Raw genomic sequence first — 54,817 nt, forward strand, 5'->3', positions numbered from 1 at the left:
TCGCGCTCACCCGCAATCAGTTGCTGTACGTCACGTTCGACGAGACCGCCGCCGCCGTCGCCGGGCTCCCGGTCGCCTGGTACAACCGGATTATGGTGATGCTGACGGCGCTCGTCGTCGTCGGCGCGATGCAGATAATGGGCGTCATCCTCGTCGCGGCCATGCTGGTCGTCCCGGTCGCCGGCGCGACACAGGTGTCCCGGAGCTTCTCGGAATCACTGCTGGTCTCGATTGTGCTGGCCGAACTGGCCGTCCTGCTCGGTATCGGTATCTCGTACTACGCCGGTGCGACAGCCGGCGGCGTCATCGTTCTCGTCGCCGTGGGGATCTACGTCCTCTCGGTCCTTGCCGGGAAAGTCCGACAGACGGGCGCTCCCGATGAAACGCGGGAACTCGACAGCATCAGTCACGACTGAACGACGCCTTTTACTGGGGTCGATCGTTGCAACTGAGAGCCATGGCTGGCGACTAAACGCTGACCTATGGGCGAGTCACTGGAATGCATCACAGTCGCTGCTCCCGCTCTGCCAGTGGACTACGTTGTCACCGGTGTATTCGACAATGACGTCGTAACAGTTGTCGTCGTCGAACGTCGTCTCCTCCGAGATATCGGTCCCGGCGATGGTCGTCGCTATCGTTATCGTGCCCTGTCTGTCCGGAAGCGCATCGTCCAGTTCCACGGTTGCGCCGTCTTCGTCAGCCGCGACGGTATGTGTCTCCTCGTACACTGTCTCGCGGTCGACCGTGACCGTGAATTCGAACTCCTGTGTCGTCGAACCGGTGTTCGTTAGCTGCACGCCGGCAAGTCGAGCGCTCGCAGGACTGAGCGCGGAACAGCCCGAGAGGGCAAAGAGTGTTGCTGCTGTGAGAACGCTACGTCTGGAGGGCATCACACGGTATTGTTCAGCCGTCTTGCAAAAGTCTTCTCTCGGCCCAACTCAGCCGGCCCGGTCGTCTCAGACACCCATCTGCGCCGCGATACCTGAGACCATTGTTTCCCACAGCGAGAACCCCATCGTCACGCTCAGGGCGAAGTCGGCGGCGAAAAACAGGAACAGCCCTGCGCCGACGAAGTGAGCCGTTCGCAGATTGAAGCGGTGCGCGAAGCGGTGGAAGAACAGCGCGTTGGCGAGGCTCACCGGAATGATGGCGAGCATCTCACCGGCCCAGATGGCGCTGGGGTGGGCGCTGTACTGAGCGGCGAGCGTGATCGTAATGAGCTGGGTCTTGTCGCCGAACTCGCCGAAGGCCATCATCGCGAAGATGGGCAGGAAGCCGCCGAGCTTGTTCGGCACCTGCCAGTCGACGACAGGGACGCGAACGTCTAGCTGTCCGCCGTCAGTGGTGAAGCCGGACGCGGGTTCCTGTTGCTCCGCGTCGGCTTCCGGAGCGCTGCGGAACAGTAGTATCGCGAACAGCAGGAACATCCCGGCGGTGAGGCTTTCGAGGACGATACCGGGCAGTACCGACGTGATTGCGGAACCGAACCAGATCTCCAGTGCCGTCCAGCCGGCGAAGGCCGTCCCCGCCGCGCTGACGACGAGGAGGGGGTTGAACCGCGTCGACAGGCCGGCGATGATGAACTGGACTTTCTCGCCGGGGAGAACAGCCAGCTGCGCACCGGCCGCTATCGCGACCACTGTCAGCCACGTCGCGTCGCTCACGCCTGGCTCACTCCGTCTTCGCCCTGCGTCTCTGGTGCGCGGACCTGAATCGCATCAGCGATGTGGTCCGGGAGCGACACTGACGACCCGCTCTCTAGCTGGACCGTCACCATCCCGATGGGGGCGACCTCCTCGACGGTCAACACGGTTCCCGGCGTGATGCCGGCGTCGGAGAGATACGTGAGTTCGCTGGGATCACGGTCCCGGACCCGTGCGACTTCGAGTCGTCCCCCTTCACTGTGTTCCGACAGCGCCGTCGCGGACTCGTCGTCGATGGGGTCCAGCGAGTCGCTGGGAATCGGGTCCCCGTGGGGGTCGAACTCCGGCTCGTCGAGGACCGCCGCGACCCGGCGCTCGAACTCCTCACTGATGTGGTGTTCGAGCACCTCCGCTTCCTCGTGGACTTCGGCCCAGTCGTAGCCCAACTGCTCGGTGAGAAACGTCTCGAGCAGGCGGTGGTGGCGGATAATCTCCAGCGCCACCGTTTCGCCTTCCGGCGTCGTCCGCACGCCCTTGTACTTCTCGCGCTCGACCAGCCCGCGGTCGGCCAGTTTCTCGACCATACTGGTGACCGTCGGTGCCGTAACGTCCAGCATCTCGGCGATAGTAGACGGAGCAATCGGCGGGTCGCCGTCCCGCTCGAGGCGATAGATGGCCTTCAGATAATCCTCCATCTTGGCACTCAACATACACCAAATTAGACGAATCTAACTCAAAAGATTGGCGATTCCAACAACTTTGTGCGCCCCGGACACATTCGACCGACCGCCGTCAGTCGTCAGCAGCGTACGTTTCTCGTCGGTTCCGTGTCAGGAGCCACAGGAACAGATAGCCGATGGCACCCAGAACGAACAGCGTTGCGGGGATGAGAAACGGTCCGAACGTCCGAACGAGCGTCTCGATCCCCGGCAAACCGACCATATACCGACTATGAGCGTTGCCCTGATAAAGCTCAAGGGTCTGGCGGGTACGGCTACCGACCCGTTCGTCCGGGAATCTCCCGAGTTATCGCACGAGACCGGTGAAGCGGCCGGAGCCGGTATGGCCCGCTCAGATGAGGTCCTGATCTTCGAGCGAGGCCATGACGTCGTCGACGAACGCGTCGACGTTGTCGTATGGGAACTCCCCGTTGAGCTTCGTGTTCAGTTCCATCGCTGTCATCGAGAAGTCGCCGGACTCGAACTTCGTCGACGGGCCGCCCGGGAGTGCCGGAACGAGGTCCATCGGACTGGAGATCGGGTAGTCTGCTTCCTGGAACGCGTCAACGAACTGTGAGCGGAGGTCTTCTTTGTCAACCATGGTCGGACGTTGTGCGAGAATTATGATAAAAGGTTCGACATCGGTACACTTTCCCATTGTTTGGAGTTTATTCGGGAGTTACAACGGTACTAGGCACTCACGCCGCTGAATCAGTGTGGGGAAGTACGCGAACGACTCAACCCTGCAATCGACGCGACGGTCCCGTGTTGGTCACCGGACCCGACTGTCGTCGTCCGTATCGCGCCGGGCCAGTCGTTCGGCCGTCTCGCGATCCATCTCGTTGCGCTGATCGTGCTCGCTTCGGACCAGCGCGTACAGGACCAGCGGTGCGACCACCGCGAGCGACGCGACCACGAGGAACAGTCCGGTTACGGCGGGCATCGTCAGCCGAGGAAGATATCCGCCAGATCACTGCCCGCGGACCCGGTGTCACGGTACAACTCCGAGTAGCCGCAGTTCGTACATGTGACGACCTGGAACTGGTTCGTCTGGATGTCGAACATCTTCGAGAGGCCGCCGCCGGTGGTCGAGATGTTACCCACGTCAGTGCCGGTGTGGCCGCACTTCGGACAGCCGCGGTCGTCGTCCTGTGGTGAAGTGTTGGAGGGCATTGCAGCCGACGTTTCGTGCCCCTCTGTAACAAATCTAGTGCTACCCTGTCGATAGTTACGACGAGCGTACGTCAAACGAGGCGGGCGAACGTAATGGTGCACTATGCCAGAACCCACCCGCCTCAACGGAGGGAAACGCCCGCGTTATTTGTTTGTTATGAATTCCTCAATCCTGCATGGCTCAGCCAACGAATGCGCTCAATCGTCGGCCGGGATCGGGTCACCGTGGGACACTTCGTCGCCGAGCAGGTCCATGAACTGCGCGAGCCACTCGGGATGGTCAGGCCAGGCCTGTCCGGTGACGAGGTTGCCGTCGGTGACTACCTCGTCGACCCACGAACAGCCGGCGGCCTCGCACTCGGCACGACAGGCCGGGTACGCCGTCATCTCGTAGCCGTCCAGTACGTCGGCAGCGGCGAGAATCTGCGGACCATGACACAACGCCGCGACGGGTTTGTCCTCCTCGAAGAAGTGCTGTACTGCATCCAGCACCTCGTCGTACGTCCGGAGATATTCGGGGGCACGCCCGCCGGGAACGACGAGTGCGTCGTAGTCACTGGGATTTACGTCGGCCATCGTCGCGTTCAGGACGAAGTCGTGGCCGCGGGACTCCATGTAGGTCTGGTCGCCGCGGAAATCGTGTATCGCTGTCTTGACTGTCTCCTCGGCCGCTTTGTCGGGACACACCGCGTCGACCTCGTGGCCGACCATCTGCAGCGCCTGGAACGGCACCATTATTTCGTAGTCTTCGCCGAAATCGCCGACGATCATGAGGATGTCTTTGCCCATTGGAAACACCAGTCAAAGCTACGGTCGCAGTCGAAATAAAGTCGCAGGTGAATTACCAGTTTCGTGTCACCTGTCGAGCGATGTAAGCACCTGCTCGATATCCGCCAGTGAATCGATGACGTAGTCGGGCGTCACGGCGCTCCGTTCCAGCGACCGCTCGTTGGATACGCCGGTCCGGACGAGCACAGTCGTCATCCCGTTCCGCTCGCCCATCGCGATGTCCGTCTCCAGCCGGTCACCGACGATGAGACAATCCGCCGGCGCACAGTCCAGCCGTTCTAGCGCCGCCTGAACAGCAATCTCTGACGGCTTCCCGAGTATCCGGTCCGGATCCCGCTCGATGACTCCGGCGACGGCGTTGATTATCGCCCCGGAGCCGGGGACCGGGTCGCCGTCCTCGCCGGGGAACGTCCGGTCCGGGTCGGTCCCGAGGAAGACGGTGTCGTCGTCGACGGCCCGGAGCGCGTCGACCATATCGTGGTAGTGGAAGCCGTCCGTCCAGGAGGCCAGTAACACGTCGGTCTCGGCGGGGTCCTCGACTAAGCGTGCGTTCGTCCCTTCGACCAGACCGCGGAGTTGGTCGCTCCCGATGACGAACACGTTGTCCTCCGCGTGGGACCCATTGAGGTACTCGCGGGTGACGACGCCGGAGGAACAGGCCTCACCTTCGCGGGCGTCGACGCCCATCCCACGCAAGCGCTCGACGTACTCGCTCCCGTCGTGGATCGGATTGTTCGAAAAAAAGCAGATTCCCAGGCCGCGCTCCCTGAACACGTCGATTGCCGACGCCGCGCCCGGCAACAACGTTTCTCCGTGGTACACCGTTCCGTCCAGGTCGACGATGACCCCCTCGACTGTCATTACCACCACTCGGGACCCGGCGGTGAAAAATCCGTCTCAGTCGTGCAGTTCGACGTCTGTCACTTCGAAGCGCGCCCCGCCGCTGTCGCTATCAGTCAGTGATACTTCCCAGCCGTGGGCCTCGGCGACCTGTTCGACGATAGCCAGGCCGAACCCGGTTCCGTCCTCCGTCGAAGAGTAGCCCATCTCGAACACGTCGTCGGCGTCGTCCTCGACACCTTCGCCGTTGTCCGCGATGTAGAACCCGTCGTTGGATTCCAGCAGTCCGACCTCGATTTCGACGTCACCGTCGTTGTGTTCGATGGCGTTTCGAAACAGGTTCGCCAGCAGGTCCTGCACGCGCCCGCTGTCGGCGGCGAGTTCCGTGCTCGACTCGACCGACATGGAGGCCTGTTCCGCCTCGATCCAGGTCCACGCAGTCGACGCCAGCGTGGATAGCTCCGTCTCCTTCGGATCACTGACAGTCTGGCCTTGCCGTGCCAGTGTGAGTACGTCCTCGATGATACAGCCCATCCGGTCCAGCGACCGGTCGATCTTGGCGATCAGTTCGGCCTCTTCGCTGTCGGCAGGCTCCCCGAGCAAATCGACCGCGCCCTGCGCGACGTTCAGCGGGTTCCGGAGGTCGTGACTGACGACGCTGGCGAACTCCTCTAACCGCTCGTTCTGGCGCTCCAGTTCGCGCTGGCGTTCGACGCGTTCAGTGATGTCGCGTGAGACCAACTGGAAGGTATCGGCTTTGCGGTGACTGTCGACGGGGATATACTGGTTGTGGTAATGCCGCCCCCCGACGGCGTCCTCGGACCGTGTCGCAGTACCGTTCTCGACCGCGCTTTTCCCGGCTTCGAGACGCTGGCTGGCCGCCTCGCTGTCCATCACTTCGCTCAGTTGCTGTCCGATGAGCGCATCGGGGTCGGCACCCAGTCTGCGTGCCATCGAGGGATTCACTGAGAGGAGGGTCCCGTCAGTCGTCAGGTGGACGATACCATCCGGCGAATCCGATACGAGCGATTCGAACTTCTTGCGGGTTCGCTCCTGTGAAACGACGTTCTCGATCCGGTTTGCAAGCCGACCGTACTGTTTGTCTTCGACGACTTCGAGTTTCAGGAGGTAGTCGGCGACGCCCGCCGCAATCGCCGCACTCGCCGTCTCTTCGTCTCCCCGCCCAGTCAGCAGAATGAACGGGATAGAGGGGTTTGTCTCCCTGATCTCTTCGAGAAGCTCCAGCCCGTCCATTTCCGGCATTTCGTAGTCACTGACGACGCAGTCGAACCCACCCCCGTCGAGTCGCTCCAGCGCTTCCGTAGCGCTGTTTGCAGCAACGGACTCGATGCCGTGTTGTTGCGTGAGCGTATCAGCGGTCATCTCCGCGAAAAAATCGCTGTCGTCAACAACAAGCGTTCGTATATTACTTTCAGATGTCATATGGGCGGCAGGGTCCTTGTTCCCCCAACGGTCTGTCCGTACTTATATTTCAAGGGAGCTAGGTTGCCCGCTGGTCCCGGCTAGGGCGGTACCGGTGGGGCAATCGAAACCCGAAGCCCAGGACTGTGATGGACTAACGGCTCTGCCTCACGATCAGATATGTCAACCAGTGGGAGTACTGACCCGGTCACAGTGGCGTCAACGCGGTCGAGTCGCCACGGGTCGTGGCCGACGCTCCCAACGAGATGCGTCCCGAAGCGCCCGGTTGTGAAGTACCGTTGTCGGTCGACGAGGAACGAGACCAGTGAGTCCGGTGGAATCGCCACCGGCTCACCGCCAGCCGTGTACCGGCACTCGAACAGTCGCCGCTCCCCGGCGTCGAGGACCCGGCGACGGTCGGCCGTTGAGAGCGTTCGCGGGGTAGCATCACCGACTGTGATGCGAAACAGCTCCGAAACCGCCGTCGTTGTCCGCCTGTCGTCACCGAACAGCGCCAGCACGCAGACCCCGCGCTGACCGGTCGGTCCGCGGACGTAGGTCCGAACCGTGAGCAACTCCGACGGCCCGGCGACCTCGATACCGAACGTCTCGACGCGGTCGACAGTTGCCCCAACGGCCGACACCCAGGCGTCGCCGTCAGCCGTCTTGACGGTGAGCCAGTCGGGGACTGTCGCCTGCACCGCTGTCTCGGGGACCGGCCAGTGACAGAAGCAAACGTCGTCGAGCGTGACCTGCAGCGGACGGAGGGCGACCACACCCTCACTGGGGCCGACACGCTAATCAGTGTACTGGGAGACCCCGTCGAGCCGGTGGAGTCGCCCCGCAGTCACCGGAATCTCGGCGCAGTAGTGGACGAGCGGCTCGCCGTCGGGCCTGTCGAACCCCGACGCGGCGAACAGGCCGTTCGTCCGAATGTCGGCTCGCCCCGCTTGGAGCGGCCACGGCTCGTGGTCGATGTCGGCGTAGTACACCGTGCCGTCGTCGCTCGCGGCGTAGAAGCGGTACCGTTCCACGAGGAACGACTCCACCGAGCCCGGTTCGGGTGTCGACGGCGGCTCAGTCGGCTCGTAGGTGGCGTGGAAATCCGCCGGCGGTGCGCGCGAACTGGTCCGACGGCTCCGGAACTCGACGCTGTCGCCGTCGGGCCGGACCTGCATCGATGCCCGGTAGTAGGACAACTGGAACAGCCGCCGGGCCAGCGTGACGCTGAGGCGGTCGTCGGCGTCGAGGTTGTAGAAGTACACCCCCGGCGTTCCGTCGGCGACCACGTAGGTCCGGAGATTTAGCTCGCCGAAGGACCGCCCAATCGGACTGCCTCGCGGCCTGATGTCCGCCATCTGGAACGGGACCACACTGAGCCACGCCTGCCCGTCGTACGTGTCGACAGCGAGCCCGTCCGGCAGCGTCGTCTGGACGATATCGGGCTCGACTGGCCAGTGCATGAACCCCACGTCCCGCCACGTCATCGTCAGCAGGTCCATATCTGGTAGTAAAGGCCAAACAGGTTTCTGCCTGTCGTGGGACGCGGTGACAGATGGCAATGAGTGCGTCCGGCCGCATCGGCACTAAAACTTTGACCACTCCGCTCCCAGCATCGCGCATGAAGTTCGAGGTAATCCAGGGCGACATCGCTGCACAGTCGGCGGACGCACTGGTCAACGCGGCGAACACGAGCCTGCAGATGGGCTCCGGCGTCGCGGGGGCGCTCAAGCGCGCGGCCGGGTCGGGGCTGAATGACGAGGCCGTCGCGAAGGGACCGGTCGACCCCGGCGGTGTCGCCACGACCGACGCCTACGACCTCGACGCCGAGTATGTCATCCACGCCGCTGCGATGCCACCGGGTGGTCAATCAACCGCCGAGAGCATCCGCACCGCAACCCGGAACGCACTGGTGGAAGCGGACGCGCTGGACTGTAAGTCGCTGGTCCTTCCAGCCATCGGCTGTGGTATCGCGGGGTTCGACTTCGAGGAGGGTATCCGAATTATCTGCACTGTCATCGACGAATACCAGCCCGAATACCTGACAGACGTGCGACTCATCGCCTACTCCGACGATGACTTCGAAGGGATGCAACGAGTCGCGGCTGACGTTCGCGACTAACTGTCCGTTACAGCAGGTGTACCCGTCCGGCACGCCACTCCCAGGCGACTTCCAGTGCGATCCAGCAGACGAGCCATATCGCGGCGAAGCTAAACACCAGCCACGTCGACCCGAGATACGACGTGGTATCGGCGACGGACTGTAGCCACGGATAGACCTGCATACCGACGACGAGCGTCGCGACGAGACCCAGTATCCCGGTCACGTAGTGTTCGACCGCGTTACCTATCGAACAGACGCAGGCGTCACTGCCCGTCGTCTCCTCGAATGTCTCGCTGCTCGGCCCCCGAGCATTGGTCATTGTTACCTTTCCTCAATATAGTGCTTCATCGCACAGCGGGTTAACCGTTTTGGGGGCTCACTCGTGGCCAGACACCCGAACTGGCTCGTATGGCTCTTCCAGCCACTCCACGTCGCTCGCCGAGAGGTCGATTTCGAGCGCCGCGACCGCTTCTTCGAGGTGTTCGAGGCTACTTGTCCCGATAATCGGTGCGTCGACCCACTCCTTGTCGAGCACCCATGCCAGCGCGATCTGTGCCATCGAGGCGTCGTACTCGTCGGCCAGTTCCTGCACGCGCTCGTTGACCTCGCGGCCGTTCCCCTCGTAGTAGGGGTGTTCGCGAGCGTAGTCGTCCGTCTCGCCCCGGACCGTCTCCTCGACCTGCTCGTGCGGGCGGGTGAGATAGCCCCGGGCCAGCGGGCTCCACGGCATCACGCCGACGTTCTCTTTCTCACACAGCGGGAGCATCTCGCGTTCCTCCTCCCGATACAGCAAGTTGTAGTGGTTCTGCATCGTCTCGAACCGCTCCAGCCTCTCGCGCTCGCTCGTCCGTAGCGCGTCGGCGAACTGGTGGGTCCACATCGACGACGCACCGACGTAGCGCGCCTGGCCCCGCCGGACCGCGTCGTCCAGCGCCCGGAGCGTCTGCTCGATGGGCGTGTCGTAGTCCCAGCGGTGGATCTGGTAGAGGTCGAGGGTGTCCATCCCCAGCCGGGAAAGCGAGTTCGACAGTTCCTGCTCGATGGCTTTCCGCGAGAGCCCGCCGGCGTTGGGGTCGTCCTCGTCCATCTGGAAGTACCCCTTCGTCGCCACGACCTGCCCGTCGCGGTCGTAGTCGTCGAGGACGGTCCCGAGGACCCGCTCGGACTCGCCCATCGAGTACATGTTGGCCGAATCGAAGAAGTTGATGCCGAGGTCGATGGCCCGCTCGATGACCTCGCGGCTCTCGTCCTCATCGAGCACCCAGTCGCGCCACTCCGAGGTTCCGAAGCTCATACAGCCCAGACAGAGCCGGCTGACCTCCATACCAGTCGACCCGAGTGTCGTGTACTCCATGTTCCCCACCCCGGGCGCTCCGAGCAAAAAGGATGGGGCGAGCGGCCGGACTGCGGTGAGAAACCGTCCGTCAGAGCACGCCAGCCACGAACCCGAGACCCATCGTGACGAGCACGACGGCGGAGACCAACGGGAGGTACGGCGTGTACCGCTCGACGGCCGCCTCGTGCTGCTGGTAGCCAGCGATGAGCGCCATCGTCAGGCCGACGAGCGCGACGATGACCGTGGCCGCGTAGGCGCTCATCAGCTCCAGACAGTACGGCGAGCCGGCACAGAGGGCGATAATCTCGAACTCCTCCTCGTGGGCGAACCCCAGCAGGAAGGCGAACCAGGCGATGCCGAACAGCCCCCGGTCGGCGGCATCGTCCAGACCATTGTGCGCGTGGGAGTGGCCGCCGACGAGCGGGAGTCTGCCGAACACCCGCGACCATAGGCCGCCGCTGTCGTCTCCGTGCGAGTGGTTACTGCCGTGGGAGTGCCCGTGGTGCTGATGCTGATGGTCCTGCGAATTGGAATCAGTATGGGAGTTGGCATTTACTTCGCCATGCTCGTGGTCGTGGCCCGATGCCGCCTGGTGGTCGTGAGTCTCCGCCGCGTCGCCATGCCCGTGGTCGTGGCCGTACCGATACTCACGGATGCCAAGCACGATGAGCAGACAGCCGGCCACGATGCTCACCGGCCCGCCGATGTGGACGCCAGCGGCCAGTTCCAGCGGCTCGTTGGCCTGCGTGAGGTCGAAGTAGGCCTTGGCGTAGAAGAACGCGAACACCATCGCGATGCTGCTGACGAGGTGGCCGACGCCCAGCAGGAGGCTCGCCGCGAAGCCGGACAGCCACGCGTTGGACTGGTCGAGGGCGTAGGACGCGGCGACCGGCCAGCCGTGGCCCGGTTCGAGCCCGTGAACCGCGCCGAGGGCGATTGCCCCGAGAAACAGGCCGAGTGCCTCGCTGTATGCCATCGATGTACCACACCGACGCTACGGCCCTGCCTAAGGGTTGTTACTACGGAATCGGGGGCTGCGTAATACGGGGACCTTTGTGGCCGGCGACGGCAATCCGGGTATGCGAACGAGCGTCAACATCCCCGAAGGCCTTCTCGCGGAGTTCGACCGCGTCTGGCGCGAACAGGACCTGGAAAACCGCTCGCGGGCGGTGCGAGAGGCTATGGAGGAGTACGTCGAGCGACACTCACGGCTCGCGGCGATGGACGGCGACGTGGTAGCGCTGGTCGGGTTCGACTACCGCCACGCCGACGTGATTCGGGACCTCCACGCCGTCCAGCACACGTTTCAGGACGTGATTCTCAACACCAGTCACACCCATCAGGGCGAGTGGTGTCTCGAATCGCTGTTCTGTCGCGGCCCGGCCGAGCGGGTCCGGGACCTCACCTATCGGCTACGGGACTTCGACGCCGTCCGCCGAGTGAAGGTGATGGTCATCCGCGACGAGGCGGCGGAGCCACACGGCCACGGGTAACGCCTGCTCTTCTTCCCTCCGTTCTACAGCGCTTCCGCGGCGATGCGGCCGATGTACACCCTTGCGGCAGCGTAGCCAGCGACCGCCACCAGCACTGCGCCACCGACGTGGCCGTAGGTCAGCAAGGTCGGGCTGTCGACCGCAAGCTTCGCCACCGTGGTCGCCGGGTGCTCCGGGAGGAGCACGGCCCCGCCGAACAGCACGAGAGTGAGCACGGAGAACAGCAACTGCGCCGGGCGACGGTTCTGGAGCGTGATGCCCAGCACGACCCCGAGCGTCACGACGACGACGGTGACGGCAGTGATGAACAGCAGAATCGCCGCCGGGTTCGAGACGGCGATGCCGTTCGTGGACAGCAATCCGAGCCACAGTAGCACCTGCGCAGGAGCGAGTAACACCATGCCCAGGGCCTTCCCGTCGATGATGTCGAGCAGCGACACCGGGGCCACGCGGAGCAGTTCCATCGTCCCGCGTTCGATTTCCTCGGTGACGGTGTCGACGGCTACTGAGCCGCTGATGAACGGCGGGAGGAACAGGAGCAGCGGAATCAGGATGGTGTAGGTGAACCCGAAGTACTGGCTCGCGCTGACAGTGTCCGGGAGCGGCACGGGCGGCTTATCGAGATACGGCGTCCGCTCCAGGCGCTCCTGGCGCTCCAGCCCGCTGAGGACCCGGCGCACTTCGACGACGATGAGCGTCGACCGGATGCTCCCCTCCGGCACGACAGCGGTGACCGCTATCTGCTCCCCTGGCCCGCGCGTCGACGGGACGTAGTCGCCGCGCAGTATCGCGTCCACCCGGCGCTGATTGAACGCCCTCTGTGCGGCGGCCTCGTTCTCGAAGGCGGTGACGCTGGTCCCGTCCTGTTCGGCGGCCGCGGCCTCCAGTTCCTCGCGGGCGTCACCGGTGACGGCCATCTCCACCTCGCCGGCCGCGACCGATCCTGGATCGTACAGCGACGTGAGGCCGACGACGAGAAACGAGGAGAACCCCGCGACGAACAGCTGAATGAGCAGCGCCAGCACGATGGTCTTCTCGCGGGACAGCGACCGGATGTCCCGCCGGGCCACGACGACCCGCGGGTCGCGCCAGATGGGGCGGTCGTCAGACAAGGGTGCTCACCACCGCGAAGTTGTAGGCGAAGTGGATGACGATAGCCAGCACCAATCCACCGAGATAGGCCCGTCGCCCGCGGCTCGCGCCCACCGACGAGATGGCCGCTGTCACCGTGTGCAGTGCCAGCGGGAGCAGGAACAGCAACCCAGCAACCCACAGCGGCAGGCCGGCAGGCAACGTCGCGCCCTGCAGGGCGGCTTCCCCGATGGGCAGGCTTTCGAGGTCGGAGAGCCTGGCGATAAGCAGGCCTTTCTCTCCGATGAAGAAGCCGAGCCCGGAGAGCGCGCCGATGCCGAGCGCCGACCGGAGCGTCCGCTCGTAGCGGGCGTGCTCGTAGCCGGCGTAGACGTGCAGGCTCTTTGCCAGTTCCTCGACGACGACGATGACGCCGAGTACGAGCACGATGCCGAGCGACTGGTTCGTGCCGAAGACGTTCAGCGACACCGAATCGAGGACGAACAGGAACGCGATGGCTGCCAGTTCGGCGACGATGACCAGCGGCAGCAGAATGATACTCATCTTTAGCGCGCTCCGGCGGGAGTTGATGCCACCGGCCAGCGCGTCCAGCACCTTCAGCGGAATCGGACGCTGGGTGAACATATCCTCTTCCCGGTACAGACCGGCTCCCAGACCGAACAGCACTAGTCCGGTCAGCAGCGGCGGCGTCACCGAAAAGACGAACGACGAGAGCCCGACCGACTGGCCAGTCAGGTCGAGCACGACCAGCGTCAGCGGCGAGATGAGCGCAATCGGCGTCACGTCGGTGAAGATGGCCGGGACGAACGCGTACGAGGTCAGTGTCACCGTTATCGTCACCGTCACGAAGGTGAGTTCCTTGAACGAGCGGGCGAACATCGCCCCGCAGAACGTCGCCGAGAGGAACAGAACGACGAGCGGGACCACCGCCAGCACCGCGACGTAGCTCCCCGCCGGCGCGATGTTCCCGAACCGCAGTGCCGCAGTGATGAGCGCCGCTACGCCGACAGCACCCACGAAGTACGGGAGCGTCTTCCCGCCGATAATGTCCCCGCGGGAGGCGGGCGTCACCAGCAGGAGTTCGCCGCGGCGGTTCAGCCGTTCGGAGAGCATCGACGAGCCGTAGGCCTGGATAACGAAGTTCATCGGGACGATGTAGAGGAAGGCGAGCACGAGCGACTCGAAGGGGAACGGCGGCGAGATGTCCGAGGGGGTGCCACCCTGCACGTCGCCGGTCAATCGCGCGCCGATAGCGCCGAGGTTCGCACCGCTGCCACCGGCGGTTCCGCCGTCCCCGCCGCCGCTCGTGGCTGAGCCGCCAGTGCCGCTCGTGTCCGACCCGTCACCGCTGCCGCCGGAACTCGTTCCACTGCCGGCCGAGGAACCCGACCCATCACTGCTGTCGTCGCTTCGGGGGTCGAGCTGGCTGCTCCCCGACTGCTGCTCGTAGACAAGCGTCACAGAAACGGGGAACGCGGCGGTCTGGTTGTCGTCCCGAGCGAGTGTCTGGTCGTTGTACTGCGCCGTACTGTCGCGGAGTTCGGCCAGCGCTGCCCGTTCTTTCGCCGTCCGTGGAACGCTCTGGAGCTGGGTCCCCCGATACAGGAGTTCTTGCTGGCGTCGCTCGATGGCAGCGGGGTCCGGCTCACGGATGTCGAACGTCCGGTCATCTGCCGCGACGCCGTAGTAGGGACTGTTCTCCTCGACGCCGATCCGGTAGATGCCGTCGTCCATGCCCGCACCAGTGCCGCCGCTGACGGCTATCGCGGCGACCGCGCCCATCGCAACGAGGGACAGCGCCATTACGACGATGGTCCGCTTGTCGACGCCGCCGGCGTTTTTCGTCACCTCCCACTTCGCGACGCGCAGGAGCTTGTCGGGTTGCATCTACTCCGCGTCCTCCTCGACGTACCGCGTGCCGCGGGTCCCGGCCTCGGCGACGTTGAGGAACACCTCCTCCAGGCTGGACTCCTCCGTCCGTATGTCGACCACGTCGCCGCCCCGGTTCTCGGCCTGCCTGCGTGTCGTCTCGACTGCCTCCATGCTTTCGACGACGCGCTCGTAGGTGCCGTTTTCCTTGGCTGCGCCGGGCACGTCGACGGTGGTGTAGACGTGATACCGCGTGTGGCCGTACTCGGCCTGAAGTTCTTCGAGGTCGCCGCGGGCGACGATTTCGCCCTCGTTCATGATGACGACCCGGTCACAGATCGATTCGACGTGAAAGAGATTGTGTGCGGAGAAAACGATGGTCTTGCCCTCTTTCGCCAACTGCTCCGTGAACTCGATGACGTAGTTCGTCGTCAGCGGGTCCAGTCCCGACGCCGGCTCGTCGTAGATGAGCACGTCGGGGTCGTTGATGAGTGAGCGGGCGATGGCGACTTTCCGTTTCATCCCCTTGGACATATCTCCGAGCTTCCGGTCGCGGTGTTCGAGTTCGAGTTCGTCCAGCGTGTCGTGCATCCGCTCCTCGGCCACGTTGGGGTCCACGTCGTAGAGGTCGGCGAAGAATTTCAGGTAGGAGATCGGTGTCATCTCCTCGTACAGCGGCGATTCCTCGGGCAGAAAGCCCAGTTGCTGGCGCATCTCCGCGGTCTCGGTGTCGAGTCCCGCTATCTCGGCGGAGCCGCTTGTCGGCTCTAATAGACCCGCCAGCATCTTCAGCGTCGTCGTCTTGCCGGCCCCGTTCGGCCCGATGATACCGAACACCTCGCCGCGGTCGACCGAAAACGAACTGCCCTGTACAGCGACGAAACCGCCGTACTCCTTCCGAATATCCCGGGCGTCAATCATCTGGCGATTGATTGTGGGTGAACTAACCTATACCTTGGCTCCGGCCTATTGCTTCTGATAATGGTACTCGAACTCGGCACGAACAGTGTTTCGATCAAGAAAACACCGGACGGGCGACGGCTGATCGTCCGGCACGACGTCGATGCGTCGGTCGACACCGTGTGGGATGTCCTGACCGACACCGACTGCTGGTCCGACTGGGGGCCGTCGGTCACAACCGTCGAAACAGACACCCGATATATCGATAACGGGACGACCGGCCGCGTTCGCGCTGCTGGCGTGGTGTGGCTCCCGTTTGAAGTGACGGCGTGTGCGCCGTATCGCTGGACGTGGAACGTCGCTCGGCTCCACGCAACAGGTCACTTCGCCGAGGAACGGGCTTCCGGCTCCGTCGTTGGGTTCGAGATCCCGCCGCTGGCGACCGGCTACGCTCCGGTGTGTGCCCGAGCGTGCCAGCACGTCGCTGCTATCGCACGACGACGCGAGGCGTAGGCAGCGACCGCGTCGACCCGTCAGGGCTGTATCGGCGTCTTCGAGCGCGTGTAGGTGTCTTCGTCCGGGCTGTCTGCTCTCGTAGCGCCCGTAATCTCGAAGCGTGTCCCGCCCCCGTCGCTTTCGGTCACGTCGATGTCCCAGCCGTGGGCTTCGACGATGCGCTGGACGATTGCCAGCCCCAGCCCGCCTTCGCCGTCCGTGGTGGTGTACCCGTCGTCGAGCACCGCTTCACGCTTGGCGGGCGGGATTCCGGAGCCGTCATCGGCGACGTAAAACCCTTCAGACATCTCGCCGACACGAATCGTCAGGTTAGCACTGCCACGTTCGAGGGCGTCCTCTGACGGTGACTGCCTGCCCGTGGACCCATGCCCAACACTGTCGTCGGGCCCCGTTCGACTGCCTGTGGAGCCATGCTCCACACTGTTCCGAAACAGGTTCTCGAACAGGTGACGGAGCCGATCCGGGTCGGCGTCGATGACGGCTGTCACTTCGTTTTCGAGCGTCGCATCCGCCGTCGGCACGGCCTCCCAGCAGCTATCGACCAGTTCTGCGAGATCAACGGCCTCCGTCTCGCTGATGACGTGCCCGCTTCGAGCCAGCGTCAGCGTCCGGTCGATGAGCGTTTCCATTCGGTCCATCGCTCTCGCAGCCGTTTCCAGATGTTCCGAGTCCCGGTCCATTCGTTCGAGTTCCAACTGACCGGACGCGACGTTGAGCGGGTTCCGGAGGTCGTGTGCCACGACGGCCGCGAACTCGTCGAGGCGTTCGTTGCGCTGCTCGATGGCCTCCCGGCGGAGTCGCTGTCGCTCGGCCTCGACGGCTCGGGATATCGCGCGCGCTTCGAAGATTCCCATCATGAGGCCACCGAAGCCGCCGACGATAGCCGCAAACAGCGCCCAGCCGATGTCTTCACTTAGCGACCCCGTCGGCCAGGTTAGAATCATCGCCACATTCAACAGCAGAAAAGAAACCAGCCCCCCAGCGAACCAGACCCCGATACGCCGGTAGTGGTCCGGCTCGATCTCCGAGTTGCTGAGCCAGAACCCGCCGACGATGATCGCCGCTGCAAACGGAACGATTGCCAGCATACTGACCACGAAATCAGCAGTAACAAGCGCTGATAGGCCGGAATCAGAGAAATAAAAATAGTTAGCGACGCCTCCGAGGAGGAGCAGCCACCCGACTCCCTGAATAAGGGCTGGCAGGCGATCTGAGCGGCGATCTGGGTCTGTCACTTCCGCATCGATTTGTTAGACGTGCATTTACATCTGCTGGCCAACGGAACAGGTGTGCGGCGTATTTCCCAGCATTATCGTCGGTGTTACTGTCGGCTCGGCCTGTTTTCCTGCCAGCTACTGTTTGGTTACGCGTGCGTCCGATACTTTGTGGATGTCGTCGTCGATCCCGGTGCCGTCACAGTCGTCATTCGGACATCGATAGTGCCAGCCGTCTTCCGTCGCCGCTCGCTCGGTAAACCGGTCGCCACATTCGTCGCAGTAGAGCTGCCCGTCCGAACATGTGTCGCGGTGGAGTTCGAGTTCGAGTTCTGTGCCGAAGGTCCGCTTGCAGTTCCGACAAATATGAGGCATATTCGAAACTACAGATTCATCCCTTATAGCGATACCGGAACGTTCACGGCCGCTTCTTTCCGTTGACGGAAGGTTCAGGTCGGCCGCCGTCCGTCGGTTTTCGGCACCACATACATCTCACATCTTGGACAGTAATGGTCGACAGGGCCGAATAGCTATCGACACATCTCGGCCACAGCCAGTTCGGGACCAGCCCAGCCGCCGTCTTCCAGATACCGACAGCGATTGTGGGTGAGATAACCGCTAGGCTGTCGTCACGTCGATCCGCGTGCCGCCGGATTCGCTGCTCCCGACCGATACTGTCCAGCCGTGGGCGCGCGCCGCAGTTTCGACGAGGAACAGTCCGTATCCCTCCCCCTCCCGCGTCGTCCCGAAGCCCTGGTCGAACACTTCGTCGCGGTCCGCTTCGGGAATCCCCGGGCCGTCGTCGGCCACGTAGAACCCGGACTCGGTTGCACCGATGGTGACGGTTACGGGTCCCTCGCTGTGTGTGACCGCGTTGTCGAACAGTTCGCGGAGGAGCAACTGCAGTCGGTCGTTTTCGGCGTCGACAGACGTGTCAGTCACCACTTCCAGCGTCGCATTTTCGTAGCTCTCTGCGGCCCAGACCTCAGTGGCTACGTCAGAAAGCGAGAGCGAGTCCGTTTCCGAGACGGGACACGCGGTGCTCCCGATGCGCGAGAGATCGGTGAGCAGTGTCTCGACTCGGCGAACGGACCGATTCAATGCGTCTTCGTGGGGCTCACCGATGTCGAGTAGCTCTAATCGGCCCATAACGACGTTCAGCGGGTTCTTCGCGTCGTGAGAGACGCCGCTCGATATGTCGTCCCACTGTACGGCACCGACCCGCCAGTCGGTCGGCCACCGGGTCGCGTACGCTTCGAGTTTCGCGGCCAACAGGGATGCCGGCGTCTCCGCGGTCACGTAATCGGTGACGCCGGCCCGGAGCGCCTCGGTGACCCGGTCCGGTTCGGGGTCGCTCGCGACGAGGACAATCGGAATCTCGGCCCCGGCCGCTCGCAGTTCCTCGAACACCGCTATCCCGTCGTGGTCGCCGTCGTCACTGACGACGACACCTCTGACATCCCCGTCACTCAGCCGGTCCCGTACGACGCTCGTGTCTCGGACTGCCTCGGCTGTTGCCCCGTCCGTTGTCAGCGCCTCGGAGAGTGCCGCAGCTAGGTCTGTCGCTTCGGTACCGACCACGAGATAGACGGTCCCACGAGCAGGCGTCATCACCTGACACTACGAAAACGGACGACAAGAAACCGACGGTGCCCTACAGCAGGTCTTCGACGTGGTCGGCGACTTCCTCCGGCGTGTCACCGACAGGGACGCCGTTGTCCTCGAGCGCGGTAATCTTCGACTGCGCGGTCCCGGTACCGGAGCCGGAGACGATAGCGCCGGCGTGGCCCATGCGCTTTCCGGGCGGTGCGGTCCGACCGGCGATGAAGCCGGCGACCGGCGTGTCCATGTGCTCGCCAATGAAGCGCGCGGCCTCCTCCTCGTCTTCACCGCCGATTTCGCCGCACATCACGACGGCGTGGGTGTCGGGGTCGGCCTCGAACTGTTCGAGCGCGCCGATGAAGTCCGTCCCGATAATGGGGTCGCCGCCGATACCGATGGCCGTCGACTGGCCGATGCCGCGGTTGGTGAGGTTGTCGACGACCTGGTAGGTCAGCGTCCCCGAGCGGGAGACGAGACCGACGTTCCCCTCTGAGAAGATGTTCCCCGGGAGGATGCCGAGCTTGGCGACGCCGGGCGTGATGACGCCGGGGCAGTTCGGACCGACGAGATGCGTGTCGGTCTCCTGCAGTTTGCGGTAGACCCGGGCCATGTCCTGGGTCGGGATACCCTCGGTGATGGCGACGACGAGGTCGATGCCGTCTGCATCGAGTGCCTCGAAGCAGGCGTCACCGGCGAAGGCCGGCGGCACGAACACGACGGCGGCGTTGGCGTCTTCCTCGCGGGCCGCGCCCTGCACGGTGTCGAACACCGGGACGCCGGCGACTTCTTGGCCGCCGCGGCCGGGCACTGCGCCGGCGACGACGTTCGTCCCGTACTCAAGCATCTGTTCGGTGTGGAACTTCCCTTCTCCGCCGGTGATTCCCTGTACAACGACGCGTGTGTCTTCGTCGACTAGAACACTCATGCTTCCACCTCCTTTGCGTACTCGACCGCACGCTGGACGGCGTCCTCCAGCGTGTGCTCGACCGTGACCAGGTCCTCGTTCAGAATCTCCATCCCCTCCTCGGCGTTGGTCCCCGCGAGCCGGACGGTGACCGGCTTCGGAATCTCGTCGAACTGCTCCAGCGCCTGGTTGATGCCGTTGGCGACTTCGTCGCCGCGGGTGATGCCGCCGAAGATGTTGAACACGACCGAGTCGACGTTCTCGTCGGAGAACACCATGTCGAGCGCGTTGGCGATCCGGTCGGCCTTCGCGCCGCCGCCCACGTCGAGGAAGTTGGCGGGTTCGCCGCCGTAGTAGTCCACGAGGTCCAGTGTCGTCATCACGAGGCCCGCGCCGTTGCCGATGATGCCGACGTTGCCGTCCAGTCGGACGTAGTCGAAGCCGTACTCGTCGGCCTTCTGTTCGAGTTCGTCGCCCTCCGCCGCTTCCTCGCCCATCTCCGCGATTTCGGGCTGGCGGAACAGCGCGTCGCCGTCGATGTTCATGACAGCGTCGGCCGCGATGACCTCGTCGTCGGCCGTGATCATCAGCGGGTTGATCTCCGTGTCGGCGCCGTCGCGGTCGTCCCAGAGCTGGTACAGCGTCGTGAGGACGCTCGCCACGTCGTTTGCGACCTCGCGGTCGACACCGGCCTCGTAGACGACCTTCCGGGCCTGGAACGGGTGCATGCCGAAGGCGGGGTCGATGTGCTCCCGGGCGATGGCGTCGGGGTCCTCCTCGGCGACCTCCTCGATGTTGACGCCACCTTTAGTGGACACCATTGCGACGGGGCGGCCCTCGCCGCGGTCCATCGTCACGCCGACGTACAGCTCGTTGACGAAGTCGACGGCTTCCTCGACGAGCACCTTCGAGACGTGGTAGCCCTTGAGGTCCATCCCGATGATGTCCTCGGCAGCTTCGCGAGCCTCCTCCTTGGACTCGACGAGCTTGATGCCGCCGGCCTTGCCGCGGCCGCCGACGTGTACCTGTGCTTTGATGGCGACCGGATATCCGATTTCCTCGGCCGCGTCGACGGCCTCGTCCACTGTCTCGGCCAGCTGCGAGGCGGGCGTCGGGATGCCCGCGTCAGCGAAGACTTGCTTCGCCTGGTATTCGTGCAAGCGCATGTCATGCAGAAAGCCGAGCGGTGGCGATTTAAATCCGTCCGTTTCTCTTCCGGCGACCACGCGGAATCCGTCCCAGTTTACTGTGGGTGAGGATAGTGGTTCGGGAGCGCGCTGTAGCGCGATACGGCTGGTTCTGAAGCGACTCGGGATGCCAAGGAGCGTTCCGGCCGTCCCAACATCGAATCCAATCCGATAGACCCACAGCGCCACACTGCGAAGCGAGCGTATGGCCGACGACAGGCACGGGACCGACGACGTCGACGACGAGACGCTGGATGCTGTGGCCGAGGCGCTTCGCACCGCCGAAACTGGCGTCGCCCTCACCGGCGCGGGCGTCTCGACAGCGTCGGGCATCCCCTCCTTTCGCGGCGACGACGGTATCTGGGAGCGCCACGACCCGGCGGACTTCCACCGCCGTCGCCTCGACGCCGACCCGGCGGGCTTCTGGGCGGACCGAATATCGCTGCGGGAGGTCATCTACGGCGACATAGACCCCGAGCCCAACGCCGCCCACGAGGCGCTGGCGGCGCTTGAAGCGGACGGCCACCTCGACGCCGTGCTCACGCAGAACATCGACGGGCTGCACGACGCCGCCGGGACGGACCGGGTCGTCGAACTGCACGGAACCCATCGGCGCGTGGTCTGTGACGACTGCGGCCACCGTCGGGAGGCCGAGGCGGTATTCGAACAGGCCGCCGAAAGCAGCGACTTACCGCCGCGCTGTGACTGCGGCGGCGTCTACCGCCCGGACGTCGTGCTGTTCGGCGAACCCATGCCCGACGTGGCGATGCACGAAGGCCAGCGCCTCGCCCGGGACAGCGACGTGTTCCTGGCTGTAGGGTCGTCCCTGTCGGTACAGCCCGCGTCACTGCTTCCGAAAATCGCGGCGGAAGCGGGGAGCACGCTGATCGTGATAAACTACGAGGAAACGCCGCGTGACGCGAGTGCGGCGCACGTACTTCGTGCGGATGTCACGCAGGTCCTTCCGACGCTTGTCGAGCGGGTGTAACAGCGCGGAGGCGGTCTACAGCTCGACGCCGCCGGGAATCAGGCTCTGCCCGCGCAGGAGGCTCCCGTCGGGGTCGTAGACGAGCAGCGTCCGCAGTTCGTAGGTCCGTGACTCGTCTTCGCCGTCGGTGAGATGGACTGTAAACTGTGGGTCTTCTTGAGCGTCCGCCGCGGAAACGAGCGCGTCGATGTCCGCCGTCGGTGCTGTCGCCTCGAAAATGTACTCACCGGTGAGGCGGTTCGTCAGCGAAAGCACCCCGTCGCTTTCGGGCTGGCGGCGGAAGGTCACGTCGATCTCCTCGCCATCGAGTGTGCCGCCGTCTACTTTACTGAGGCGCTCGCGGAGCTCTCCTGTCGGCCCATCGTATACAATCGCGATCGTCGGGTCGTCGTTGTCGGTGGCCGAAGCCTGGATGTCGACGGTGAAGTAATCACGCCTCATTCCGGTGTTTACAGGTACGTGGCCCGGCCAAATGAACGTAACGGCGCACCGACTGTCGGTATCGGTAGCTTTTACCGGACCGGCCCACCCTCTGACAGTAGCATGGCCTGGGTGAAATCAGAGTACGCCGGCGAGTTCGCGGTGCTTGCGACGTGGCTCGTGGGACTGGCCCCGTGGTCGGTGTCGCTGTTCGAGATTGAGGGGGTAACTGTCGTCGGGCTTCGCTTTCTTCCGTTCCGGTTCCAGTTCATCTTCGGAGCGACGCTCCCCGGAGAGCGGCCGTTTCTCTGGGCGTGGCAGGTCGCCGCGTTCCAGGAGTCGGAGCCGCTTGCGCTCGCCGGGACACTCGGGGTCGCGGCCCTGGTCGGCTTCCTGTTCCCGCTCGGCCTCAGCCTCTATTACTACGCCGCTGAGGACCGCGTTGAAGCGGTTCTCCCTATGGACCCAGTGCGACTGTTCGGCGGGCTGCTTGGGCTTGTTGGCGTCCTCACGCTCGCGGCCAGCGGGCTGTTCATCACGTCGTTCCCCGGTATCACCGTCCCCATCGGGGCGCTCGTCGCCCTCGTGTTCGCCTATTTGCTGCTGACTGTCGACCGCGCGTGACAGCCAGTCCGGTCCCGTTCGTCCGACCGCTGGCGATTATACTCCTGATAATTTGGCGAGCGAATTTAAGTAGGTGGATACGATAGCAGAGGTATATTCCGCGGAGCACCGTGTGCTCCCCACTGAACCACCGATGTCGAACCCAGAATCTCCCGAACCCGGTGCCTTCGTTTCGGACCCGCTCGGCCACATCCAGTCGTGGCTCTCGCGGACCGCGACGGTGTTGAGCGGGTCAGCGGTTCCGACGGCAAACTACGACCCCAGCCGCCACGGGACGCTGGTCGAATTCGACGGTCTGAACGGCTATAACGAGGTCGAACGCTACTGGCTGAACGCCCCCTTCGCCTTCGCCTCTATCAACCACGACCCGGACCGCGACGAGCACCTGTATCAGGTCGTCGAGCCGTCGCTGACCGACATCGAGCGAGAACTGCTCGACCGTCTGTTCGAGGACATCCGCATCCCGCTTATCTACCGCGACGATGTCGACGCCGACCCGGAGCGCGTCCTCGCCGAAGAACTCGAAGCCAGGCTTGAGGAGTACGGCGTCGTCATCGAACCCGAGACGTTCTACCGCCTGTTTTACTACCTGCATCGCTCCTTCCAGGGCTACGGTCACATCGACCCTCTGATGCACGACCCGGACATCGAGGACATCTCCTGTGACGGGGCGAACCTCCCCATCTTCGTCTACCACGACGGCTACACGGACATCGAGACGAACATCACCTACGACGCCGACGAACTGAACGACTTCGTCATCCAGCTGGCCCAGCGCTCCGGTCGGCACGTCTCCGTCTCTGACCCCGTCGTCTCGACGACGCTCCCGGACGGCTCCCGTATCGAACTGGCGCTCGGCGAGGAGGTGACTCCCCGCGGTTCGGCATTCACCATCCGGAAATACGCCGACGAACCGTTCACGCCGATTGAACTGCTGGACTATGGCACGTTCTCCGTCGAGATGCTCGCGTACCTCTGGCTGGCCATCGAGTCCAACAAGTCGCTCATCTTCGCGGGCGGGACGGCGGCCGGCAAGACCACGTCGATGAACGCGCTGGCGATGTTCCTCCCGCCCCGGTCGAAGGTACTCTCAATTGAGGACACCCGCGAGCTATCCCTGTATCACGACAACTGGCTCTCCTCAGTCACCCGCGAGCGACTGGACGATTCGGACATCACGATGTACGACCTGCTGCGGTCCGCGCTCCGGCACCGCCCCGAGTACATCATCGTCGGCGAGGTTCGTGGTGAGGAAGCTATCACGCTGTTCCAGGCGATGAACACCGGGCACACGACGTTCTCGACGATGCACGCGGACTCGGTCCAGACCGTCATTAACCGGCTGGAGAACGAGCCAATCAACGTCCCGCGGCCGATGGTTCAGAGCCTCGATATCCTCTGTGTGCAGGTGCTGGCCCGCTCGGGTGACGAGCGCGTCCGCCGTGCCAAAACGCTCGCCGAAATCGAGGGCATCGACCAGCGAACCGGCGAACTGGACTACTCGACGACATACAACTGGCGGGCCACCGAGGACCGTTTCTCCGAGAACAACAGCGAGCTACTGGACGAAATCCGCGAGGAGCGCGGCTGGAGTCAGTCAGAACTGCTGACCGAACTCCGTAACCGCCAGCGGTTCCTCCGCTACCTCCAGTCCGAGGGCATCACCGACTACCGGAAGTTCACGGCGATGGTCAACAAGTACTACGCGGACAAGGAACAGGTCATGGCGAACATCGACGATGCGATAGCCTGACATGGCGCTGAACCCGCTCGGTCTGGCTCCGCTCGCCGTCGTCGTCGGGATTCTCGGGCTTATCGGCTACAGCACTGTCAACGAGCGCTTCGACCGCAACGTCACGCGGCTGTCCCGACGGCTCTTCGGCCGGTACGTGGGCGAATCGCCCAAACGCGAACGACAGCTCGAAGCCGCCTACATCGACGAGACCTATCGCGGGTACGCCGCCAGAACGCTGGTGTACGCCTGTGTGGGGGCTGTCGCCGGCGCTATCACCGGCGCGTACGCCATCGGCGGCTTTCTGCTTGTGCTACCGGCGCTAGTGAACCTTGCACAGGGGCTCCCCTCGACGATGGTGAACGCCTTCGGCCTGCGAACGTTCGAACTCGTGCTGACGCCGACAGGGACTCTCTACATCCTCATCGGCGGCGGCGTGCTCTCGGGCGCGGCGACGGCAGGACTCACGTACCTCTACCGCTGGGAGCGGCTCAAGAATCAGGCGGACGTGCGGAGCCGGAACATCGACGAGGGGATGGCCCGCACCATCGCCTTCATGTACGCGCTCTCCCGCGGTGGGATGTCCTTCTCGGACGTGATGCGTGTACTGGCCCGGAATCAAGAAATCTACGGTGACACAGCCAGAGAGGTCGGCGTCGCTGTCAGGGAGATGGACCTGTTCGGCCGGGACATGATTACGGCGCTCGAACACGTCTCCCGGCGGACCCCCAGCGAACAATTCAAGACGTTTATTGAGAACCTCTCCAGCGTCCTCCAGAGCGGCCAGTCGCTGGCCCCGTTCCTCCGCGAGCAGTACGAGCGCCATCAGGAGGAAGCCGCCGAGCGTCAGGAGGACCTGCTGGAACGGCTGGCCACGGTCGCCGAGGCGTACGTCACCGTGTTCGTCGCCGCCGTGCTCTTCTTGATGACGATTCTCCTCGTGTTCGGCCTGACGACGACGGACACGCTCTGGCTGTTACAGATGATGGCATATCTCGTCATCCCGCTGGCTAACGTCGGGTTCATGGTATATCTCGATAGCAAGCTCCAGTCGCTTGGTATCGGGAACGGCGGGACGACAGACATTCTGGACCGGTACGAAACGGCGACGCTGGGGAAACCCAGTCTGGGGTCTGGCCCTCTCGGCCTGCCTGATGGCGGCGTCGTCCCGGCCGACGAGGCGAACTGGGACCGGCTCAGGTTCCACGACCGCGTGGAATCGCTTCGGGAACTGCTCAGCTCCCCGATTCAGTCGCTGGTCTGGAACCCGGTGTACGTCCTCTATCTCACCGTGCCCGTCGCGGTAGTGCTGTTGCTCGTCCGTGCCCCACCTGCGTTCCAGGCATCGACGGTCAACATCCGTCTCCTCGACGACCTCGTCATCCAGTCAGTCCTGCTGATTCTGGGGCCGTTCGCGCTGGTGCGGTTCATCTACACGCAGCGGCTATCCCGAATCGAGGACGCGACGCCGGACCTGCTCGAACGGCTGGCGAGCCTGAACGAGGCCGGGATGACCGTCGTGGAGAGTCTCCGCCGGGTCCGCGGCAGTGACATCGGCGTGCTCACCCAGGAGATGCACCGCATCTGGGCCGACATCAGGATGGGCGCGAACGTCGACGACGCGCTCGTCCGGTTCGGCCGCCGGGTCCAGACCACGGCCGTCACGCGGATCGTGACGCTGTTGACCCACGCGATGCACGCCTCGGGCCAGCTCGGCCCGGTGTTCCGCATCGCGGCCACCCAGTCACGGGCGGACCTCCGACTGAAACGGCGGCGACGCCAGCAGATGCTCACCTACCTCGTCGTCATCTACGTCGCCTTCCTGGTGTTTCTGGTCATCATCGTCGCCGTGCAGGAGGTGCTCGTCCCGAGCTTGCCGTCCAGCGTGCCGACGCCGGCCGGGGAGTCGAACCGACTGGGCGTCAACGTCGACCAGTTCGCCCGCTTCGGCCGCGTCGACAAGGCCGCGTACACGCTCGTGTTCTTCCACACCGCGCTGATTCAGGCCGTCCTCACCGGCTTCATCGGCGGCCAACTCGGCGAGGGCACGCTCAAGGACGGCGCGAAACACGCCGCAATTCTGCTGGGTGTCGCGTACGTCGCGTTCATCCTGCTGTCCTCGCCCGTCGCCTCGATGACGGTCACCAGCCCCGCCGTTTCCGGCGACCAGATAACGGTCGAATCGGCGTCGCTGTCGGAGGGTGGATTCATCGTCGTCCGCCAGTTCGAGGAGGACGGCAGAGTGCTCGGGACCTCCGAGTACCTCCCTGCCGGAAGCCACAGTGACGTGCAGATCACCCTCGACAGACCGCCGTCGACCGGCCAGTCGCTCGTGCTCGTCGCCCATCAGGACACCAACGGGAACCAGCAACTCGACTACCCATTCGGCGACAATTCGGGGGCACCGGACCGGCCATACGCGTCCTCGACGGCTGGGGAGAACGTCACGGTCGAGTATACGGTCGAGTGACGCTGGATTTACGGTGCCGAATCGGGTAGGGTGCGCTGATGGAGTTCGCCGCCTTCGCCGACCGGGCCGAAGCAATCGAAGCCGAGAGCGCCGATACCGCGATAACCGAGGCGGTAACCGACCTGTTCACTGACGCAGGGTCGGACCTCCCGACGCTCGCTCGCTTCGTTCAGGGCCGGGTGTTTCCGGCCTACGAGTCCCGCACGCTCGACGTCGGCCCGCGGCTCTGCTACGAGGCGATTGCCCGGGCGGCCGGCCAGAACGTCGGCGCTGACGACGTAGAGCAGCGCCTCGCTGACATGGGCGAAATAGGGGCTGTTGCGGCCAGCTATGACCTCGGCGGCCAGCAGGGACTCGCCGCATTCGGAGCAGGCGAGAGCGGGAGCGACGCACTGACCGTCACAGAACTCGACGAGAGCCTCCGGGACCTGGCCGCCGTCGACGGCAGCGGGAGCCAGGGGACGAAGGTTGACATCCTCTTTGGCCTGTTCTCGCGGTGTTCGTCGACGGAAGCCGGCTACCTCGCCCGCCTCGTCCTCTCAGAGATGCGTATCGGCGTCGGCGAGGGGACGGTCCGGGACGCCGCCGCGGCCGCTTTCGACGTGCCGGTCGAGGCCGTCGAACGGGCCGTGCAGGTGTCGAACGACTACGGTATGGTTGCCGAAGTGGCCCGCGACGAGGGGGAGTCCGGACTGGCGACCGTCACCCTCGAAATCGGTCGCCCCGTTCAGGCGATGCTGGCACAGGCGGGCACGGTCGCTGGCGCGCTCGAAGACTGGGACCGCGCCGCGGTCGAGTGGAAGTACGACGGCGCTCGCGTGCAGGTCCACTTCGACGGCGAGGACGCCCGGCTGTTCTCCCGGAACATGGAGGAAGTCACGGACCCGCTTCCCGAGGTCGTCGACACTGTCGAGTCGACACTCGACGCACCGGCAATTCTCGACGGCGAGGTGGTCGCAGTCGACGCCGACGGCGACCCGCTCCCGTTTCAGGAGGTGCTGCGGCGCTTCCGCCGGAAACACGACGTTGCCGCGGCCCGCGAGGACGTGGCCGTCCGCCTGCACGCCTTCGACTGCCTGCACGCCGACGGCGAGGACCTGCTCGATGCCTCGCTGAAGACGCGCCATGACCGCCTCGAATCACTCTTGCCTGCCGGGAGTGACGTTGTCTCGCGGATGTGGCTGTCCGACGACGCCGAGGAAATTGAAAATCTGGAGGCTGAGGCCCTCGCCGCTGGGCAGGAGGGAATCATGCTGAAAGACCCGACCGCAGCCTACTCGCCCGGCAAGCGGGGCAAGCACTGGCGCAAGCGCAAACCTGACGTGGAGACGCTCGACTGTGTCGTCACCGGCGCGGAATGGGGCGAAGGCCGCCGGGCGAACGTGCTTGGCTCGTTCGAGCTTTCTGTCCGAACCGACGACGGCTACGCTACCGTCGGCAACGTGGCGACGGGCATTACCGACGAGGAACTGGACGACCTGACGGAGCGCTTCGAACCGCACATCCGGCGAGAGGACGGCCGCGACGTAACCCTTGACCCGGCGATTGTCTTCGAGGTCGGCTACGAGGAGATCCAGGCCTCCCAGTCCTACGACTCGGGCTATGCGCTCCGGTTCCCCCGGTTTCTCTCGGTTCGTGAGGACAAGACCCCGGACGACGCCGACCCGCTGGAGCGCGTTGAGCGGCTGGCGGCGTCACAGTAGCGCCGTCGGACTGGGACGGACCGACACGCGTAATGGCCGTCTCCGAGAACGACCGTACATGACAGTCAGACACGACGGCATCACCGCGGAGTGGCTCGGCTACGCGACGCTGCGGCTGGAAGGCGATGACACGGTCGTCTACTTCGACCCCGGCCGGTACGGCGTGCTCACCGGCGAGTGGGAGCCTGACACGCCCGGTATCGGCCATCCGCCGACGCAAGACTACGCTCCGAAAGACGGGGACATCGTCTGCGTGACACATATCCACCACTACGACCCCGACGGCATCCGCCGCGTCGCCGCTGAGGACGCCACCGTCGTCGCATTCGAGGGTATCAACGTCCACGCGACCGACCGCGACCTCGACCGCCTCGCTGACCTCGATTACGAGGTCCGCAAAGTAGGGATGGAGGCCGACGTGTTAGTCGACGACGTGCCCATCTGGACCATGCCGGCGTACAACCACGAGGACGGCCGGAACGTGAAAGACGATGGGAGCCCGATTCACCCAAAAGGTATCGGCTGTGGCTTCCTCGTCGCCATCGACGACACCCGCGTGTTCTGGCCGGGCGACACCGACGTGCTGGACGGCCACGCCGAACTCGACGTGTCGCTGTTCGTCCCCTCTATCGCCAAGAACTACACCATGAACCGCCACGAGGCCGCCGATCTGGCCGAGGCGATGGACCCGGACCTCGTGCTCCCGATGCACTACAACACGTTCGAGTCGCTCGAGGCAGATTCCGGTGCGTTCGCCGAGGATGTCGCAAAACGCGGCGTTCCGGTCGTACTTGACGAGAACTGACTGGCGAACCCGTCTTCGGCGACCCGAGACAGCGGACGGTCTATCTGTCAGTCAAAACAACATTGAAGGATTCAGCAGAACACCACCGACATGGAACGCGCCAGTGACCGAACAGGGGAAACACGTTCCCCAGCCGAACGAACGCCCTCGTTCGGTCACCTACTGCTCGTCTGGCTCCTCGTCGGGCCGTCGCTGTGGTCCCTTGGTTCTGCCGTGGCCGATGCGATTCAGGCCGAACTGCCGCTGTCGACGATGGGAGCCGGCCTGCTGTTCGGAACGATAGTCGTCGTGTCGTTCTGGACCGCCGGCTTTCAGCCCTCACTCAGGGCCAGTTTCGGCTATTTTGTCGCGGAACTGAGTATCTATCTGGTCTTGGCTGTCGGGGTCGTTACGGTCTTCGTTCCGACCTTTACACCGTGGGTTACGATTGCTGTCCAACTCGTGTCTATCTGTCTCGCCGCGACGCTGGTGTTCACCCCGGTCGGTGCGAACATACGGAACTGGTTCCGGCGACATGTCCGCTCTCTGCTGAAACTACCGCCACAAGACCGGTCAGTCGATCACGACTGATGGATTCTCGACCGAGCAAACGCGGATTCGTTTTGCCGGTCAGTCGTTCCGGGTAGTACACTAATTGCGCACCGGCCTCACCACGACTGTTCCCGTTTTCCACTCGACAGAAAACATTTACCGAGTGACAGGAGATGGAATCCCAATGCCCTCCTCCCGTCGGCGATACCTTCGTGGCTGTGTGGCGACCCTCGGACTGGCGTCCGCTGGCTGTCTCGGTTCGAACGGGTACATAGAGACTTCACCGATTGGAACTGAGACGACACCAGAATTAGAGGCTGGGACGGCCGCCCACAAGCAGAGCAGGGAAACGGAACCGTTCGTCGCCTGGCAGCAATCACTCGGTTCACCGATCACTGCCCCGCCAATTAGTACGGGGAGCGGTCTGTCCGTCGGGACTGAGTCGGGAACGGTCAAATCATTTGCAACTGCTGACGGGAGCCAACAGTGGATGTACGATGCGAGCGACCCCATCCGCGCGCAGCCGAGACGCGTCGGGAACACCGTATTCGTCGTAAGCGGGAAAGAGGGGCTGTACGAGGACCACATCGTCGTGGCACTCGACGCCGAAAGCGGTGCAAAGCAGTGGACGTTCTCGCCCGGGGAGTGGTGGCTGGAGTTGCTCGGCGCGACCGAGGAGATGGTGTACGTCGGGACCAACACCGATGCCCCGTCGAAGCAGGGACGGACGCTCTACGCGCTCGCTGTTGCCGACGGGTCGGTGCAATGGTCCGGGGAAATCGGGGACCAGTACGAGGGAGCGGTGCGCAACGGGGCGATATACGTGGCGTCGTACGGCCGGTTCTACGCGTACGACGCTGAGACCGGTGAGAAACGGTGGGCTACTGACGTTGCCGACTACTACTCTCGGACGATGGTCGCCACCGACGACATGCTCTGTTATGCCGCCGACGTGGACGAGACCCACGGAACGGTAATCGGCGTCGCCGCTGACACCGGCGAGACCGTCTGGAGACATGACGAAGGGTCCGTCGCATCGACGACGCTCCATGATGGGACGCTCTACGTCGGTGGTACACACGTCGCCGCGCTCGACCCGACGACCGGCGAGCAACAGTGGCGAGCGAAGCAGTCGGGCTCTGTCCAACAGGCCCCGGTTCAGAACGACGTCCTCTATGCAGGTGGTGACAAGATACGTGGCTACGACAGTAGCGACGGCGAACAGAGATGGACGTGGGAGCCCAACGTAGACGTTGAAGGGGTGGTGCCGGCAGCGGTCGTTTCCGACACCCTGTACGTGGACTCGTGGACGGACGGCGACCCGCGGAATCGATTCAAGTTCGCGGTCGATACGACGGCCGGAACGAAACGGTGGGCGTTCGATGTCGGGAGCAATCTGACCGATCTGTCCGTCGACGAAAATGGGGCCTATGTCGCCGCTGCCGATACCGTGTACGCGCTGGAATAGCCGAGAAAACGCCCCGCTGATGCCGTCTAAAGCAGCCCCATCTCGTCCAGCCGCTCGGGCAGGTACGTCTCAGTCACGAAGTCAAGCCCCCGAGAAGCGAGCGCCTGCTGTTCGGCCTTCTTGTTGATGTCGAGCTGGAGTTCTATCTGTTCCTCCCAGAAGTCAGTCTGGAAACGCGGGTCCTCAAGTTCACTCTCCAGGGCGTTGACGTCGGAGTCCGACAGCGGGTCCGTCGGCAGTTCGTACTCGACGATGTCCTCCGGGCGGATGCCGATGAACTGGGCCTCGGGGGTCGCCAGGTACTCCGAGAGGTGCGCACTCTTGATGGAGCCGTAGGAGACCGACCCGAAGATGCGGTACGACCACGGGTCACCGTCAGTGAATACCGTGACCGGGAGGTCGAGTTCGTCGTGGAGGCGCTTGATGAGCCGCCGGGTGGCCCGCGCGGGCTGGCCGCCGAGGTGGACGACCAGCGCGTCGTACTCGTCGTCGAAGCCGTTCTCGACGAGTCGGTCGCGCATGCCGCCGGTCTCCACGCAGAGGACGAACTTCGCGTCGTTGTCGAGGAACTCGATGGTGTCGGGGTTGTTCGGGATCTGGTAACCGCCCTGTCCCACGTCGTCCTGACAGTGGATCTCGCGGTCGCCGCGGTTGGTCTGCTCGCGGAGGAGCAGCGGCCCCATTACCTTTGCCCCAGACTCCTCCGGACGCATGTGGAAGTCCTCGCGCTTGACATCGGAGACGATTTCCAGATCTTCGATGAGGTTGTTCGACTCGTCTTGCGTGTTGAACTGGGCCTCGTCGAGGTCCCAGGACTCCGAGAGGTAGTACAGTTCACGCAGAGTCGATGAGCGGTCCTCCTCCAGTTGCTGGGAGAGGAAGTCGATGGTGTAGACGGCCTTCAGGATCTTCTCGGCCCCGGAGATCGTCTTGGCCGACCGGGTGGAGTTGCGGTCGCCGTACACCCAGACCTGCTCGTCCTCGTCGAAGACGATGTTCGATTTGGTCCGGGTCGGGATGGTCATCGTCGGCACCTCGCCGTCGGCGAACTGGTCGTAGAAGTCCGCCGCGAGGTCGATGAGTTGCTCGCGCGCTTCCTCGGTGTCAGGTGTGGTGTCTGAATCGGTGCTCATATCAGGCGTTCACCGTGAGTTTCTCCTCTTCGATGCCGTCGACCGAGACGGTGAACTCGGCCTCGCCGGTCACGCTGTATTCGAGGACGGCGGTTTCACCGGCCCCGACGGTCGGGGACCACTTGACGAACCACTCGCCGTCCATCTCGACGACGTTCGCGCCGTTGGTGTCCTGCGGTTCGGCGGTGACGATGTCGGTCAGTTCCACGTCCGCGTTCGTGTCGTCGTTGTTCTCGATGCGGACCCGGACCGTGTCGTCCTCGACCTCGCGCTCGACGAGGACGTTATTCATGATGCGGGCCAGCGAGTCGTCGATGTGAAGCTCGTCGTTGTCGGTGACCTCGGTGAGCTTCTCGGCCATCTCAGGCAGGATGGTCGCGAGTTTGTCCTGCTTCTCGCGGCGCTGTTGCATCGAGCGGCGCTTGTTCAGGTAACTTTTGAGTTCGCGGGCGGCCTCCCGGATGGCGAGTTCGATCTCGTCTTCCATCTCGGGGACGTTGGCGATGGCGTCCTTCGATTCGCTGGTGAAGGGGACGTTCGTCGAGGCGACGTGGACCATGATGACTGCCGGTCCCTTCGGGATGCCCGAGCCGCCGGGCTGGTCGAGGTTGTAGTTGCGCCACCGGATGGATTTCACGACATCTGTGGTCGCACAGGCCCCGCGCTGGTACACCAGCGGCACGCGGTTGGCGAATCGCATCACGTCGACGGTCCCTTCGGCTTCCAGTTCACCGCCGTAGGCGATGCCGGCCTCGACGATGAACGGGTCGCCGCCGTGGACCGACGCGTCCCGCGTCGATGCGGCGTAGAAGTCCGCGTCGAACTCTTTCCGGAGTCCTTCCTCGACGAGTTCCGCGCTGATGGGGGAGAGACAGTCCGTCGGCGGCGCGATGATGTCCGTCTCGCGCATCGCCGACAGCAACTGACTCGCCGTATCGCGGTCGTCGGCGATATCTGAGACCTTCGGCGGCTCTTCCGGAACGCCCTCGGCGGCCGTCCAGAGCGCTTCGAGGACGTTTTCGCGGGCCGTCTCACCGAAGGTTGCGTCGTCCTGTTCCTCGGTCATGTCGGCCGCGCGGTCGATGTAGCCCCGGAGTTCATCGCGGGTCAGCCGGTGGCGGCCGTCGTCGTCGAACTTGTCGGCCAGTCGGCTCGCCAGCCCCTCGATGGCGGCGTCGTCCTTGCGTTTCGTCGTCACGTCGTCGACGAGGGCGTAGAGGTCGCCGGTCAGGTCCGCGGTGACGGCTCCCCAGGCGGCGTCGACGGCGTTCTCCCGAACAGTGGAGCCGAACGTCGTGTCACCGTCGGCTTCGGCGTCCTCGGCTGCATCGTCGACGATGGCTTCGACCTCGTGGTACGCGACCCGGTCGCGGTCGTGGATGGCGTCGGAGACAGCGGCGGCGACCGTCGCCGTCGTCTCGGCTCCTTTGTTCGCCACGGCGTCCTCGACGGCGCTCTCGATGTCGGCGTCCTCGCCGACCTTCGGCGGCTGCCAGGCCATGCCGCGGCCGTAGTGACGGTCGTTGAAGTTCGCGATGACGCTGTCGGCGGTCTTCCCGCCGACGCGGGTGAACTCCGCCTGCATGAAGCCCGACACGGAGTAGGAGTCCGTGGCTTCCAGCATCTTCAGGAGCGTCCCCAGTTCGACGCCGTGCGGGTGGGGGCGTATCTCCTCGGTCTCGTCGGGGAGTTCGGCGCGCTCGGCGCGTTCGAACTTCAGCGATTCGTCCAGCCCCGGCTCGTCGAACTCGATACGAGCGTGGGGGTTGACGACGGCCGTGTCCTGAATGTAGTCCCGCAGTGTCGAGCGGGCCCGCATGTTGGCCTCCATCTCCAGTTCGATGCGCGTGCCGTGGGGTCGCTCCCAGGTCGTCGTCTCGTCGACGCTGATTTCGGGTTCGTTGGTGTCCGTATCGACGATGAGTTCGAAGTACTGGGCCTCGTCTTGGCCCTTCGGCCGGGACGTGATTTTCGCCGGCTTGCCGGAGGTAAGCTGTGAGTAGAGCACGGCCGCAGAGATCCCGATCCCCTGCTGTCCGCGATTCTGCTCCCTGGCGTGGAAACGGGAGCCATAGAGGAGCTTCCCGAAGATTTTCGGTGCCTGTTCCTTCGTGATACCGGGGCCGTTGTCCTCGACGACCAGCTTGTAGTAGTCGCCGGACTCCTGAATCTCGACGTAGATATCGGGGAGAATACCGGCCTCCTCGCAGGCGTCGAGCGCGTTGTCGACGGCCTCCTTGACGGCCGTGACGAGCGCTCGGGCCTCCGAGTCGAAGCCCAGCATGTGCTTGTTCTTCTCGAAGAACTCGGCGATGGAGATGGCCCGCTGGGATTCGGCCAACTCCTCGGCGATCCCCTCGCCCTCGCCGAGTTGCGACTGATACGAGGTCATTGTCGTGCGGTACGTACCCGCGTCGGGGTTAAAAGGTAATCGCCACCGGAGTGAAAGTAAACCCTCCCTTCAAAATCGCAGTCCCGCGCGCGTGCGGGAGCTTTATACGTCCCCCTCTATTAGGACGGGTAAGTTCCTATGTCAGGAGAGTCTGATGAGTACGGCGCAAAGTCGATCCAGACCCTCGAAGGGCTGGAAGCCGTCCAGAAGCGACCCGCGATGTATATCGGGTCGACGGACGCTCGCGGCCTCCATCATCTCGTCTACGAGGTGGTCGACAACGCGATCGACGAGGCGCTCGCCGGCTACTGTGACAACATCGACGTAACGATTCACGACGACGGCTCCGTCTCTGTCAGCGACGATGGACGGGGCATCCCCGTCGATACCCACGAAGAGCACGGCCGCCCGGCCGTGGAGGTCGTGATGACGATTCTCCACGCCGGTGGGAAGTTCGACAACAAGTCCTACCAGGTCTCCGGTGGCCTCCACGGGGTCGGGGTGAGCGTGGTCAACGCCCTTTCGAAGTGGCTCGAAGTCGAAGTCAGGCGCGACGGCGCGCTCTGGAAGCAGCGCTTCGACCACGGCAAACCGGAGTACGACCTGAAGAAGGTCCGCGACCTCGAACCCGACGAGGAAACGGGCACCACGGTCCGGTTCTGGCCTGACGACGAAATCTTCGAGACCGGCGAGTTCAAGTTCTCGACGCTGTCGTCCCGACTGCGGGAACTCGCCTTCCTCAACTCCGGTGTCGCCATCTCTATCATCGACGAGCGCGACGGCGAAACGGAGACATTTGCCTACGACGGTGGCATCCGCGAGTTCGTCGAGTATCTGAACGAGACAAAGGACCCGCTCCACCGCGACATCATCTACTTCGAGGACGAGGAGGAAATCGCTGAGGGGCCGGTTCAGGTCGAGATTGCCATGCAGGGGACCGACGACCTGCAGGGCTCTATTCACGCCTTCGCCAACAATATCAACACGCGCGAGGGCGGGACACACCTCACAGGGTTCAAAACATCGCTCACACGGGTCGTCAACGACTACGCGACCGACAATAATCTGCTGAAAGACCTAGACGATACGCTCAAAGGCGACGACATCCGCGAAGGGCTGACGGCCGTCATTTCTGTCAAACATCCCGACCCCCAGTTCGAGGGCCAGACCAAGACGAAACTCGGCAACAGCGAGGTCCGGGGTATCGTCGAATCGGCGATGCACGACGGGCTTGCTACCTTCTTCGAGGAGAACCCCGACACGGCCGAGGCCATCGTCGGAAAGGCCGTCGAAGCCGCGAAAGCACGGAAGGCCGCACAGAAGGCAGAGGAACTCACCCGCCGGAAGTCGGCGCTCGACTCGACCGCACTGCCCGGAAAGCTGGCCGACTGCCAGACCCGGGACCCCGAGGAAGCCGAACTGTTCATCGCCGAGGGTGACTCCGCGGGCGGCAGCGCCAAACAGGGTCGAAACCCGGATTTCCAGGCCATCCTCCCCATCAAAGGGAAGATTCTGAACGTCGAGAAACACCGGCTGGACCGGATTCTGGAGAACAACGAAATCCGGAACCTCATCACCGCGCTGGGAACCGGCATCGGTGACGAGTTCGACATCGACGACCTGCGTTACGAGAAGATCATCCTGATGACAGACGCGGATGTCGACGGGGCACACATCCGGACGCTCCTGTTGACGCTGTTCTACCGACACATGAAGCCGCTGCTGGAAGCCGGCTACGTGTACGCCTCCCAGCCGCCGCTGTACCGCATTCGCTACCGCGGAAACACGTACGATGCAATGACGGATGCAGAACGCGACAAGATAATCGAAGAGAAGTGTGACGGCAACCCCACCCACGTCCAGCGGTTCAAGGGACTCGGTGAGATGAACCCCGAACAGCTCTGGGAGACGACGATGAACCCCGACAACCGGATTCTCAAACAGATAACTATCGAGGACGCCGCGGCCGCCGACAAGATGTTCAACATTCTGATGGGCGACGCCGTCGAACCGCGCAAGGAATTCATCAAGGAGAACTCGCCTGAAGCGGAGTGGGTCGACATATGAGCTCCGACGCTGACGACGCGAACGCCCCGGCAGAGCAGATCAAGCACGTCCGCATCGAGGACGAGATGGAGCAGTCCTACATCGACTACGCGATGTCGGTTATCGCGGGTCGGGCGCTCCCGGACGTTCGAGACGGTCTCAAACCCGTCCATCGGCGCATCCTCTACGCGATGCACGAGATGGGTGTCTCCTCAAACACCGCCCACCGGAAGTCCTCCTCAATTGTCGGCGACACGATGGGTGACTACCACCCGCACGGCGGCTCAGCCATTTACGACACGCTCGTCCGGATGGCACAGGACTTCTCCATGCGGTATCCGCTGATAGACGGCCAGGGGAACTTCGGCTCGATGGACGGCGACCCCGCGGCCGCCATGCGGTACACGGAGGCCCGGATGGACCCCATCGCCGAGGAACTGCTCGAAGATATCGAGAAAGACACCGTCGACTTCTCCAGTAACTACGACGACCGCCTGCAGGAACCCGACGTGCTGCCGTCGAAGGTCCCGAACCTCCTGTTGAACGGGTCGTCCGGGATTGCCGTCGGGATGTCGACAAACATCCCGCCGCACAACCTCGGCGAACTGGTCGACGCGACGGTCCAACTGCTGGAAAACCCCGACTGCACGGTCGAGGACCTGATGGAGCACATCAAGGGGCCGGACTTCCCGACCGGCGGCAACATCGTCGGCCGCGACGCCATCTACTCGGCGTACGCGACCGGCCGCGGCCGCTTGCGGGTTCGCGCCGAGTATGAGGTCGACCCCGAGGAGGGTCGCATCGTCATCAGCGAACTCCCCTACCAGGAGAACAAGGCCCGCGTCGTCGAGCGCATCGCCGACGACGTGAACGAGGGGAAAATCGAGGGCATCGCCGACCTCCGTGACGAGTCCGACCGCAACGGCGTCCGCATCGTCGTCGAACTCAAGCGCGGGGCGAACATCGACGTGGTCGAGAACCGCCTGCTCGACCACCATCTCGAATCCACCTTCGGCGTCATCAACCTCGCGCTGGTCGACGGCCAACCGAAAGTCCTCTCGCTGAAAGAGACCCTGCAGCACTACATCGACCACCGCCGCGAGGTCGTCCGCCGGCGCTCCGAGTACGACCTCGCCGAAGCCGAGGACCGCGCACACATCCTCGAAGGCCGGCTGAAGGCGCTGGAAAACGTTGAGGACGTGGTCGAGCTCATCCAAAACAGCGAGGACCGCGACGCAGCCCGCACCGGGCTACAGAAGTCCTTCGAGTTCTCCGAGGAGCAGGCCGCTCACATCGTGCGGATGCAACTCGGCTCGCTCACCTCGATGGAAGCGACGGAAATCGAGGAGGAGTACGAGGACGTACAGAACACTATCGACTACCTCGAATCTGTCCTCAACAGCCGCGAGAAGCTCGACAGCGTCATCGCAGACGAACTGCAGGAAGTCAAAGACGAGTACGGCGACGACCGCCGGACGAGCATCATCGAGGACGAGGGCCAGGTCACCCACGAGGACCTCATCCCCGAGGAAGACTGCGTCGTCGTCATCACCGAGGACGACTACATCAAGCGGATGCCGGTCGAGAACTTCGATCCCCAGAACCGCGGCGGCAAGGGGATCATCGGGGCCGACCCCAAGGAGAACGACCGCGTCTCGAAGGTGTTCCGGGCCAACAGCCACGACTACCTGCTCTGTTTCACCAACCAGGGGCAGGTCTACCGGCTCAAGACCTACGAGATCCCGGAGATGTCCCGCACCGCTCGGGGCAAGTCCGCCATCAACCTCATCGACTTAGACGACGGCGAGGAACTGACCGCCGTCGTCTCGACCGACGAGTTCGGCGACGACGAGTGCATCACGATGGTGACCCGGAACGGCTACGTCAAGCGGACCTGCTGTTCGGAGTTCGAGAACATCCTCTCGACGGGGATCATCGCCGCCAAGCTCGAAGACGGCGACGAACTCATCGACGTAGACGTCACCGACGGCACCGGCGACCTCGTCATCGCCACGGAGGCGGGGATGACCATCCGCTTCAGCGAGAGCGAAGTCAGCGAGATGGGTCGTTCCGCCCGCGGTGTCAACGGCATCAAACTGCAGGGCGACGACAAGGTCGCCGCCATGGTCGCCACCGACGACGACGACCCGCGGTCGCTGTTGACCGTGACCGAGCACGGCTTCGGCAAGCGAACCAAACTCGACGAGTACCGCACGCAGTCCCGCTACGGCAAGGGCCTTATCGACATCAAAACCGACGACCGCAACGGCCGGGTGTCCACCGCCAAGGCGGTCACCGACGAGGACCACCTCGTCATCATGTCCGAACAGGGCCAGATTATGCGTATCCGCGCCGGCGACGTATCACAGGTCGGCCGGAACACAAAGGGCGTGACGATTATGGGTCTCGAAGACGACGACTGTGTGGCAAGTGTGACGGTTGTGCCGGCAGAAAGCGAGAAGTAATCGCGAGCGAAGCGAGCGGCCTTTTTCGCCACCGAAAGACTCGCGTCGCTCGTCTTTCGAGCCTTGCTTCACTTCGTTCAGCAAGACCACGTTTTTGCCGCGAGTGGTGGCCTACGGCCACCCGAGCGGGAAAAAGGTGGTGGGCTAGACATACCCGTGTCGGTGTCGTACCCCGTCTATGGACTTGCCGCGGCATCTCTCACAGCACGACCGGGCGGCGCAGTTGCCGCTGGTGACCGAGGACGCGCAGGTGACGCTCGTCGAACCGATGGACCGTAACCGCAACAACGAGGTGTTGTCCGCGGTCCGGGAGCAAATCGCACCTGTTGGAGACCGGTCGTGGTTGGCGGCCGCCCGAAACGGCTCGACAATCCGGTGGTCGGCGTTGTTCGACCGTTTGCGCGATGCCGGGGCGTCGAAACGGCGGCTCGCGCGAATCGAGACGCTTGCCGAGCGCTTTGACCGCCCCTACCCCTCCCTGCTGCGACTGCGTGTTAAACCCGACGTGGACCTCGATTTCGCGCCCGGCCAGTACGTGACGCTCAGGCTTCACGGCACGCCGCGGGCGTACTCGCTTGCGAACTCGCCCAGCGAGGACGAACTGGAGTTCTGCATCCGACTGGTCCCCGGCGGGAAACTGACCAGTGGGCTGTTCGAACACGTCGACGTCGGCGAGGATGTCGTCGTTCGCGGGCCGAACGGCGACATGGTACTGGACCCGCCATCGAGCCGGGATATGGTCTTTCTGGCCACCGGGACCGGCGTCGCGCCGTTCAAGAGCATGATCGACTACACGTTCGAGCAGGGGCGGGACGTGGTCGACGGCGAGCCCCGCGACATCTGGCTGTTTCTGGGCTGTGGCTGGGAGGACGACCTGCCCCACCGTGAACACTTTCGGCGACTCGACGCCGAGTACGACCACTTCCATTTCGTTCCGACGCTTACGCGCGAACCGCTGCTGACCGACTGGGACGGCGCGACCGACTACGTCCAGTCGGTGTTCGTCAACTACGTCGCAAACGACGCGCTGGAGGGTGCGGACCTGCCGGCGCGGTTCGACGCCGTTCGGGAGCAGCGCCCCCAGTCCGGCGTCGACGCCCGCATTGATCCGTCGAACGTCGAACTGTACGCGTGCGGTATCAGTGCGATGGTATCGACGCTGGTCCGGGCCGCGCGAAGCGTCGGGATTCCCGAGTCCGAAATGCAGTACGAGGGGTTCGGATAGCTACAGCACGCGCTTGCCGAAGGCGCTGGCGACGAGTTCACAGCCCAGTTCGGCGGTGCGGTTGTGTTCGTCGAGAATCGGGTTCACCTCGACCATTTCCATCGAGCGCAGTTGGTCGTGGTACTCGGCGACGTACTCCATCGCGATGTGGGCCTCACGGTAGGAGACACCGCCGCGAACCGGCGTGCCGACGCCGGGGGCTTCTGTCGGGTCGAGCCAGTCGAGGTCGAGCGAGACGTGTATCCCGTCCGTCCCGTCAGTCGCGATTTCTAGTGCCTCCGCGACGACCTCCGGTGCGCCGCGGGTGTCGATATCCGACATCGTGAACGCGGTCACGTCGCTCTCGTACAAACGGCGGCGCTCTCCGTCATCGACATCCCGTAAGCCGACGAGAACAACATTCTCCTCGCGCACCGCAGGGGTGTGGGCCCAGTCGTGGTCGGCAAATGCCCCGTCGCCGAGGACAGCCGCCAGCGACATCCCGTGGATGTTCCCGCTTGGCGTGGTCTCCGGCGTGTTGAAATCGCCATGTGCGTCAAACCAGATGACACCCAGTTCCTCACCATCACGGGCCGCGCCGGCAATGGTCCCGATACCGATAGAGTGGTCGCCGCCCAGCACGAGCGGGAACTGGCCGTCCATGAGCGTGGCGTCGACGGCCGTTGCCACGTCCTCGCACACTTCCTTCGTCTCTCTGAAGAACTTGGCTCGACCGGACGGGAGACCGCCCGCGTCCGGGTCGGATTCCTCCGGTCGCGGCACAGCGATGTCACCGCCGTCGATGCAGTCGATGCCGGCACTCGCCAACTGGTCGGCGAGGCCGCCGTACCGTATCGCTGACGGCCCCATGTCGACGCCGCGCCGGTCGGCGCCGAGGTCCATCGGAACGCCGAGGACGCGAACCTGTGTGTCCATACTCGTGCTTCGACGGGCCAGGACTAAATATCAGTGTTTGCCTGTTCTCCGATAACTTACGTGTAGGGCGCACAGACCAGTTCGATGCCTTCTTCGAAGCTGATCTCCGGTTCCCAGCCTGTCGCGTCGTGCATCCGCGAGAAGTCAGCGCAGGTGTCGTGGACGTACACGTCCTCGGGAATCGGGTTCTCGACGTACTCCGGTTCGATATCCGTTCCGAGTTCGTCGTTCAGCATCTCGACGACGGTGTTGAAGTCGTAGGCCTCGCCGGTCCCGAGGTTGTACACCCCGTTCAGTTCGTGTTCGGCGGCCAGGACGAGCCCGCGGACGATGTCGTCGACGTGGGTGAAATCGCGGGTCTGCTCGCCGTCGCCGTACAGCTTCGGTGCGTCGCCGCCGGCCAGGTCGTCGGCGAACTGTGCGATGACGTTCGCGTACTCGCCCTTGTGTTCCTCCGCGCCGCCGTAGCCCTGATACACCGAGAAGAAGCGCATCCCGGCCAGCGTGAGGTCGTAGTGGTTCTGGAAGTACTCCGCGTACGTCTCCCGGGCCATCTTCGAGGCCTCGTAGCCGGTGTTGACCGTCACGTCCATGTCCTCCGGCGAGGGTTCGGTCCGGCTGCCGTAGATGGAGGACGTCGAGGCGTAGACGATGGTATCACAGCCGTCGTCCCGGGCCTGCTCGACTGTGTTGACGAACCCCTCGACGTTCACGCGAGCGCCGTGGGTCGGATTGTCCTCGTGCATCGCGTAGGACGATAGGGCCGCGAGGTGGAATACCACGTCCACGTCGGTCGGCAGGTCGTCCGCAAGCACGCTCTGCTCGACGTACTCTACGTCGTCTGATACGTTCTCCGGCGTGCCGAGATAGCCGTCGTCCAGAGCGACGACATCGTTGTTCTCGGCCAGTTTGTTCGCGAGGTTTGCCCCGATGAACCCGCCACCGCCGGTCACCAGAACACGCTGACTTTCCATATCTGTGTCAGGTCAGCGCTGGAATAAAGTACTAACGTTTTCCGCGATTCTGGGACGGTTCCAGACGGTTTACCGTCGCATTTAAGGACGGCTGTACCGAACAACAGATTATGTCATCTATCGAACTGACACCCAGTCAAAAGAACATTCTGCAGGAACTGGTAAATCTCTATCGGGAAAGTGAAAGCGCTGTCAAAGGTGAAGACATCGCCGAGAAAGTCGACCGGAACCCGGGCACGATTCGCAACCAGATGCAGAGTCTCAAAGCCCTGCAGTTGGTCGAGGGCGTCCCCGGTCCCAAAGGTGGGTACAAGCCTACCGCCAACGCCTACGACGCACTCCAGATTCAGGACATGGACCAGGCCGCGGAGGTCCCGCTACGCCACAACGGCGAGCTCGTCGAACACTCGAACGTCGAGGAAATCGACCTGACTAGCGTCCACCACCCCGAGGAGTGCCGCGCGGAGATTCAGCTTCAGGGTACGATGTCCGAATTCCACGAGGGCGACTCGGTGACGGTCGGACCGACACCGCTGTCGAAGCTTCAGATTATCGGGACCCTCGAAGGGAAAGACGACACCAACAACAAACTCATCCTCGCTATCGACGATATGCGGGCACCGGCGGGCGAGCCGGAACACTAGTACGTGTCACTGGTCTTTTGAATTGTTTTCCTGCGGTCACCGGGGCCGCGACATACCGTACTTGCCACGAGTCTCGCTGGAAAATCATGCCCCCGCTGAAAGGGATTTCAAAGGGTTTGTATCAGTCGGTTGCGGAGTCTCCGGTATGACAGAGAACGTGGTCGTACTCGGTGCGGGGTACGCTGGTGCGGGGGCAATAAAGAGTTTAGAGGACGAGCTAGACGGTGTGACGGACGTCGATGTGACCTGGATTTCTGAGACGGATTACCACCTGGTCTTGCACGAGTCCCACCGCTGCATCCGGGACCCGAGCGTCCAGGAGAACATCGCTATTCCCGTCCACGAGATCAAACAGCCCTCGACCTCGTTCGTTCAGGACGAGGTCGTCGGCATCGACACCGACGCTCAGGAAGTGGCCCTCGCCGATTCCGACACCGTCGAGTACGACTACCTGCTCGTGGGGCTGGGCTCGCAGACCGCATTCTTCGGCATCGAGGGCCTCGAAGAGCACGCGCTGACGCTCAAGAGCCTCGACGATGCGCTCGACATCCACGACAACATCCAGCAGGCCGCTCGTGACGCCTCCACCAACGACCCCGCACAGGTCGTCATCGGCGGCGCTGGCCTTTCGGGCATCCAGACCGCCGGCGAAGTCGCCGAGTTCCGCGACGAACACAACGCGCCCATCGACATCAACCTCGTCGAAGGGCTCGACCAGGTCCTGCCAAACAGCGACCCCGAGCTTCAGGGTGCCCTGCGCAAGCGCCTGGAAGCCGCCGACGTGAACATCAAGTGCGGCGAGTTCATCGGCGAGGTCGACGAGGAGACGGTGTACATCGGCGACGAAGACGAACTGGACTACGACGTACTGGTCTGGACTGGCGGCATCACCGGCCGCGATTGTATGCAAGATGTCGACCTCGACAAAGACGAGCGTAACCACCGCGTCCACGCGGAAGGGAACTTCCAGACCGACGACGAGCACGTCTTCGCTATCGGCGACTCGGCGCTGATTGACCAGCCGGGCGACCAGCCCGCCCCGCCGACCGCCCAGGCCGCTTGGCAAGCCGCCGAGGTCGCTGGCGAGAACCTGGCTCGTGCGGTGCGGGGCCAGCCGCTGAAGACCTGGACCCACAAGGACAAGGGGACGGTTGTGTCGGTCGGCGAGAAAGCCGTCGCCCACGACGTTGTGAACATGCCCATCGAAACCTTCGGCGGGATGCCCGCGAAACTGCTGAAAAAGGCGATTGCCGCCCGCTGGATCAAGGACGTTACTGGCGTCGGTCGGGCCGTCAAGGCCTGGCCCGACATGTAGTACCTTTTTACTTCGTCGGGTGTCCTCACGCGCTCTTCGAGCGCGCTGCGGGCACCACTCCTCGCAAAAATCTACGCTAAAAACGACCGTCTCGCTCCCGCTGGTCGCGAGACGTAAAACCGCGCGCCGATGGCGCGCGGTATGCTGTTTCTACCGCGTTGCGACTGCACAGCGCCCGCCGCCGCTACCGCTCTGCTACTGCAACAGCACCTGCTGGCGACTAGCAGCGGTTAGAAATCGGACTAGCGGTCGATAGAGAGGCCGGCGTGCCACCCGTCGGCGTCGGCCTCCTCGACGGCCGCGTCCATCTCGGCGAGATAGGAGACGGCGAGGCTGGCGCATTTCGCTGCCTTGCGCTCGCCTTCGGTTCGGAACTCGCCGGTGACGCGGTTGGCGTACACCGTACAGACAGCGCCGGCCCGCAGGCCGTACAGGTTCGCGAGCGTGAGAATCGTCGCGGCCTCCATCTCGAAGTTGAGGACGCCAGCCTCTTGGAGTGCCTCGATGCGTTCGTCGCTGCCGCTGGCCTCGAAGTCCTCGAATCCGGGGCGCGATTGGCCGGCGTAGAAACTGTCTGTCGAGCAGGTGACGCCGAGGTGGTAGTCGTAGCCGAGCTCCTCGGCGGCGGCGACGAGCGCCGAAACGATCCGGTGGTCGGCGCTGGCGGGGTAGTCCTCGCGGACGTACTCCTTGCTGGTCCCCTCCTGCCGTACTGCGCCAGTCGTGATGACGAGGTCGCCGATACTGGCTTCCTCCTGAATTGCGCCACAGGACCCGACCCGGATGAACGAGTCAGCGCCGACGCGGGCCAGTTCTTCGAGCGCGATTGCGGCCGACGGGCCGCCGATACCCGTCGAGGTCACAGAGATGGGCGTGCCGTCGTGAGTGCCCGTTGCCGTGCGGTACTCGCGGTGCTCGGCGACGATGTCGTGGTCGTCCCAGTAGTCGACGACCTTTTCGACGCGCTCCGGGTTCCCCGGCAGCAGGACGCTGTCGGCCACGTCGGCCTCGCTCACTTCCAGATGGTACTGTACGTCGTCGTTCGGGTCTTCACTATCGCTTGTCATTTGTCGAGATGGTCGCTGGTGATTGTTGTCGGCAGGAGCTCCCCGAGCTCGTACACCGTCGGCTCGTCGCCGTCGGTGATGATCTCGAACGACTCGTCACAGAACTCGCTGAACGTCTGTCGGCACATCCCACAGGGAGTGACGCCGTCGCGCTTGCCAGAGGTGACGGCGACGCGTTCGAATGACTGGTGGCCGTCGCTGACAGCCGCGCCGATGGCTACTTCTTCGGCGTGCAGGCTGTTGCTGTAGTTGGCGTTCTCGATGTTACAGCCGGTGTAGACGCTGCCGTCGCTCGTTTCGAGCGCCGCGCCGACCGTGTACTCCGAGTACGGCGCGTACGCCTCGTCAATGGCGTCTCTCGCTGCGTCGAGGAGGTCCTCCATGCACTGGGCGTCGAAGGGCCGTGTAGAAATTCTATCGGTCTCGGAAGCGGGCGGGCGTGCCTGCTTCGGGTTCAGGCGTCGGCTGCACTGACAGCGTCAACAGCGTCACGGACCGCCTGTGTGGTTTCCGAGACCAGCGCGTCGATGTCGTCGCTCTCGGCGTAGACGCGGACGTACGGCTCGGTGCCGCTCGGGCGAACGAGGGTCCACGACCCGTCGTCGAAGGAGAGCCGGACGCCGTACTCCGTGGAGACGTCGGCCTCGGGGAACGCGTCCGGCAGGTCGGATTCCAGTCGCTCCATCGTTTCGGCTTTGGCGTCGTCGGGGCACTCCACACTTACTTTCTCATAGGGTCGCTCGGAGATGACAGCCCGCCTGTCGCCCACACTCTCTCCGGCGAACAGGCGCGTCAGCACGGCTGCGCTAGCAACGCCGTCGATCCAGCCCCCGAAGGCGGTGTGGATATGCTTCCAGGGTTCGGCGGCGAAGACGACTTCGGTTTCGTCGGTCGCATTCGCACGAACGTCGGCGATGCCGACGTGGAGCGAACCGAGGTGGATGCGCTCGACGCGGCCGCCGGCGGCCTCGACACGCTCGTCGATACGCCCGGAGGCGTTGGGCGTCGTCACGACCACCGGGTCCGAAACGTCAGCGGCACGCGTATAGTGCTCGGCGAGCATCGCGAGTATCGTGTCCTCGTGGATGACATCGCCGTCGGCGTCGACGACGACGATTCGGTCGGCGTCGCCGTCGTGGCCGAACCCGAAGTCAGCGTCGGATTCGGCGACGAACTCGCGGAAGTCGGCCAGCGTCTCCGGCGTCGGCTTGCTCTCGCGGCCAGGGAAGGTACCGTCGACGTTCGCCTCCGTCGCCAGCACGTCGGCACCCAGTTCCCGGAGGACCTGCGGCGTCGCCACGCTGGCCATGCCGTTCCCGCAGTCGACGGCGACTGTCAGCCCCGACGGGTCGCCGCCGAGCGACTCGGCGTAGTCGGCGACAGCACCTCGGTACTCGTCGAGGTAGTCGACCGATTCTGTGTCGCCCCAGTCGCGCCAGGCAGTCGGCGTCGAACCGTCCTCGATTCGCCCTTCGATGCGCGTTTCGTCGTCGTCGCCGTACTCGGTGCCGTCGGCGAACACCTTGATGCCGTTGTCCGTCGGCGGGTTGTGGCTCGCGGTAATCATCACGCCGTGGCGGCCCTGTGAGGCATACGCCAGTGCCGGCGTCGGCACGCGGCCGATTCTGACGACTCGCGCGCCGGCGCTTTGCAGTCCCGCGGCCATCGCATCAGCGAGCGCTGGCGAGGTCACGCGACCGTCGTACCCCAGTACGAACGTCTCGCCGTCCTGCCCAGTAGCCTGTCCAACTTGCAGTGCAAGGTCCGGCGTCACCTTCGATACGACATCACCGCGGATGCCCGCGGTCCCGAACAGTTCCATACCGGCGATGCGGAAGCCGACCGTATAATTCTCTCGTTCGCACGTCAGTTCAGGGTCGCCGTGTGGCCGGTTGGACGAGAACGATGGCTGATGTTGGATACAAACAGGTCAAAAGGGGCCGCGATGTGCCGGGTTACAGCAGTTCGTCGAAGTCGTAGCCGTTGATGTCGACGCCCTCGGCGGTGACATCGGCGAGGTAGATGCCGTTACCGGAGCCGGTGTCACGCTCGGCGGCGGCGTTGATCGAGGCGGCCGCGACCTCTTTTGCCTCCTCGTTTGTCATGTCTTCCTCGTAGCGGTCTTCGAGGGTCCCGTACGCGACGGTGAGCCCGGAGCCAGTGACAGTGTAGTCGTCTTTCATGACGCCGCCGGCCGGGTCGATGGAGTAGACGTGGTGGCCGTCGTCGTCGACGCCGCCGAGGATAGGGTTGATGGCGAAGAAGGGGCCGCCCCGGGCGAAGTTGCCGGCCAGCGTCGAGAGGGCCTTCATGCTGATGTCCTCGCCGCGTCGTGCTTCGTAGAGGTTGACCTCGGCGCGAAGCGTCCGGATGAACGACTGTGCGCCGCCGACGCTCCCGACGAGGGTCAGCGCCGCCGTGGGGTGAATCTGCTCGACCTTCTGGACGTTCTTGTTCGAGACGAAGCGACCACCGAGCGAGGCGCGCATGTCAGTCGCGATGACGACGCCCTCGGACGTGCTGATGCCGATGGTGGTCGTCCCGGTCTTGTTCACCTTCTCCGAATCCTGTGCGGACTGTTCGGGGAGCTCGCCGACTTCGGGCGCGTACGGGTCGCTCTGGAACTCGTCAGCAGCCTGGGGTCCAGAAAGCTCCGGCCCCGGAGTCATATCTCGCATTACTGTGCGATACTAGTCGGGCGCTGATAAAACCTCTTTTCCTAGTGGGGCCTGACCGCCACCGTCCGGCCAGGCGGCTATCGGCTGCCCGCGTTACGCGCTCGCCTGGTCGTAGGCCTCGTTGAGTCCCGACACGGCCCGGTCCATCGGCAGTCGGAGACCGAACTGCTCCGTGAGCATCGCCACCGGCAGCAGCATGATGCCCAGCAGCAGGGTGAGTTGATACAGTGCCAACAGCGTTGCGGTGTACAGTCGAGCTACCATCTTCCTCGGTCGTTCCAGAGTGAGTCTGGTATATAAGTCTTGTCGCCGGATTTCAGTTACGGACTATCGATTGTGAAGAACTACTGGCCCGCTGTCTTGCGGTTTGCTGAAATGCCTGAGAAAACGGACGACTACCCGAACGACTCCCCGATCAGACATAATGGGAACGTGAGTCAGAGGGCTGGTTCACATAAGTTATAGAGATAGTAATGGTGACGTGCGCAACAGAAGCGAATCAAAACTATCGAATAGTCGGGCCACGAGAGCTAGTGTATGAACTACCTCGTGGCGATGGAAGCAGCCTGGCTGGTTCGTGACGTAGACGACATCGACGACGCTATCGGTGTCGCAGTGAGTGAAGCGGGGAAGCGGCTCAACGAGGCCGAGATGGACTACGTCGAGGTCGAGGTCGGCGCGACCGGCTGCCCGGCCTGTGGCGAACCGTTCGACTCGGCGTTTATCGCGGCCGACACGGCGCTTGTCGGACTGGTGCTCGAAATGGACGTGTTCAACGCCGAATCCCCCGAACACGCCCAGCGGATCGCCAAGAGCGAGATCGGTGGCGCACTCCGGGATGTCCCGCTGAAAGTCGTCGAGGTCTTCGAGACCGAAGCCGACGAGGACGAAGCCGAAGCCGAAGCATAATCGGCGCTCCACTTGATTCGCCCGCCGCAGTAGCCGTGGGCTTTTTATATTACCTCTGGTAATTAGCGGATATGGACTTACCGACGCCACAGGACCTGCGGGAGCGCCGCAACGAACTCGGGCTAACTCAGAGCGAACTGGCGAAGCGGGCTGACGTCTCTCAGCCCCTTATCGCTCGTATCGAAGGCGGTGACGTGGACCCGCGGCTGTCGACACTCCGCCGGATCGTGACTGCACTGGAAGAGGCCGAGGGCGGCATCATCAAGGCCCGCGACCTGATGAACTCTCCCGTCGTTGGCGTCGCGCCCGACGATTCCGTTCACCAGACGAAAGACCTGATGGACGAGAAAGGATACTCGCAGGTCCCCGTCATCCGGGACGGGGCACCGCAGGGACTCATCGGCAACTCCGACATCCGCCAGCGGCCCGAAGAGAACGTCGGCGACCTTCCGGTGGCTGAAGTGATGAACGAATCTATCGCGACCGTCGAGCCCGACGCACCCATCGACGAAGTCGATGCTTACCTGAACCACAATGCCGCCGTGATGGTCGTCGAAGGCGGGGAAACTATCGGTGTCATAACCGAAGCGGACATCGCGCGTACGGTCAGCTAACTCCGATTCTCAGATGCGCGAACCGCGATAGTGACTCCGTAATGCCCGTAGGAGGGGCTTAAAACCGAAAACGGTGTCAGGGGTATATGTCTATTCTCACCAATGAGAGACGTATCGACATGCCCAATCCCAGCGACCCACTGTATGCCGAACTCGAAAAGGCCCTCGAGAACGCTGAAAGCGAAGCGGCCAGATACCACATCCGGCAGGCACTCCAGATACGGATCGCGGAGGAGACCGCCGGCAAAGACATCTTGTCCGCCTGATCGGTTTCTGTCAGCTCTTCGAACCGCTCAGTCGGTGAGTTCGAGCCCGTGAATCGCGACCGCCTCGTCTCCGTCAGCTACCGTCCCAATCACGCGAGCGTCCTCGCTTTTCTCGACGATCTCGTCGGCGTCAGCTTCGGGGACTGCGGCGACGAACCCAGTACCCATATTGAACGTCCGGTGCATCTCTTCGTCGGTTACCTTGCCTTCCGCCTGAACGAACTCGAAGACGGGCTGGGCCTCGAAGGGGTCCGTGATCTCGTACCGGTGACTCCCCATCCGCGTGAGGTTCGTCCAGCCGCCGCCAGTGACGTGGGCGGCCGCGTGCGTCTCGTTGGCTCGGAGCGGCTCCAGTACCTCACTGTAAATCTGTGTCGGCGTCAACAGTTCCTCGGCGATGGTTCTGTCGGGGTTCGGCGGGAACGGGTCGGTGTACTCGTGGTCGCGCGTGACCGCCTCGCGTGCGAGCGTGAGGCCGTTGGAGTGGATGCCGGAGGACGGCCAGCCGACGATGGCGTCGCCGGGTTCGGCCTCGCCGGGGAAGACGGCGTCTTTCGGTGCCAGTCCGGCGCAGGTGCCGGCGATATCAAGCCCCTTGATGACGTCCGGCATCACGGCAGTTTCGCCGCCCACGAGCGCCACACCGGCCCGCTCGGCCCCCGTCCGGAGCCCCGCGCCGATGTCCTCGCTCGTCTCCTCGTCCGGCGTCTCGACTGCGAGGTAGTCGACGAACGCCACCGGCTCGACGCCGGTCGCGATGAGGTCGTTGGCGTTCATCGCGATGCAGTCGATACCGATAGTCGAGTAGTCGTCGACGGCCTCGGCGACGAGGAGCTTGGTGCCGACCCCGTCCGTCGCGAGCGCGAGGTACTGGTCGCCGATGTCGACGAGCCCCGCGTAGTCGCCCTCGAACTCGCCGGCCGCGCCGATGAGCGCCTTCGTGGCCGCCTCGCTGGCGTCGATGTCCACGCCGGTTTCCGCGTAGGTCAGCCCCTCCGTATCTTCGTCGCCTGTGTCCTCGGTCTCGGGTTCACCGTCGGTCATACCCGAGAGCGTGCGTGGCGCGGGCAAAAGAGCGTCGTTCCGGCGGAGCGTTGCGCCCGCTCAGAGAACGAACAGCGCGCCGACTCCGAGCAGAATCGACGGAACCGCCACGGCGAGAAACACCGGTGTGCTCCATTCCCGGACCGTTCGGCCGTCGAGCGGACCGAACGGCAGCATGTTGAAGCCGGCGAGCAGGAGATTGATCTGCAGGCCCATCCGCGCGACCTCCCAGAGGAAGCCGCCCGTACTCGACAGGAGCGCCGCGACGAACGGCACGAGGAACACGACGGCGAGCGCGAGGTTCGTTACCGGTCCGGCGACGGCGATGAGGCCGTGTTGCTTCGCCGTGAGACGGCCACGATGAACGACCGCGCCCGGCGCGGCGAACAGGAAGCCGACGAGGCCGCCCAGGACTGCGAACCCGAGCATCCGGTAGTCGGCCTTGAACGCGGCGATCTGACCGAAGCGGACGGCGACGACCTTGTGGGCCAGTTCGTGCAACAGGAAGCCGACGCCGACGGTCAGCAGGCTGACGGCGAACGTGCTGGCGATTTCGGCCGTCGACAGCCCGCCGAACTGGCCGAAGACGATGCGGCGGAACTCCCGTTCGAGGAAGAACGTAAACGCCAGTCCGAGCGCGAGCCAGGCGACGAGGAGGTCCCGGAGTTCGCGCTGGCTGAAACTGAGGCCGCCGACGGTCCGGCCTCCAGCGGTTCGCTGTCGGCGACCCGCCATCAGAGGACCCCCACGAGAATCTGCGTCCCTTCGCGGACGCCCTGCCAGAGCAGGCGCGAGACGCCCTGCATCCCGCCGATGTCCGACGAGATATACGGGATCAACACCGGGAAGACGACGTATGAGGCGATTGCGCTGCCGACGTTCGTCAGCGCGACGACGAGGATCAGCCGGAACAGCGGCACGCCGCGCATCTGGCTGACGAGGTCCATTACCGGCGACTCCTGGTCGTTGAGTATCTCGTTGAGCGTCGCGATATCGCTGATGTTGACGGAGATGTATCGCAGTTCGACGTAGCCCGCGAACCAGCCGGCGGCAAGCAGCGGAAACAGGCTCGTCAGCCAGCCGAACGCGCCGGCGGCGGCCGCACTCGACCAGTGTGCGCCGGCCACCTTCGCCAGTCCGCCGGCCAGTACGGCGTTGACGGCGACCAGCGCGACGAACAGCTCTAGCAGCACCGCCTGGCTCGCGCCACCGAGGATGAGCAGGCCGAAGAAGACGAGGAAGACGACGCCGAAGCCGTAGCCGACGAGCTTGTACAGTGAAAAGCGACGACCGCCTTCGGTTCCAGTGAGCGACTCCATCGGTGGGAGCGTCTCCGGGTCGTCGAGATAGCCCTGAATCCCCTCGCGGTGGCCGGCTCCGACAACGGCGAGGACGTGATAACCGGCCTCACGGAGGGCGATGAGCCGATGGGCGATGAACGCGTCGCGTTCGTCGATGAGCGCCTCCGCGCCACCGGGGGAGAACTGACGGAACTCCTCCATCATCGCGCTGACGACATCAGTGTCTGTCAGTTTCTCCATGTCGAACTCCTCGACGTCGGCCTCACCGCGGAACCGGACCAACAGGGCGGCGATGGGAATCCCGATGCCGGCCGAGACGACACAGATGAGCAACAGCGTGTCGAGCAGGCCCTCGGCCGTCCCGCCAAGACCACCCGGCAAAACCGAAAGGGCACCGCTCGGAACGATGAACGGGCCACCGAAGGCCCCGGCGACGACCGCAAACAGCCCGCCGAAGACGGCACCGATGGTCAGCCCGACGGTCAACGGCGGCCCCATCTCGGCTGCGAGGCTGCCGACGAGCTTGAGTTTCTCGACGGCTGTCAGCCGCGCCCAGAACCGCTGGACGGTCGTCTGAATGTCCCGGTCGACGAGTGCGACGCCCAGACCGAGCCGTTCGGCGGTGTCGATACCCGCCTTCATGTCCGCACCCGGCTCGATGTCGAACCGGTCGCCCAGTCTGGTCTGGATGTACGACAGCATCCAGTACGCGAGGAACTGAAAGACGGTGTTCCCGCGAAGAAGATCGCTCGCATCGAGATCGTCAGGCGTTTCACCCTTGATCTGGCGATACCGGCCCTCGTCGAGTTCGACGGCGACGATATCGGGCTCGGATTCTTCGATCGCTGATTCCACTTCCTTGACGCTGTGCTCGGAGACGTGGGCGGTTCCGACGACATCGACGCGTCCCGCTCCTGACGGGTCCGGGAACTCGTCTGCCGCCGACTCCGCGTGTTCGGTCATCACCCGCGTTACACATTCGTTTCCTTTACCCTTGTCGGGTCCGGGTGACTGCCGAGAAACGGCGGTCGAAATCATGTTTGCGGCATTGTATGTTCCCGTTACGCGGCGAAGCTATTACCGACTCTCGTGTTAATACAGCCACAGATGCCGTGGTAACTACTGGACGGTGTCGGGGTTTGTAAATACGCAATAGATTTGCCGATTCAAAAGACTGATATGTACAGGGTCAAACTGTATCGGATATACGATGTATGACCTGACTGGATTCCAGCGGGACCTGCTGTACGTCATTGCAGGCCTTGACGAGCCCCACGGGTTAGCGATCAAGGAAGAACTCGAAAACTACTACGAGAGCGAAGTCAACCACGGCCGACTGTATCCGAACCTTGACACGCTCGTCGAAAAGGCGCTTATCGAGAAGGGCGAACGCGACCGCCGAACGAACTTTTACACGCTGACCAAGCGCGGCCAGCGCGAACTCGACGCCCGGAAAGAGTGGGAAGCGCAGTACGTTTCGGCATAGCCACGTTTTCGACGCCCGTCCGACAGACTCAACCCAGGTGCTGGCCAACCTCGCGCCATGCCGACGGTACTGGAAACCTATATCGAGAACCGCTGGATGGTTCAGCCCAACCACTCGAACCACCTGGGTTCGACTCACGGAGGGAACGTACTGAAGTGGATGGACGAACTCGGGGCGATGTCGGCGATGCGCTTTGCCGGCGAGACCTGCGTCACCGCGCGGATGGACCAGGTGAACTTCAAACGGCCGATACCTGTCGGTGACACAGCTCTCATTGAAGCGTTCGTCTACGACACGGGCGAAACGAGTGTCAAAGTTCGACTTCGAGTCGCCCGAGAGAACCTCAGAACCGGCGAGACTGAGTCGACAGCGGAGTCGTACTCGGTGTACGTCGCGGTCGACGAGGACAGGAACCCGGTTCCCGTTCCCGACGTGACGGCCGAGACTGACCGCGGGGAACGACTGCGACAGCGCGCCCTCGACGGGGAAGCGAACCGCTGATACTGTCTGCTGTACTCACGCAATGGATATTGCCACCTCGGAGTGACGACGACCGTCAGAGAGACAGCCAACAGTACGACCTTTATTCCGCTCCGCTGCCAACCACGACTATGACACTGGATGTCGAGACGCCGGAACGGCCGGAACTGTCCACCGGCGTCGCTGCCGACGAGTACGACGACGCCGAAGTACAGGGCGACGAATACCGGCGCGAGGAGCTCGCCGCGGCCCTCGACGACGGCGCGTGGGCGGAGGCCTTCGAGGAGTGGGCCGCGGACGCGTCGCTCGATGCCGACCA

59 protein-coding genes (2 of these 59 cut by a window edge) are annotated in these 54,817 nt (G+C 63.8%); 23 read left to right on the plus strand and 36 right to left on the minus strand.

Features of this window, described 5'->3' with window-relative positions:
* On the plus strand, positions 1–416 hold the 3' portion of the coding sequence (locus ACNO8S_RS05265; protein WP_014040033.1) for a metal ABC transporter permease. 559 nt of this gene lie to the left of the window's left edge; only the last 416 of its 975 coding nucleotides appear in the window; the start codon falls outside the window, past its left edge; its stop codon occupies positions 414–416.
* A gap of 75 nt (positions 417–491) precedes the next feature.
* On the opposite strand, the gene ACNO8S_RS05270 is transcribed toward ACNO8S_RS05265, so the two are convergent.
* From ACNO8S_RS05270 to ACNO8S_RS05325, 12 genes are all read right to left on the minus strand, one after another.
* Positions 492–890 carry a hypothetical protein gene (locus ACNO8S_RS05270; RefSeq protein ID WP_064288482.1) on the minus strand — a complete coding sequence of 133 codons (399 nt, stop codon included), beginning with the start codon at positions 888–890 and terminating at the stop codon, positions 492–494.
* A 66-nt stretch (positions 891–956) separates the two neighbouring features.
* Positions 957–1,664: a TMEM165/GDT1 family protein gene (locus ACNO8S_RS05275; RefSeq protein WP_420182594.1), complete on the minus strand. Its 708-nt coding sequence runs from the start codon at positions 1,662–1,664 to the stop codon at positions 957–959.
* Positions 1,661–2,353, minus strand: coding sequence for a metal-dependent transcriptional regulator (locus ACNO8S_RS05280; protein WP_191907479.1), 693 nt, complete (start codon positions 2,351–2,353; stop codon positions 1,661–1,663). Before ACNO8S_RS05280 ends, ACNO8S_RS05275 begins: the two co-directional genes overlap by 4 nt.
* 82 nt (positions 2,354–2,435) lie before the next feature.
* A complete protein-coding gene (locus tag ACNO8S_RS05285; RefSeq protein ID WP_008309829.1) occupies positions 2,436–2,585 on the minus strand; it encodes a hypothetical protein in 150 nt (49 codons plus the stop codon).
* Between the two features lie 129 nt (positions 2,586–2,714).
* On the minus strand, positions 2,715–2,963 hold the full coding sequence (locus ACNO8S_RS05290) for an MTH865 family protein (protein ID WP_008309827.1): 249 nt from the start codon (positions 2,961–2,963) through the stop codon (positions 2,715–2,717).
* Positions 2,964–3,134: 171 nt separating this feature from the next.
* On the minus strand, positions 3,135–3,305 hold the full coding sequence (locus tag ACNO8S_RS05295) for a hypothetical protein (protein ID WP_165353748.1): 171 nt from the start codon (positions 3,303–3,305) through the stop codon (positions 3,135–3,137).
* A gap of 2 nt (positions 3,306–3,307) precedes the next feature.
* Complete coding sequence (locus ACNO8S_RS05300) at positions 3,308–3,535, minus strand: zinc ribbon domain-containing protein (protein ID WP_008309824.1); 228 nt, start codon at positions 3,533–3,535, stop codon at positions 3,308–3,310.
* 198 nt (positions 3,536–3,733) lie between these two features.
* Positions 3,734–4,324: a DJ-1/PfpI family protein gene (locus tag ACNO8S_RS05305; RefSeq protein ID WP_129755040.1), complete on the minus strand. Its 591-nt coding sequence runs from the start codon at positions 4,322–4,324 to the stop codon at positions 3,734–3,736.
* A 66-nt stretch (positions 4,325–4,390) separates the two neighbouring features.
* On the minus strand, positions 4,391–5,185 hold the full coding sequence (locus tag ACNO8S_RS05310; RefSeq protein WP_420182595.1) for an HAD-IIA family hydrolase: 795 nt from the start codon (positions 5,183–5,185) through the stop codon (positions 4,391–4,393).
* Positions 5,186–5,221: 36 nt separating this feature from the next.
* Positions 5,222–6,607, minus strand: coding sequence for a response regulator (locus ACNO8S_RS05315; RefSeq protein ID WP_014040040.1), 1,386 nt, complete (start codon positions 6,605–6,607; stop codon positions 5,222–5,224).
* An 80-nt stretch (positions 6,608–6,687) separates the two neighbouring features.
* Positions 6,688–7,362 (minus strand): DUF2071 domain-containing protein, encoded by a 675-nt coding sequence (locus ACNO8S_RS05320; RefSeq protein WP_420182596.1) that lies wholly within the window; start codon positions 7,360–7,362, stop codon positions 6,688–6,690.
* Positions 7,363–7,383: 21 nt separating this feature from the next.
* Positions 7,384–8,088: a YqjF family protein gene (locus ACNO8S_RS05325; protein WP_050037829.1), complete on the minus strand. Its 705-nt coding sequence runs from the start codon at positions 8,086–8,088 to the stop codon at positions 7,384–7,386.
* Positions 8,089–8,207: 119 nt separating this feature from the next.
* Between ACNO8S_RS05325 and ACNO8S_RS05330 the strand changes: the two genes are divergently transcribed.
* Positions 8,208–8,708: a macro domain-containing protein gene (locus tag ACNO8S_RS05330; protein ID WP_420182597.1), complete on the plus strand. Its 501-nt coding sequence runs from the start codon at positions 8,208–8,210 to the stop codon at positions 8,706–8,708.
* A 7-nt stretch (positions 8,709–8,715) separates the two neighbouring features.
* Here the strand turns inward: ACNO8S_RS05330 and ACNO8S_RS05335 are convergent, their stop codons facing one another.
* From ACNO8S_RS05335 to ACNO8S_RS05345, 3 genes are all read right to left on the minus strand, one after another.
* Positions 8,716–9,009, minus strand: a complete 294-nt coding sequence (locus ACNO8S_RS05335; protein WP_420182598.1) for a hypothetical protein — start codon at positions 9,007–9,009, stop codon at positions 8,716–8,718.
* Positions 9,010–9,066: 57 nt separating this feature from the next.
* Complete coding sequence (locus tag ACNO8S_RS05340; protein ID WP_420182599.1) at positions 9,067–10,044, minus strand: aldo/keto reductase; 978 nt, start codon at positions 10,042–10,044, stop codon at positions 9,067–9,069.
* Positions 10,045–10,114: 70 nt separating this feature from the next.
* The gene (locus tag ACNO8S_RS05345; protein ID WP_420182600.1) at positions 10,115–11,002 is read right to left on the minus strand and encodes a hypothetical protein; all 888 of its coding nucleotides are present in this window, start codon (positions 11,000–11,002) and stop codon (positions 10,115–10,117) included.
* A 103-nt stretch (positions 11,003–11,105) separates the two neighbouring features.
* Here ACNO8S_RS05345 and ACNO8S_RS05350 point away from each other — a divergent pair, with 103 nt between their 5' ends.
* On the plus strand, positions 11,106–11,519 hold the full coding sequence (locus ACNO8S_RS05350; protein ID WP_014040047.1) for a CopG family ribbon-helix-helix protein: 414 nt from the start codon (positions 11,106–11,108) through the stop codon (positions 11,517–11,519).
* 23 nt (positions 11,520–11,542) lie between these two features.
* Here the strand turns inward: ACNO8S_RS05350 and ACNO8S_RS05355 are convergent, their stop codons facing one another.
* Genes ACNO8S_RS05355 through ACNO8S_RS05365 form a run of 3 tightly spaced genes read right to left on the minus strand, consistent with a single transcriptional unit; the run spans position 11,543 to position 15,401 of the window.
* Positions 11,543–12,631, minus strand: a complete 1,089-nt coding sequence (locus tag ACNO8S_RS05355; protein WP_420182601.1) for an ABC transporter permease — start codon at positions 12,629–12,631, stop codon at positions 11,543–11,545.
* On the minus strand, positions 12,624–14,498 hold the full coding sequence (locus ACNO8S_RS05360; RefSeq protein ID WP_420182602.1) for a PrsW family intramembrane metalloprotease: 1,875 nt from the start codon (positions 14,496–14,498) through the stop codon (positions 12,624–12,626). Before ACNO8S_RS05360 ends, ACNO8S_RS05355 begins: the two co-directional genes overlap by 8 nt.
* Positions 14,499–15,401, minus strand: a complete 903-nt coding sequence (locus ACNO8S_RS05365; RefSeq protein ID WP_420182603.1) for an ATP-binding cassette domain-containing protein — start codon at positions 15,399–15,401, stop codon at positions 14,499–14,501. It abuts the gene before it with no gap.
* Positions 15,402–15,461: 60 nt separating this feature from the next.
* Here ACNO8S_RS05365 and ACNO8S_RS05370 point away from each other — a divergent pair, with 60 nt between their 5' ends.
* Positions 15,462–15,893, plus strand: a complete 432-nt coding sequence (locus ACNO8S_RS05370) for an SRPBCC family protein (RefSeq protein WP_420182604.1) — start codon at positions 15,462–15,464, stop codon at positions 15,891–15,893.
* Between the two features lie 20 nt (positions 15,894–15,913).
* On the opposite strand, the gene ACNO8S_RS05375 is transcribed toward ACNO8S_RS05370, so the two are convergent.
* From ACNO8S_RS05375 to sucC, 5 genes are all read right to left on the minus strand, one after another.
* On the minus strand, positions 15,914–16,984 hold the full coding sequence (locus ACNO8S_RS05375; protein ID WP_420182605.1) for a sensor histidine kinase: 1,071 nt from the start codon (positions 16,982–16,984) through the stop codon (positions 15,914–15,916).
* A 264-nt stretch (positions 16,985–17,248) separates the two neighbouring features.
* Complete coding sequence (locus ACNO8S_RS05380) at positions 17,249–17,485, minus strand: hypothetical protein (protein ID WP_004593153.1); 237 nt, start codon at positions 17,483–17,485, stop codon at positions 17,249–17,251.
* A gap of 243 nt (positions 17,486–17,728) precedes the next feature.
* Positions 17,729–18,721 (minus strand): hybrid sensor histidine kinase/response regulator, encoded by a 993-nt coding sequence (locus tag ACNO8S_RS05385; RefSeq protein WP_050037838.1) that lies wholly within the window; start codon positions 18,719–18,721, stop codon positions 17,729–17,731.
* 43 nt (positions 18,722–18,764) lie between these two features.
* Complete coding sequence (sucD, locus tag ACNO8S_RS05390) at positions 18,765–19,637, minus strand: succinate--CoA ligase subunit alpha (RefSeq protein ID WP_014040053.1); 873 nt, start codon at positions 19,635–19,637, stop codon at positions 18,765–18,767.
* A complete protein-coding gene (gene sucC, locus ACNO8S_RS05395) occupies positions 19,634–20,782 on the minus strand; it encodes an ADP-forming succinate--CoA ligase subunit beta (protein ID WP_014040054.1) in 1,149 nt (382 codons plus the stop codon). Before sucC ends, sucD begins: the two co-directional genes overlap by 4 nt.
* Before the next feature lie 226 nt (positions 20,783–21,008).
* On the opposite strand from sucC, the gene ACNO8S_RS05400 reads away from it, so the two are divergent.
* A complete protein-coding gene (locus ACNO8S_RS05400; RefSeq protein WP_014040055.1) occupies positions 21,009–21,791 on the plus strand; it encodes an NAD-dependent protein deacylase in 783 nt (260 codons plus the stop codon).
* Positions 21,792–21,806: 15 nt separating this feature from the next.
* Here the strand turns inward: ACNO8S_RS05400 and ACNO8S_RS05405 are convergent, their stop codons facing one another.
* On the minus strand, positions 21,807–22,232 hold the full coding sequence (locus tag ACNO8S_RS05405) for a DUF5793 family protein (RefSeq protein ID WP_014040056.1): 426 nt from the start codon (positions 22,230–22,232) through the stop codon (positions 21,807–21,809).
* A gap of 102 nt (positions 22,233–22,334) precedes the next feature.
* Here ACNO8S_RS05405 and ACNO8S_RS05410 point away from each other — a divergent pair, with 102 nt between their 5' ends.
* The 7 genes from ACNO8S_RS05410 to ACNO8S_RS05440 all read left to right on the plus strand — a co-directional run bounded on the left by ACNO8S_RS05410 (position 22,335) and on the right by ACNO8S_RS05440 (position 31,544).
* Positions 22,335–22,835 (plus strand): TIGR04206 family protein, encoded by a 501-nt coding sequence (locus ACNO8S_RS05410; protein ID WP_050037839.1) that lies wholly within the window; start codon positions 22,335–22,337, stop codon positions 22,833–22,835.
* 133 nt (positions 22,836–22,968) lie between these two features.
* Positions 22,969–24,588, plus strand: a complete 1,620-nt coding sequence (locus ACNO8S_RS05415) for a type II/IV secretion system ATPase subunit (protein WP_151146549.1) — start codon at positions 22,969–22,971, stop codon at positions 24,586–24,588.
* Position 24,589: 1 nt separating this feature from the next.
* Positions 24,590–27,037, plus strand: a complete 2,448-nt coding sequence (locus tag ACNO8S_RS05420; RefSeq protein WP_151146546.1) for a type II secretion system F family protein — start codon at positions 24,590–24,592, stop codon at positions 27,035–27,037.
* 38 nt (positions 27,038–27,075) lie between these two features.
* A complete protein-coding gene (gene ligA / locus ACNO8S_RS05425; RefSeq protein ID WP_420182606.1) occupies positions 27,076–28,740 on the plus strand; it encodes an ATP-dependent DNA ligase LigA in 1,665 nt (554 codons plus the stop codon).
* Between the two features lie 58 nt (positions 28,741–28,798).
* The gene (locus tag ACNO8S_RS05430) at positions 28,799–29,545 is read left to right on the plus strand and encodes an MBL fold metallo-hydrolase (protein ID WP_420182607.1); all 747 of its coding nucleotides are present in this window, start codon (positions 28,799–28,801) and stop codon (positions 29,543–29,545) included.
* Positions 29,546–29,635: 90 nt separating this feature from the next.
* Entirely contained in the window at positions 29,636–30,115 is a 480-nt protein-coding gene (locus ACNO8S_RS05435) for a hypothetical protein (protein ID WP_007187990.1), read from the plus strand.
* Positions 30,116–30,260: 145 nt separating this feature from the next.
* The gene (locus ACNO8S_RS05440) at positions 30,261–31,544 is read left to right on the plus strand and encodes a PQQ-binding-like beta-propeller repeat protein (protein WP_420182608.1); all 1,284 of its coding nucleotides are present in this window, start codon (positions 30,261–30,263) and stop codon (positions 31,542–31,544) included.
* A 26-nt stretch (positions 31,545–31,570) separates the two neighbouring features.
* Here the strand turns inward: ACNO8S_RS05440 and ACNO8S_RS05445 are convergent, their stop codons facing one another.
* On the minus strand, positions 31,571–32,677 hold the full coding sequence (locus ACNO8S_RS05445) for a DNA topoisomerase IV subunit A (RefSeq protein WP_008309777.1): 1,107 nt from the start codon (positions 32,675–32,677) through the stop codon (positions 31,571–31,573).
* 1 nt (position 32,678) lies between these two features.
* Positions 32,679–35,069, minus strand: coding sequence for a DNA topoisomerase VI subunit B (locus tag ACNO8S_RS05450; protein WP_420182609.1), 2,391 nt, complete (start codon positions 35,067–35,069; stop codon positions 32,679–32,681).
* 138 nt (positions 35,070–35,207) lie between these two features.
* Between ACNO8S_RS05450 and gyrB the strand changes: the two genes are divergently transcribed.
* The 3 genes from gyrB to ACNO8S_RS05465 all read left to right on the plus strand — a co-directional run bounded on the left by gyrB (position 35,208) and on the right by ACNO8S_RS05465 (position 40,805).
* Positions 35,208–37,136 carry a DNA topoisomerase (ATP-hydrolyzing) subunit B gene (gene gyrB, locus ACNO8S_RS05455; protein ID WP_014040064.1) on the plus strand — a complete coding sequence of 643 codons (1,929 nt, stop codon included), beginning with the start codon at positions 35,208–35,210 and terminating at the stop codon, positions 37,134–37,136.
* Positions 37,133–39,580: a DNA gyrase subunit A gene (gyrA, locus tag ACNO8S_RS05460; protein ID WP_420182610.1), complete on the plus strand. Its 2,448-nt coding sequence runs from the start codon at positions 37,133–37,135 to the stop codon at positions 39,578–39,580. The genes gyrB and gyrA overlap by 4 nt, the downstream gene beginning before the upstream one ends.
* A gap of 178 nt (positions 39,581–39,758) precedes the next feature.
* The gene (locus tag ACNO8S_RS05465; RefSeq protein ID WP_014040066.1) at positions 39,759–40,805 is read left to right on the plus strand and encodes an FAD-binding oxidoreductase; all 1,047 of its coding nucleotides are present in this window, start codon (positions 39,759–39,761) and stop codon (positions 40,803–40,805) included.
* On the opposite strand, the gene rocF is transcribed toward ACNO8S_RS05465, so the two are convergent.
* Both rocF and ACNO8S_RS05475 read right to left on the minus strand, forming a co-directional pair.
* Positions 40,806–41,720 carry an arginase gene (rocF, locus tag ACNO8S_RS05470; RefSeq protein ID WP_014040067.1) on the minus strand — a complete coding sequence of 305 codons (915 nt, stop codon included), beginning with the start codon at positions 41,718–41,720 and terminating at the stop codon, positions 40,806–40,808. It abuts the gene before it with no gap.
* 56 nt (positions 41,721–41,776) lie between these two features.
* On the minus strand, positions 41,777–42,694 hold the full coding sequence (locus tag ACNO8S_RS05475; protein ID WP_014040068.1) for an NAD-dependent epimerase/dehydratase family protein: 918 nt from the start codon (positions 42,692–42,694) through the stop codon (positions 41,777–41,779).
* Between the two features lie 110 nt (positions 42,695–42,804).
* On the opposite strand from ACNO8S_RS05475, the gene ACNO8S_RS05480 reads away from it, so the two are divergent.
* Positions 42,805–43,338 (plus strand): Rrf2 family transcriptional regulator, encoded by a 534-nt coding sequence (locus ACNO8S_RS05480; protein WP_004515710.1) that lies wholly within the window; start codon positions 42,805–42,807, stop codon positions 43,336–43,338.
* A gap of 145 nt (positions 43,339–43,483) precedes the next feature.
* The gene (locus ACNO8S_RS05485; RefSeq protein WP_420182611.1) at positions 43,484–44,653 is read left to right on the plus strand and encodes an NAD(P)/FAD-dependent oxidoreductase; all 1,170 of its coding nucleotides are present in this window, start codon (positions 43,484–43,486) and stop codon (positions 44,651–44,653) included.
* 242 nt (positions 44,654–44,895) lie between these two features.
* Here ACNO8S_RS05485 and ACNO8S_RS05490 read toward each other — a convergent pair whose 3' ends face one another.
* The 5 genes from ACNO8S_RS05490 to ACNO8S_RS05510 form a co-directional block, all read right to left on the minus strand.
* On the minus strand, positions 44,896–45,720 hold the full coding sequence (locus tag ACNO8S_RS05490; RefSeq protein ID WP_420182612.1) for a nucleoside phosphorylase: 825 nt from the start codon (positions 45,718–45,720) through the stop codon (positions 44,896–44,898).
* The gene (cdd, locus tag ACNO8S_RS05495; protein ID WP_004593122.1) at positions 45,717–46,103 is read right to left on the minus strand and encodes a cytidine deaminase; all 387 of its coding nucleotides are present in this window, start codon (positions 46,101–46,103) and stop codon (positions 45,717–45,719) included. Before cdd ends, ACNO8S_RS05490 begins: the two co-directional genes overlap by 4 nt.
* Before the next feature lie 71 nt (positions 46,104–46,174).
* Complete coding sequence (locus ACNO8S_RS05500; RefSeq protein ID WP_420182613.1) at positions 46,175–47,542, minus strand: phosphopentomutase/phosphoglucosamine mutase; 1,368 nt, start codon at positions 47,540–47,542, stop codon at positions 46,175–46,177.
* Between the two features lie 133 nt (positions 47,543–47,675).
* Entirely contained in the window at positions 47,676–48,389 is a 714-nt protein-coding gene (psmB, locus tag ACNO8S_RS05505) for an archaeal proteasome endopeptidase complex subunit beta (protein WP_008309732.1), read from the minus strand.
* 102 nt (positions 48,390–48,491) lie between these two features.
* Positions 48,492–48,662, minus strand: coding sequence for a hypothetical protein (locus ACNO8S_RS05510; protein WP_420182614.1), 171 nt, complete (start codon positions 48,660–48,662; stop codon positions 48,492–48,494).
* Positions 48,663–48,935: 273 nt separating this feature from the next.
* On the opposite strand from ACNO8S_RS05510, the gene ACNO8S_RS05515 reads away from it, so the two are divergent.
* The 3 genes from ACNO8S_RS05515 (at position 48,936) to ACNO8S_RS05525 (ending at position 50,187) form a co-directional block, all read left to right on the plus strand.
* Positions 48,936–49,307 (plus strand): DUF555 domain-containing protein, encoded by a 372-nt coding sequence (locus tag ACNO8S_RS05515; RefSeq protein WP_004515717.1) that lies wholly within the window; start codon positions 48,936–48,938, stop codon positions 49,305–49,307.
* 71 nt (positions 49,308–49,378) lie between these two features.
* The gene (locus ACNO8S_RS05520) at positions 49,379–49,921 is read left to right on the plus strand and encodes a CBS domain-containing protein (RefSeq protein WP_420182615.1); all 543 of its coding nucleotides are present in this window, start codon (positions 49,379–49,381) and stop codon (positions 49,919–49,921) included.
* Positions 49,922–50,007: 86 nt separating this feature from the next.
* Positions 50,008–50,187 (plus strand): hypothetical protein, encoded by a 180-nt coding sequence (locus ACNO8S_RS05525; RefSeq protein ID WP_014040074.1) that lies wholly within the window; start codon positions 50,008–50,010, stop codon positions 50,185–50,187.
* Positions 50,188–50,214: 27 nt separating this feature from the next.
* Here ACNO8S_RS05525 and purM read toward each other — a convergent pair whose 3' ends face one another.
* The 3 genes from purM to ACNO8S_RS05540 are packed head-to-tail and all read right to left on the minus strand — an operon-like array spanning position 50,215 to position 53,495.
* Positions 50,215–51,231: a phosphoribosylformylglycinamidine cyclo-ligase gene (gene purM, locus ACNO8S_RS05530; protein ID WP_420182616.1), complete on the minus strand. Its 1,017-nt coding sequence runs from the start codon at positions 51,229–51,231 to the stop codon at positions 50,215–50,217.
* A gap of 60 nt (positions 51,232–51,291) precedes the next feature.
* Positions 51,292–51,966, minus strand: a complete 675-nt coding sequence (locus ACNO8S_RS05535; protein WP_014040076.1) for a site-2 protease family protein — start codon at positions 51,964–51,966, stop codon at positions 51,292–51,294.
* Positions 51,966–53,495 (minus strand): TraB/GumN family protein, encoded by a 1,530-nt coding sequence (locus ACNO8S_RS05540; RefSeq protein ID WP_420182617.1) that lies wholly within the window; start codon positions 53,493–53,495, stop codon positions 51,966–51,968. The genes ACNO8S_RS05535 and ACNO8S_RS05540 overlap by 1 nt, the downstream gene beginning before the upstream one ends.
* A gap of 247 nt (positions 53,496–53,742) precedes the next feature.
* On the opposite strand from ACNO8S_RS05540, the gene ACNO8S_RS05545 reads away from it, so the two are divergent.
* The 3 genes from ACNO8S_RS05545 to ACNO8S_RS05555 form a co-directional block, all read left to right on the plus strand.
* Entirely contained in the window at positions 53,743–54,018 is a 276-nt protein-coding gene (locus tag ACNO8S_RS05545; RefSeq protein WP_004515723.1) for a PadR family transcriptional regulator, read from the plus strand.
* A 57-nt stretch (positions 54,019–54,075) separates the two neighbouring features.
* On the plus strand, positions 54,076–54,519 hold the full coding sequence (locus tag ACNO8S_RS05550) for an acyl-CoA thioesterase (protein ID WP_008309716.1): 444 nt from the start codon (positions 54,076–54,078) through the stop codon (positions 54,517–54,519).
* Between the two features lie 110 nt (positions 54,520–54,629).
* Positions 54,630–54,817, plus strand: the start of a protein-coding gene (locus tag ACNO8S_RS05555) for a hypothetical protein (RefSeq protein ID WP_014040079.1). 268 nt of this gene lie beyond the right edge of the window; the window shows 188 of its 456 coding nt (coding positions 1–188); it begins with the start codon at positions 54,630–54,632; its stop codon lies off the right edge, out of view.

This window comes from Haloarcula sp. KBTZ06, assembly GCF_048595605.1.
Lineage (GTDB): Archaea > Halobacteriota > Halobacteria > Halobacteriales > Haloarculaceae > Haloarcula > Haloarcula hispanica.

What these genes read in the sequence shown, in the direction of transcription:
- ACNO8S_RS05270 (WP_064288482.1), bottom strand. Translation starts at nt 890, where the DNA reads ATGCCCTCCAGACGTAGCGTTCTCACAGCAGCAACACTCTTTGCCCTC.
- ACNO8S_RS05280 (WP_191907479.1), bottom strand. Translation starts at nt 2,353, where the DNA reads ATGTTGAGTGCCAAGATGGAGGATTATCTGAAGGCCATCTATCGCCTC.
- ACNO8S_RS05285 (WP_008309829.1), bottom strand. Translation starts at nt 2,585, where the DNA reads ATGGTCGGTTTGCCGGGGATCGAGACGCTCGTTCGGACGTTCGGACCG.
- ACNO8S_RS05290 (WP_008309827.1), bottom strand. Translation starts at nt 2,963, where the DNA reads ATGGTTGACAAAGAAGACCTCCGCTCACAGTTCGTTGACGCGTTCCAG.
- ACNO8S_RS05295 (WP_165353748.1), bottom strand. Translation starts at nt 3,305, where the DNA reads ATGCCCGCCGTAACCGGACTGTTCCTCGTGGTCGCGTCGCTCGCGGTG.
- ACNO8S_RS05300 (WP_008309824.1), bottom strand. Translation starts at nt 3,535, where the DNA reads ATGCCCTCCAACACTTCACCACAGGACGACGACCGCGGCTGTCCGAAG.
- ACNO8S_RS05305 (WP_129755040.1), bottom strand. Translation starts at nt 4,324, where the DNA reads ATGGGCAAAGACATCCTCATGATCGTCGGCGATTTCGGCGAAGACTAC.
- ACNO8S_RS05310 (WP_420182595.1), bottom strand. Translation starts at nt 5,185, where the DNA reads ATGACAGTCGAGGGGGTCATCGTCGACCTGGACGGAACGGTGTACCAC.
- ACNO8S_RS05315 (WP_014040040.1), bottom strand. Translation starts at nt 6,607, where the DNA reads ATGACATCTGAAAGTAATATACGAACGCTTGTTGTTGACGACAGCGAT.
- ACNO8S_RS05325 (WP_050037829.1), bottom strand. Translation starts at nt 8,088, where the DNA reads ATGGACCTGCTGACGATGACGTGGCGGGACGTGGGGTTCATGCACTGG.
- ACNO8S_RS05330 (WP_420182597.1), top strand. Translation starts at nt 8,208, where the DNA reads ATGAAGTTCGAGGTAATCCAGGGCGACATCGCTGCACAGTCGGCGGAC.
- ACNO8S_RS05335 (WP_420182598.1), bottom strand. Translation starts at nt 9,009, where the DNA reads ATGACCAATGCTCGGGGGCCGAGCAGCGAGACATTCGAGGAGACGACG.
- ACNO8S_RS05340 (WP_420182599.1), bottom strand. Translation starts at nt 10,044, where the DNA reads ATGGAGTACACGACACTCGGGTCGACTGGTATGGAGGTCAGCCGGCTC.
- ACNO8S_RS05345 (WP_420182600.1), bottom strand. Translation starts at nt 11,002, where the DNA reads ATGGCATACAGCGAGGCACTCGGCCTGTTTCTCGGGGCAATCGCCCTC.
- ACNO8S_RS05350 (WP_014040047.1), top strand. Translation starts at nt 11,106, where the DNA reads ATGCGAACGAGCGTCAACATCCCCGAAGGCCTTCTCGCGGAGTTCGAC.
- ACNO8S_RS05360 (WP_420182602.1), bottom strand. Translation starts at nt 14,498, where the DNA reads ATGCAACCCGACAAGCTCCTGCGCGTCGCGAAGTGGGAGGTGACGAAA.
- ACNO8S_RS05365 (WP_420182603.1), bottom strand. Translation starts at nt 15,401, where the DNA reads ATGATTGACGCCCGGGATATTCGGAAGGAGTACGGCGGTTTCGTCGCT.
- ACNO8S_RS05370 (WP_420182604.1), top strand. Translation starts at nt 15,462, where the DNA reads ATGGTACTCGAACTCGGCACGAACAGTGTTTCGATCAAGAAAACACCG.
- ACNO8S_RS05375 (WP_420182605.1), bottom strand. Translation starts at nt 16,984, where the DNA reads ATGCTGGCAATCGTTCCGTTTGCAGCGGCGATCATCGTCGGCGGGTTC.
- ACNO8S_RS05380 (WP_004593153.1), bottom strand. Translation starts at nt 17,485, where the DNA reads ATGCCTCATATTTGTCGGAACTGCAAGCGGACCTTCGGCACAGAACTC.
- ACNO8S_RS05385 (WP_050037838.1), bottom strand. Translation starts at nt 18,721, where the DNA reads ATGACGCCTGCTCGTGGGACCGTCTATCTCGTGGTCGGTACCGAAGCG.
- sucD (WP_014040053.1), bottom strand. Translation starts at nt 19,637, where the DNA reads ATGAGTGTTCTAGTCGACGAAGACACACGCGTCGTTGTACAGGGAATC.
- sucC (WP_014040054.1), bottom strand. Translation starts at nt 20,782, where the DNA reads ATGCGCTTGCACGAATACCAGGCGAAGCAAGTCTTCGCTGACGCGGGC.
- ACNO8S_RS05400 (WP_014040055.1), top strand. Translation starts at nt 21,009, where the DNA reads ATGGCCGACGACAGGCACGGGACCGACGACGTCGACGACGAGACGCTG.
- ACNO8S_RS05405 (WP_014040056.1), bottom strand. Translation starts at nt 22,232, where the DNA reads ATGAGGCGTGATTACTTCACCGTCGACATCCAGGCTTCGGCCACCGAC.
- ACNO8S_RS05410 (WP_050037839.1), top strand. Translation starts at nt 22,335, where the DNA reads ATGGCCTGGGTGAAATCAGAGTACGCCGGCGAGTTCGCGGTGCTTGCG.
- ACNO8S_RS05415 (WP_151146549.1), top strand. Translation starts at nt 22,969, where the DNA reads ATGTCGAACCCAGAATCTCCCGAACCCGGTGCCTTCGTTTCGGACCCG.
- ACNO8S_RS05420 (WP_151146546.1), top strand. Translation starts at nt 24,590, where the DNA reads ATGGCGCTGAACCCGCTCGGTCTGGCTCCGCTCGCCGTCGTCGTCGGG.
- ligA (WP_420182606.1), top strand. Translation starts at nt 27,076, where the DNA reads ATGGAGTTCGCCGCCTTCGCCGACCGGGCCGAAGCAATCGAAGCCGAG.
- ACNO8S_RS05430 (WP_420182607.1), top strand. Translation starts at nt 28,799, where the DNA reads ATGACAGTCAGACACGACGGCATCACCGCGGAGTGGCTCGGCTACGCG.
- ACNO8S_RS05435 (WP_007187990.1), top strand. Translation starts at nt 29,636, where the DNA reads ATGGAACGCGCCAGTGACCGAACAGGGGAAACACGTTCCCCAGCCGAA.
- ACNO8S_RS05440 (WP_420182608.1), top strand. Translation starts at nt 30,261, where the DNA reads ATGCCCTCCTCCCGTCGGCGATACCTTCGTGGCTGTGTGGCGACCCTC.
- ACNO8S_RS05445 (WP_008309777.1), bottom strand. Translation starts at nt 32,677, where the DNA reads ATGAGCACCGATTCAGACACCACACCTGACACCGAGGAAGCGCGCGAG.
- ACNO8S_RS05450 (WP_420182609.1), bottom strand. Translation starts at nt 35,069, where the DNA reads ATGACCTCGTATCAGTCGCAACTCGGCGAGGGCGAGGGGATCGCCGAG.
- gyrB (WP_014040064.1), top strand. Translation starts at nt 35,208, where the DNA reads ATGTCAGGAGAGTCTGATGAGTACGGCGCAAAGTCGATCCAGACCCTC.
- gyrA (WP_420182610.1), top strand. Translation starts at nt 37,133, where the DNA reads ATGAGCTCCGACGCTGACGACGCGAACGCCCCGGCAGAGCAGATCAAG.
- ACNO8S_RS05465 (WP_014040066.1), top strand. Translation starts at nt 39,759, where the DNA reads ATGGACTTGCCGCGGCATCTCTCACAGCACGACCGGGCGGCGCAGTTG.
- rocF (WP_014040067.1), bottom strand. Translation starts at nt 41,720, where the DNA reads ATGGACACACAGGTTCGCGTCCTCGGCGTTCCGATGGACCTCGGCGCC.
- ACNO8S_RS05475 (WP_014040068.1), bottom strand. Translation starts at nt 42,694, where the DNA reads ATGGAAAGTCAGCGTGTTCTGGTGACCGGCGGTGGCGGGTTCATCGGG.
- ACNO8S_RS05480 (WP_004515710.1), top strand. Translation starts at nt 42,805, where the DNA reads ATGTCATCTATCGAACTGACACCCAGTCAAAAGAACATTCTGCAGGAA.
- ACNO8S_RS05485 (WP_420182611.1), top strand. Translation starts at nt 43,484, where the DNA reads ATGACAGAGAACGTGGTCGTACTCGGTGCGGGGTACGCTGGTGCGGGG.
- ACNO8S_RS05490 (WP_420182612.1), bottom strand. Translation starts at nt 45,720, where the DNA reads ATGACAAGCGATAGTGAAGACCCGAACGACGACGTACAGTACCATCTG.
- cdd (WP_004593122.1), bottom strand. Translation starts at nt 46,103, where the DNA reads ATGGAGGACCTCCTCGACGCAGCGAGAGACGCCATTGACGAGGCGTAC.
- ACNO8S_RS05500 (WP_420182613.1), bottom strand. Translation starts at nt 47,542, where the DNA reads ATGGAACTGTTCGGGACCGCGGGCATCCGCGGTGATGTCGTATCGAAG.
- psmB (WP_008309732.1), bottom strand. Translation starts at nt 48,389, where the DNA reads ATGACTCCGGGGCCGGAGCTTTCTGGACCCCAGGCTGCTGACGAGTTC.
- ACNO8S_RS05510 (WP_420182614.1), bottom strand. Translation starts at nt 48,662, where the DNA reads ATGGTAGCTCGACTGTACACCGCAACGCTGTTGGCACTGTATCAACTC.
- ACNO8S_RS05515 (WP_004515717.1), top strand. Translation starts at nt 48,936, where the DNA reads ATGAACTACCTCGTGGCGATGGAAGCAGCCTGGCTGGTTCGTGACGTA.
- ACNO8S_RS05520 (WP_420182615.1), top strand. Translation starts at nt 49,379, where the DNA reads ATGGACTTACCGACGCCACAGGACCTGCGGGAGCGCCGCAACGAACTC.
- ACNO8S_RS05525 (WP_014040074.1), top strand. Translation starts at nt 50,008, where the DNA reads ATGTCTATTCTCACCAATGAGAGACGTATCGACATGCCCAATCCCAGC.
- purM (WP_420182616.1), bottom strand. Translation starts at nt 51,231, where the DNA reads ATGACCGACGGTGAACCCGAGACCGAGGACACAGGCGACGAAGATACG.
- ACNO8S_RS05535 (WP_014040076.1), bottom strand. Translation starts at nt 51,966, where the DNA reads ATGGCGGGTCGCCGACAGCGAACCGCTGGAGGCCGGACCGTCGGCGGC.
- ACNO8S_RS05540 (WP_420182617.1), bottom strand. Translation starts at nt 53,495, where the DNA reads ATGACCGAACACGCGGAGTCGGCGGCAGACGAGTTCCCGGACCCGTCA.
- ACNO8S_RS05545 (WP_004515723.1), top strand. Translation starts at nt 53,743, where the DNA reads ATGTATGACCTGACTGGATTCCAGCGGGACCTGCTGTACGTCATTGCA.
- ACNO8S_RS05550 (WP_008309716.1), top strand. Translation starts at nt 54,076, where the DNA reads ATGCCGACGGTACTGGAAACCTATATCGAGAACCGCTGGATGGTTCAG.